General features: G+C 41.5%; 47 protein-coding genes (1 of these 47 running past the window's edge). 22 read left to right on the top strand and 25 right to left on the bottom strand.

What is annotated here, in order from left to right:
- Positions 1-1,308, bottom strand: the 5' portion of a protein-coding gene (locus M8998_RS14900) for a glycoside hydrolase domain-containing protein (protein ID WP_249994246.1). Its footprint begins 729 nt before the window's first position; 1,308 of the gene's 2,037 nt are visible here — the first part of the coding sequence; its start codon is at positions 1,306-1,308; its stop codon lies off the left edge, out of view.
- A 206-nt stretch (positions 1,309-1,514) separates the two neighbouring features.
- Here M8998_RS14900 and M8998_RS14895 point away from each other — a divergent pair, with 206 nt between their 5' ends.
- Together M8998_RS14895 and M8998_RS14890 are read left to right on the top strand one after the other, a co-directional pair.
- Positions 1,515-1,940, top strand: a complete 426-nt coding sequence (locus M8998_RS14895) for a hypothetical protein (protein ID WP_249994245.1) — start codon at positions 1,515-1,517, stop codon at positions 1,938-1,940.
- 145 nt (positions 1,941-2,085) lie between these two features.
- Complete coding sequence (locus M8998_RS14890; protein WP_249994244.1) at positions 2,086-2,358, top strand: CBU_0592 family membrane protein; 273 nt, start codon at positions 2,086-2,088, stop codon at positions 2,356-2,358.
- Here the strand turns inward: M8998_RS14890 and M8998_RS14885 are convergent.
- On the bottom strand, positions 2,351-2,947 hold the full coding sequence (locus tag M8998_RS14885; protein ID WP_249994243.1) for a TetR family transcriptional regulator: 597 nt from the start codon (positions 2,945-2,947) through the stop codon (positions 2,351-2,353). The genes M8998_RS14890 and M8998_RS14885 overlap by 8 nt on opposite strands.
- 183 nt (positions 2,948-3,130) lie before the next feature.
- Between M8998_RS14885 and M8998_RS14880 the strand changes: the two genes are divergently transcribed.
- The 3 genes from M8998_RS14880 to M8998_RS14870 are packed head-to-tail and all read left to right on the top strand — an operon-like array spanning position 3,131 to position 9,057.
- The gene (locus M8998_RS14880; RefSeq protein ID WP_249994241.1) at positions 3,131-6,406 is read left to right on the top strand and encodes a SusC/RagA family TonB-linked outer membrane protein; all 3,276 of its coding nucleotides are present in this window, start codon (positions 3,131-3,133) and stop codon (positions 6,404-6,406) included.
- A gap of 12 nt (positions 6,407-6,418) precedes the next feature.
- Complete coding sequence (locus M8998_RS14875; protein ID WP_249994239.1) at positions 6,419-8,215, top strand: RagB/SusD family nutrient uptake outer membrane protein; 1,797 nt, start codon at positions 6,419-6,421, stop codon at positions 8,213-8,215.
- Positions 8,209-9,057, top strand: coding sequence for a metallophosphoesterase family protein (locus tag M8998_RS14870; RefSeq protein WP_249994238.1), 849 nt, complete (start codon positions 8,209-8,211; stop codon positions 9,055-9,057). Before M8998_RS14875 ends, M8998_RS14870 begins: the two co-directional genes overlap by 7 nt.
- A gap of 671 nt (positions 9,058-9,728) precedes the next feature.
- On the opposite strand, the gene dinB is transcribed toward M8998_RS14870, so the two are convergent.
- From dinB to M8998_RS14835, 7 genes are all read right to left on the bottom strand, one after another.
- A complete protein-coding gene (gene dinB, locus M8998_RS14865) occupies positions 9,729-10,820 on the bottom strand; it encodes a DNA polymerase IV (protein WP_249994236.1) in 1,092 nt (363 codons plus the stop codon).
- 186 nt (positions 10,821-11,006) lie between these two features.
- The gene (lgt, locus tag M8998_RS14860) at positions 11,007-11,804 is read right to left on the bottom strand and encodes a prolipoprotein diacylglyceryl transferase (RefSeq protein WP_249994234.1); all 798 of its coding nucleotides are present in this window, start codon (positions 11,802-11,804) and stop codon (positions 11,007-11,009) included.
- 68 nt (positions 11,805-11,872) lie between these two features.
- Positions 11,873-12,016, bottom strand: a complete 144-nt coding sequence (locus M8998_RS14855) for a class IIb bacteriocin, lactobin A/cerein 7B family (protein WP_249994231.1) — start codon at positions 12,014-12,016, stop codon at positions 11,873-11,875.
- 88 nt (positions 12,017-12,104) lie between these two features.
- The gene (locus M8998_RS14850; RefSeq protein ID WP_249994229.1) at positions 12,105-12,422 is read right to left on the bottom strand and encodes a hypothetical protein; all 318 of its coding nucleotides are present in this window, start codon (positions 12,420-12,422) and stop codon (positions 12,105-12,107) included.
- A 50-nt stretch (positions 12,423-12,472) separates the two neighbouring features.
- Positions 12,473-13,873 carry a TolC family protein gene (locus tag M8998_RS14845; protein WP_249994227.1) on the bottom strand — a complete coding sequence of 467 codons (1,401 nt, stop codon included), beginning with the start codon at positions 13,871-13,873 and terminating at the stop codon, positions 12,473-12,475.
- Positions 13,843-16,008, bottom strand: coding sequence for a peptidase domain-containing ABC transporter (locus tag M8998_RS14840; protein WP_249994225.1), 2,166 nt, complete (start codon positions 16,006-16,008; stop codon positions 13,843-13,845). The genes M8998_RS14845 and M8998_RS14840 overlap by 31 nt, the downstream gene beginning before the upstream one ends.
- A gap of 24 nt (positions 16,009-16,032) precedes the next feature.
- Positions 16,033-17,136, bottom strand: coding sequence for an HlyD family secretion protein (locus M8998_RS14835; protein ID WP_249994223.1), 1,104 nt, complete (start codon positions 17,134-17,136; stop codon positions 16,033-16,035).
- 431 nt (positions 17,137-17,567) lie between these two features.
- On the opposite strand from M8998_RS14835, the gene M8998_RS14830 reads away from it, so the two are divergent.
- The 6 genes from M8998_RS14830 (at position 17,568) to M8998_RS14805 (ending at position 24,362) form a co-directional block, all read left to right on the top strand.
- Complete coding sequence (locus M8998_RS14830) at positions 17,568-18,350, top strand: N-formylglutamate amidohydrolase (protein WP_249994221.1); 783 nt, start codon at positions 17,568-17,570, stop codon at positions 18,348-18,350.
- Positions 18,334-20,163, top strand: coding sequence for a flavohemoglobin expression-modulating QEGLA motif protein (locus M8998_RS14825; protein ID WP_249994218.1), 1,830 nt, complete (start codon positions 18,334-18,336; stop codon positions 20,161-20,163). Before M8998_RS14830 ends, M8998_RS14825 begins: the two co-directional genes overlap by 17 nt.
- Positions 20,164-20,235: 72 nt before the next feature.
- Positions 20,236-21,240: an ATP-grasp domain-containing protein gene (locus M8998_RS14820; RefSeq protein WP_249994216.1), complete on the top strand. Its 1,005-nt coding sequence runs from the start codon at positions 20,236-20,238 to the stop codon at positions 21,238-21,240.
- A 2-nt stretch (positions 21,241-21,242) separates the two neighbouring features.
- Positions 21,243-22,187, top strand: coding sequence for a hypothetical protein (locus M8998_RS14815; RefSeq protein ID WP_249994214.1), 945 nt, complete (start codon positions 21,243-21,245; stop codon positions 22,185-22,187).
- A 38-nt stretch (positions 22,188-22,225) separates the two neighbouring features.
- A complete protein-coding gene (locus M8998_RS14810; RefSeq protein ID WP_249994212.1) occupies positions 22,226-23,677 on the top strand; it encodes a serine hydrolase domain-containing protein in 1,452 nt (483 codons plus the stop codon).
- A 16-nt stretch (positions 23,678-23,693) separates the two neighbouring features.
- Complete coding sequence (locus tag M8998_RS14805) at positions 23,694-24,362, top strand: DUF6624 domain-containing protein (RefSeq protein ID WP_249994210.1); 669 nt, start codon at positions 23,694-23,696, stop codon at positions 24,360-24,362.
- A gap of 139 nt (positions 24,363-24,501) precedes the next feature.
- Here M8998_RS14805 and M8998_RS14800 read toward each other — a convergent pair whose 3' ends face one another.
- Positions 24,502-25,002, bottom strand: coding sequence for a peroxiredoxin family protein (locus M8998_RS14800; RefSeq protein WP_249994208.1), 501 nt, complete (start codon positions 25,000-25,002; stop codon positions 24,502-24,504).
- Between the two features lie 424 nt (positions 25,003-25,426).
- Between M8998_RS14800 and M8998_RS16305 the strand changes: the two genes are divergently transcribed.
- Positions 25,427-25,924, top strand: coding sequence for a recombinase family protein (locus M8998_RS16305; RefSeq protein ID WP_349665666.1), 498 nt, complete (start codon positions 25,427-25,429; stop codon positions 25,922-25,924).
- 44 nt (positions 25,925-25,968) lie between these two features.
- Positions 25,969-26,961: an RES family NAD+ phosphorylase gene (locus tag M8998_RS14790; RefSeq protein ID WP_249994206.1), complete on the top strand. Its 993-nt coding sequence runs from the start codon at positions 25,969-25,971 to the stop codon at positions 26,959-26,961.
- 193 nt (positions 26,962-27,154) lie between these two features.
- On the opposite strand, the gene M8998_RS14785 is transcribed toward M8998_RS14790, so the two are convergent.
- Together M8998_RS14785 and M8998_RS14780 are read right to left on the bottom strand one after the other, a co-directional pair.
- Complete coding sequence (locus tag M8998_RS14785; protein WP_249994204.1) at positions 27,155-27,739, bottom strand: DUF4411 family protein; 585 nt, start codon at positions 27,737-27,739, stop codon at positions 27,155-27,157.
- On the bottom strand, positions 27,736-28,836 hold the full coding sequence (locus tag M8998_RS14780; protein ID WP_249994202.1) for an ImmA/IrrE family metallo-endopeptidase: 1,101 nt from the start codon (positions 28,834-28,836) through the stop codon (positions 27,736-27,738). Before M8998_RS14780 ends, M8998_RS14785 begins: the two co-directional genes overlap by 4 nt.
- Positions 28,837-29,309: 473 nt before the next feature.
- On the opposite strand from M8998_RS14780, the gene M8998_RS14775 reads away from it, so the two are divergent.
- On the top strand, positions 29,310-29,687 hold the full coding sequence (locus M8998_RS14775) for a hypothetical protein (RefSeq protein ID WP_249994200.1): 378 nt from the start codon (positions 29,310-29,312) through the stop codon (positions 29,685-29,687).
- 79 nt (positions 29,688-29,766) lie between these two features.
- Positions 29,767-30,204 carry a hypothetical protein gene (locus tag M8998_RS14770; protein WP_249994197.1) on the top strand — a complete coding sequence of 146 codons (438 nt, stop codon included), beginning with the start codon at positions 29,767-29,769 and terminating at the stop codon, positions 30,202-30,204.
- 189 nt (positions 30,205-30,393) lie between these two features.
- On the opposite strand, the gene M8998_RS16375 is transcribed toward M8998_RS14770, so the two are convergent.
- A complete protein-coding gene (locus M8998_RS16375; protein ID WP_502957381.1) occupies positions 30,394-30,543 on the bottom strand; it encodes a PLDc N-terminal domain-containing protein in 150 nt (49 codons plus the stop codon).
- 507 nt (positions 30,544-31,050) lie between these two features.
- Here M8998_RS16375 and M8998_RS14765 point away from each other — a divergent pair.
- The 7 genes from M8998_RS14765 (at position 31,051) to rimK (ending at position 37,715) form a co-directional block, all read left to right on the top strand.
- Positions 31,051-31,662, top strand: a complete 612-nt coding sequence (locus tag M8998_RS14765; RefSeq protein ID WP_249994194.1) for a hypothetical protein — start codon at positions 31,051-31,053, stop codon at positions 31,660-31,662.
- 34 nt (positions 31,663-31,696) lie between these two features.
- Positions 31,697-32,560 carry a hypothetical protein gene (locus M8998_RS14760; RefSeq protein ID WP_249994192.1) on the top strand — a complete coding sequence of 288 codons (864 nt, stop codon included), beginning with the start codon at positions 31,697-31,699 and terminating at the stop codon, positions 32,558-32,560.
- A gap of 270 nt (positions 32,561-32,830) precedes the next feature.
- On the top strand, positions 32,831-33,406 hold the full coding sequence (gene purN / locus M8998_RS14755) for a phosphoribosylglycinamide formyltransferase (protein ID WP_249994190.1): 576 nt from the start codon (positions 32,831-32,833) through the stop codon (positions 33,404-33,406).
- Positions 33,407-33,451: 45 nt separating this feature from the next.
- Positions 33,452-34,978 carry a bifunctional phosphoribosylaminoimidazolecarboxamide formyltransferase/IMP cyclohydrolase gene (purH, locus tag M8998_RS14750; RefSeq protein WP_249994188.1) on the top strand — a complete coding sequence of 509 codons (1,527 nt, stop codon included), beginning with the start codon at positions 33,452-33,454 and terminating at the stop codon, positions 34,976-34,978.
- 123 nt (positions 34,979-35,101) lie between these two features.
- A complete protein-coding gene (locus M8998_RS14745) occupies positions 35,102-36,280 on the top strand; it encodes an AIR synthase related protein (protein WP_249994186.1) in 1,179 nt (392 codons plus the stop codon).
- Between the two features lie 21 nt (positions 36,281-36,301).
- A complete protein-coding gene (locus M8998_RS14740) occupies positions 36,302-36,733 on the top strand; it encodes an ATP-dependent zinc protease family protein (RefSeq protein ID WP_249994184.1) in 432 nt (143 codons plus the stop codon).
- A 43-nt stretch (positions 36,734-36,776) separates the two neighbouring features.
- Entirely contained in the window at positions 36,777-37,715 is a 939-nt protein-coding gene (gene rimK / locus M8998_RS14735) for a 30S ribosomal protein S6--L-glutamate ligase (protein ID WP_284040531.1), read from the top strand.
- Between the two features lie 40 nt (positions 37,716-37,755).
- Here the strand turns inward: rimK and M8998_RS14730 are convergent, their stop codons facing one another.
- The 12 genes from M8998_RS14730 to M8998_RS14675 form a co-directional block, all read right to left on the bottom strand.
- Positions 37,756-39,099, bottom strand: coding sequence for an MFS transporter (locus M8998_RS14730; protein WP_249994180.1), 1,344 nt, complete (start codon positions 39,097-39,099; stop codon positions 37,756-37,758).
- Between the two features lie 82 nt (positions 39,100-39,181).
- Positions 39,182-41,023: an alpha-amylase family glycosyl hydrolase gene (locus M8998_RS14725; protein WP_249994177.1), complete on the bottom strand. Its 1,842-nt coding sequence runs from the start codon at positions 41,021-41,023 to the stop codon at positions 39,182-39,184.
- A 140-nt stretch (positions 41,024-41,163) separates the two neighbouring features.
- The gene (locus M8998_RS14720) at positions 41,164-43,485 is read right to left on the bottom strand and encodes a glycoside hydrolase family 65 protein (RefSeq protein WP_249994175.1); all 2,322 of its coding nucleotides are present in this window, start codon (positions 43,483-43,485) and stop codon (positions 41,164-41,166) included.
- Between the two features lie 80 nt (positions 43,486-43,565).
- Positions 43,566-44,219: a beta-phosphoglucomutase gene (pgmB, locus tag M8998_RS14715; protein ID WP_249994173.1), complete on the bottom strand. Its 654-nt coding sequence runs from the start codon at positions 44,217-44,219 to the stop codon at positions 43,566-43,568.
- A 45-nt stretch (positions 44,220-44,264) separates the two neighbouring features.
- Positions 44,265-46,130 carry a glycoside hydrolase family 13 protein gene (locus M8998_RS14710; RefSeq protein ID WP_249994171.1) on the bottom strand — a complete coding sequence of 622 codons (1,866 nt, stop codon included), beginning with the start codon at positions 46,128-46,130 and terminating at the stop codon, positions 44,265-44,267.
- 148 nt (positions 46,131-46,278) lie between these two features.
- On the bottom strand, positions 46,279-47,340 hold the full coding sequence (locus M8998_RS14705; RefSeq protein WP_249994170.1) for a SusE domain-containing protein: 1,062 nt from the start codon (positions 47,338-47,340) through the stop codon (positions 46,279-46,281).
- A gap of 34 nt (positions 47,341-47,374) precedes the next feature.
- Positions 47,375-48,958 carry a RagB/SusD family nutrient uptake outer membrane protein gene (locus M8998_RS14700; RefSeq protein ID WP_249994168.1) on the bottom strand — a complete coding sequence of 528 codons (1,584 nt, stop codon included), beginning with the start codon at positions 48,956-48,958 and terminating at the stop codon, positions 47,375-47,377.
- A gap of 21 nt (positions 48,959-48,979) precedes the next feature.
- Entirely contained in the window at positions 48,980-51,937 is a 2,958-nt protein-coding gene (locus M8998_RS14695) for a SusC/RagA family TonB-linked outer membrane protein (protein ID WP_249994165.1), read from the bottom strand.
- A gap of 280 nt (positions 51,938-52,217) precedes the next feature.
- A complete protein-coding gene (locus M8998_RS14690; RefSeq protein ID WP_249994163.1) occupies positions 52,218-53,234 on the bottom strand; it encodes a LacI family DNA-binding transcriptional regulator in 1,017 nt (338 codons plus the stop codon).
- 182 nt (positions 53,235-53,416) lie between these two features.
- A complete protein-coding gene (locus tag M8998_RS14685) occupies positions 53,417-54,304 on the bottom strand; it encodes a M12 family metallopeptidase (RefSeq protein ID WP_249994161.1) in 888 nt (295 codons plus the stop codon).
- Positions 54,305-54,551: 247 nt separating this feature from the next.
- Entirely contained in the window at positions 54,552-55,883 is a 1,332-nt protein-coding gene (locus M8998_RS14680) for an alpha-L-fucosidase (RefSeq protein ID WP_249994159.1), read from the bottom strand.
- A gap of 118 nt (positions 55,884-56,001) precedes the next feature.
- Entirely contained in the window at positions 56,002-57,546 is a 1,545-nt protein-coding gene (locus tag M8998_RS14675) for a sulfatase family protein (protein WP_249994157.1), read from the bottom strand.
- Positions 57,547-57,671: the final 125 nt, after the last annotated feature.

Genomic DNA, 57,671 nt, shown 5'->3' with positions numbered 1-57,671 from the left:
GGCGCTATAGCTAAGCGCACGTTGTTTGTACACCGGATTTTTTCCTTTAAACAGTTGATCCATCGCCCACATATCGTACGCAGCTTCTAAGTATTTGTCTGGTTTGGTAAAGTCGAAGCGTGCCGTATCACGAATCAAGGAATCGCGAATAGCATCCAGATCAATAGCATAACCTTTGCGTTGCGCATCGAGCAAGACCACCGCAGCATGCTCCGTGCGCACGGAATTAGCCGGTTCGGCAGGTCCGGCAAAGTCGTATTTCCCATAACGGTACAGGTCAGAAAGCGAGGAAGCAACCTGTTGATAAAATTCAGGATAAGCCAGCTCTAATAAAGGTAATTGCGTTTTGTAATTGTCCCATACGGCCCAGCCATGTACCCTTGGAGTTTTACTTTTATATATTTCACCATCAGTAGCACGGTAACTGCCATCGGCCTCACTCGTGGTATAAGGAGATTGTAATGCTCGGTAAAACAAGGAATAGAACATTTTCGTAAGTTCCGGATCTCCCTTTACCTGTATGGCACCTAGCCAATTATCCCAATCCTTTTGTACATTATTTTTCAGATCCGCATACGATTTTTTATGATGTTGTTCCAGACGCTCTGCAGCATAGGACTCATTCACGGCCGAAAAGGCTAAGTCTATTTCCGCTTCGCGAACATCACTAGGTAGAGAAACCCAAACTTTATTGCCTTCTATACGCCAAGCCGACGCGTTAGGAATTTCTAAAGCATAATAAATAGTGTACGTCCCTACATGACAAGTTGTTTTGGCACGTACCGCACCAATAAGTCGATTTCCGTCACGTTCAAATCGGTTATCTACGAATGCGCCGTTAAACGCATGGCCTAAATCCAGAAAAAATCCTTTATCACCTGCAGGAAATGAAAATTTCTCCTTACCAAAATCCTTTATGGAAACGATTTGTGCTGCGATGCCCTCCTGTGTAGCTACTTCATAATAACCCGGCCCGGCCTCTTCCGTATTTTTATGCAACACCGGAACGACATGCCCCGATCCCAAGTAAGGCTGGATAAGCAATACGCCGCCACTGCCCATGCAGCCAACACCTTCCATTCGATTATGTGTAAAACCTCGAATTTCTTTTGCCAGAAATTCATATCCGGTATGGGTAGTTGGATTGGTGAATGGCACGATGCTCAATTGATGAAAAGCGGAAGATGCGGCCGGAGATAATTGACCATGATCGCCGGAAGACCCTAAAAAAACATTGACCTGATCAACTTGCGCAAATAAAACGCGTGCGCCGAATACCAGAAGGGAGAGCATGATTGCCTTTTTCATAAATAGCGTGTAGAAAGTAGATCCACAAATATATAAAACCCCTATTAAGTACATGTTAATGAAACCTAAATGGGGAGTCTTTCACGGGGATATCACAAATTGGTCTAGTATAATTGAATCATCAATAACTCTTTTCTAGGTAGTTATCTTTTTATTTATATAAAATAATTTCAATATATTGGTATATAAAACTAAACCGCCATTCTATGTCTGAACCTTTCTCTTTCACATTGTCGTTAATTGTCCTCATTTTTCTTCTTGTATTATGTTTCAACGTAATTACCATTAAAAAGGAAATGGTAAAACAAAATAATCTGCAAAGTGCAATTCTAAGAAGATTGGAGTTGTGGAACGGCTCGGGTGCTGTCGATAGCGCTGCCAAAGACTTCCCCTTTTATTTCTTTCTCTATGATTCCAAAAATCGAAAGTTCCTCTTTCGAAATATCAATACGAATGGCTATGAAACCCTGCCCGGAGCCTCACAGTACGCCATGTCTATGACCGCTAAAAAATCAGAAATTGAGTTGGAAATTATCAAACAAAATGGCATTACGAATGCTCTGGAAAATATTAAAATAACCCTCAAACCCGTAGAGGATAATTATATTGACATTGCAGATTACGTCGCGTAGTGAAACAACCAAGATAAAGTGAGTAATGAAGATCATGAGGTGTAAACCCATTAATCAGCGACAGGCATATCAATTTCTTAATATACGTGCTATGGATTAAACGCTTAATTTTATGAGCGGATAACATGATGCACTATTCATTAACATGAACGATATAACACTTGAGCTGCTGATAACAGCATTAGGCTGGCTGGGATTTATCTGCTGTTCAACAGCATTTCTGCTATTAAACAGTAATAAAATAACGCATGATCAGCCATTATATCAGACGCTGAACATCATAGGTGGGATCGGACTTACAATAAGTGCCATATATTTCAATGATATCCCAAACATAGCGGCAAACGTTCTTTGGATAATTATTGCCGTCTTTGGTTTCGTCCGCTTTGTAATGCTAAAAAGAAGAATGACTAAGTAAGCTGTAGCAAGCGATACGCTTCTAGCTTATACGCTGTTAATCGCTCCTCGAAGTCTACTTTGGTAGCAGCCACACTAAGGTAAAAGTAGGCACCGTCGATCAATGCAAAAATAAGATCGGCCGACACAAGAGAGGAGGATACCGTGATCAATCCTAAATCCACAGCTCTCTGAATAATGCGGGCAAGCGTCTCTCGGAGAGAATTCGTAATGATCTTATATTTCTCCCTCACAGATTTGTCACGAAAAGTCAATGCATAGCAACTGTAGAAAAGACCATCATCAAATAACCGGTTCCATTTTCGTGAAAACAAATTATCAATCAGCATACGTAACCCATCTATCGGTTCCAGGTCTTGAATTTTGTTAAGTTGAAACATGACCAGGTATTGCTCTAAAATAAAATCGATCAACGCCAGTGTAAGCTCCTCCTTGCTTTTGAAATAATGAATGATGAGACTGGGATTCACATCCATTACCTTAGCAATCTTAGCGATCGATGAATTTTCTAAACCTTCTTTTTTAGCCACTCGATAAAACACTTTTACAATCTCTAGTTGGCGTGCCTCTTTAATACTTTTTCTACCCATGTATAATTTTAATGCGTTGCTAAAATAATCAATTGGCCGTAATATTTATTTGATAAACATCAAATGTATTCATAACACTCAAGAATTAACAGTTATATAACGCTCTATTAAGCAATAATTTATGTTGCGGATATAATTTTGCGATTAATTAAACATTCATTCAATCTATTAACACTGTAATTCATGAAATTCATCCCTCGACGACTTAGTAAAAGCCGGCAGCAGGTAAACGCACTATGTGTCGTTATTGTGCTGTTTGTACTATGCAGTATAAGTCGTGCTACTGCGCAAACAACCAACACCATCATTGGAAAGGTTACTAATATGACTGGTGAAGCACTACCCAGTGTGACTGTATCACTAAAAGGTACTAGAATAGCGACGATAACCAATGCAAATGGTGACTATAGTATTGATAAGTCTCCAGCAAGTTCTTCGCTCTTATTCTCCTTGATCGGTTACGAAGAAGTCGAAATTCCTTTTGAAGGAAGAGATTCTATTGATGTGATCCTTAAACCTACCGAAGGAAGTCTAGATGAAGTCGTCGTCGTAGGATATGGTTCACAGCGTAAGGTAAACCTTTCAGGCGCTGTAGACCACATTAGTGCAAAAGTGCTGGAAAGTAGACCAATTTCGAATATCGCTCAAGGTCTACAAGGCATGGTGCCCAATTTGAATATCAGATTTAATTCTGGTGCCCCAGGAGAAGCGGCCAACATCAATATACGCGGTATTACTTCTGTCAACGGTGGCGATCCTTTAATTTTGGTAGACAACGTACCGATGTCGTCCGCAGAACTTAATAGAATATCACCGCAAGACATCGAATCGTTTTCTGTGATCAAAGATGCATCTGCCGGAGCTATTTACGGAGCGCGAGCAGCCTTCGGTGTCATATTGGTCACTACAAAATCAGGTAAGGACGGTATCAAAATAAGCTATAATAATAACTTTACTTGGAACACACCCACCGTCATTCCTGATAAAATTGTGGATCCGTATGTCTTTTCACGTGTTTTGCAAACCTCCACAGACAATACGCCTTGGAATAATGTGCAATACAACGACCAGTTTTATCAGTTTGCGAGAGAGCGATCCAACGATCCTTCGATACCTGGCGTACGCATAAACCCGACGCAGCCCGCAGAATGGGAGTATATGGGCAACAAAGATTGGACGAGACACTTTTTGTCGGATTGGAATTTCACACAAAACCACGATATGTCGATCTCGGGTGCGAGCGACAAGGTGCAGTACTATCTGAGTGCAGGCTACAACAGGCAGAACTCGCCGATCACCCTGGCAGATGATTATTTTGACCGTTACACGATTAGGGCTAAAACGAATTATCAGGCCACGTCATTTCTCCAGATTGGCAATAATACAATCATTGGCAATACCAAACGCATCACGCCTTCGCAGATCAGTATGTTTGACATCTATACGGCTTTCCCAACAAGTTATGACATCAACCCAGATGGCACTTGGGCAAATTCGACAGCAGGAAGAGTAAGTGCGCAACTTGTCAATGGCGGACAGACTTCAGACCAGCGACAAGATGTACAATCCACATTCAACGTACAACTAGATATCGTTAAGAATATCTTTAAGTTGAATGCGGATTACACCTTCCAACGTAATACTAGGAATTACAACCGTTTCGTCACACCGTATGAAATCGGTTTTGGCCCTAATGATCTGCGTACGGAGGGAACCAGTAGCGCAGCTAGACAAGGTGGATTTTCTTACTACAATGTGTACAATATATACGCTTCGTATAACCAACAATTCAACCGACACAGTGTATCTGGTATCTTTGGATTCAACCAAGAAGATTACCGTTCCGAATTGTTCAACGGGCAAATGACGGAGTTGATCTCTAGCAATTTCCCAACACCCGCTTTAGCGACAGGTGAAGCTACCTTTGGCGAAGCCATTGACAAATATGCCCTGCGTGGAGCGTTTTACCGATTGAATTATACCTATGATGATAAGTATATCCTAGAGCTGAATGGTCGCTACGATGGCACTTCCCGGTTTCCAAAAGATCAGCGTTTTGGTTTCTTCCCATCCGGCTCTGTCGCTTGGCGCTTAGATCGTGAAAACTTTCTCAGCGATGTCGAGGCGATTGATCTCCTAAAGATTCGTGGTTCTTATGGTGCGCTTGGTAATCAAGCAGTTTCCAACTTTGGTTACATTCCTTCGATGGAAGTGACGCGTAGCGGATACCTGATTGATGGGCAAAGACCTCCACTCATCAGTACGCCAGCATTGGTGTCACCAAATTATACTTGGGAGAAAGTCAATACCATCAATGGTGGGTTAGATATCGCGTTGTACAGAAACATGTTTTCTGCTTCATTTGATTATTATTCAAGACGCACATTGGGCATGCTCACCGCTGGTGCTACATTGCCTGGCGTATTGGGGGCAGCATCTCCACGGGAGAATGCGGCCGATTTGAAGACAAATGGTTGGGAATTGAGCATCACTTACCAAGATAACTTCAAATTAGCAGGTGATGATTTAAACTTTAATGCGCGTTTCTTATTATCCGATTCTTATTCAGAAATCACCCGATTTGCCAACCGTAACAACTCCATCTTGGATTACTATAAAGGAATGCGATTGGGAGAAATCTGGGGATTAGAAAGTAATGGTTTCTTTCAGAATGAAGAACAAATCGCCAACCTAGACCAAACGGCTCTTATTCCTTGGGGAGCATTGACCATCGTACCGGGCTGGCCTATGTTTGTCGATCAGGACAATAATGGCGTGATCGAAAAAGGGTATACTTTGGGGGATACCAAAGATCTCAAAGTCATTGGAAATAGCACGCCACGTTACCAATTCGGTCTAGATCTGAATGCGAATTGGAAAGGTTTTGATGTGCGTGCTTTCTTTCAAGGCGTGGCTAAAAGAGATTATTATCCGCTCGATTACTTGTATTGGGGAGTATATCAGCAGCCATATGGAAGTATCTATTCTCACTTGCTAGATTTTTATAGACCAAATAACGACTCTGATGTAGATCGTGCAAAACACTCGCAGTCGTACTTGGATCTTGGATTGGCCGACCAAAATTTGGACGCACGCTTCCCGGTGCTACAATCTTGGTTAGCAGATAGAAACTTAGGAACACGTGTAGACCAAGCGCTAGGAACAGCCTTGCCGCAAACGAACTATTTGCTGAATGCAGCCTACCTACGTTTTAAAAACTTAACAATCGGATATACACTGCCACAGCATGTTTTTTCGAAAGCATTCATCAAGCAACTGCGCGTTTATTTCAGTGCGGAGAACTTGACGGAATGGTCTGCCGTAAAGAGATACTTCGATCCGGAAACTATTAATGCAAACATCAATACAGATCCTGTAGCCAGCCCAGGTCGTGAAGGAAATGGTCTGACCTATCCTTTTCAACGTAGCTTTTCGGCAGGTTTACAATTGACCTTTTAACACATACTAGTCATGAAAAAACATTTTTTTATATTCACCATAGCATGTGCATTACTGACCCTATCGTCTTGTAATGATAGCTATCTGGATCTACTTCCAGAAACACAGATCACCAAGGAAAACTTTTTTAAATCACAGACCGATTTAGAAATATATATACAGAATCTATACAATTTTTCCAGTTCGGGAATCTATGAAGCAGATGCCGGAACGGATAATGCCGGAACTACGGGTAACAATGAAATGAAGAACATCCTTTTGGGAAATGTTACTGCTGCGAATATGACGACGGGTTGGGATTGGGAACAGCTAAGAAAAGTCAACTTCTTCTTAGAAAACTTCCGTTCGGCTCAGGTTAGTGAAGAGGTGTTGGCCCATTACGAAGGATTAGCACGTTATTTTCGGGCACGATTTTATGTAGCCAAAGTGCAACGATTTTCCGATGTGCCATGGATCGATCAAGTCGTGAATACGAATGATGAAGAAATACTCACTGCCGACCGTGGAACGCGAGCGGGTACAGTAGAAAAGATCATGGAAGACTTTCAGTATGCCGCAGATCATGTGTTGGATAATGCAAAGGCTGGACAAGTCGGCAAATGGGTCGTAGTGCAGGAGTTTGGACGTTTTGCATTGTACGAAGGTACTTTTCGTAAATACCATAATGAATTGAATCTGACGAATACTGCAGATGCATTTATCACTAAATCGCATCAGCTGAGTGAACAAATTATCCGCAGCGGCAAATTTGCCATTCATGCTACTGGAAATCCTGATAGTGATTATGGTGATTTGTTCTTCAACCAAAGTTTGGAAGGCAACCGCGAGGTTATTATGGGTAGGTTCTTTGCCAACAATGTGCTGAATGCCAGCGATTGGCCGGGTATGTTTGGTAATTACGAGTACTATCCACTTCGAGATTTGATGCAGAATTATCTTATGAAAGATGGTTCTTTTTATACCAATCAATCAGGCTATCAGCAATTCTCATTTGTACAAGAGTTTCAAAATAGAGATCCGCGATTATCACAAACTTATGCTTACCCGGGATGGGAATTGATTTATAACAGTACCTACACGCAAGGTGTGGGAATCTATGTACAGCAATTGGCTAAAAACTTCTCCGGATATCATCAGATTAAAGGTTTTATGAATACAACTGATCAGCAAGTACGTTATGGTACAGATGTGCCGATCTATCGCTATGCAGAAGTTTTGTTGAATTATGCGGAAGCAAAAGCAGAATTGGGTATCTTGACACAAGATGATTTAGATATTTCGATCAATCCGTTGCGCGATCGTGTAGCGATGCCAAAAATGTTGATGTCACAAGTGGAAGATGCGAGATTAGCCAGCCAATTTCCAACGATTACGAGCAGTCAAAAGGCATTGCTCTTGGAAATCAGAAGAGAGCGTCGCGTCGAACTAGCATTGGAAGGCTACCGATTAAACGATATTATGCGTTGGAATGCGGGCAGCTTGCTAGAAAAAATGCCAGAAGGTATTTACTTCTCTGGATTGGGAAGACATGATGTAACAGGCGATGGAATTCCTGATATCGTTTTGTTGCCAGCCAACGAGTCTATTCCAGTGGAAAGAGAAAGAAATAGTTTGGGTCGTATTATGCAATATTATCGTGTCGGGACGTATGGTCAAGATGTCGGCGTTTACTTATCAGAAGGAACTAGAGGCTTTGTACAAACCGTAGAGCGTGCGTCTACATTCGAAGCACCAAAATACTATTACAGACCAATCCCGCAAGATCAGGTCAATTTGAACAATAATTTAAAACAAATATTCGGATGGTAAAATCATTAAAATGGCCTATCTGCCTGCTAGTAACGTTAGTAGGTCTGACTTTTTCTACGGCAGCAAATGCGCAAAATTTCAAATTTGCATTTATTACAGACCTGCATGTGCACAGCGATTCTACTTTGAACGAGGTGCAGAAGTTGCTGCATACCTTGCCAAAGGACGTCGAATTTGTGGTAAGTGGCGGCGATAATGTCGACGTCGATAATCAGTCAGCCGAGAAACTCCCTGCTGTACGATCTCGGTATGCAAAATTAAAAGCCATGCTTAGCGCGACTTCTCGCCCTTATTACATGGCGATCGGTAACCATGATCGCCTACCGGCGAAGATGCGTGACGGCGCTAATGATTTTCAACTATTTGAAGAAGCTTTTGGCGATACATACCAATCGTTTGAACACAAAGGCGCCAAGTTCATCGTCTTAAACTCGGTGTACACAGATAGTAGTGGCTATATCGTTCCCGAAAAGCAAAAAGAGTGGCTAGCAAAAGTGTTAAATAGTACGCCTAGAAACATGCCTATAGTCGTCATCACGCATGTACCTTTTCTGTCTGTATACTACCCGGTCTTAGAGGGCAAATACACTGCAACAGACACTTTCACCAATCAAAAAGAAATCATGGATATGTTCACGGAGCATAATCTACAATTGGTTTTGCAGGGTCATATGCATCTCTATGAAGAGATAAAGGTAAAAAACGTCGATTATATCACGGCAGGTGCTGTGTCTGGCAATTGGTGGCATGGTGCATTTTTTGGGACAAAGCCCGGCTACCTTATTTTAGAAATGAAAGACGGTAAAGTGACTTGGAGCTATCAAGAAGCCTATAAATTGTAATTGTTATCATCACTACACAATAAGCTATAAATGTTGGGTTGCTAACAACCCGACATTTATAGCTTAACAATACGATTCTGAGTATGTCTTTTGAAACCTAATTACCTGGAGTTACTTACAGGGATCTTATTAAATATAAATCCATCTTCACGAAAGGTTATGGAATTTTCCACGTAATAGGGAATTCCCATGTAAACGTGCTGTATTCCATAGCCTCTGATTAAATGATCTTTACGATCAAGTAAAGCGAATGCTCTCCTTTTCAGATGCCTGGCTCCGTGTGGTTGGTAATGGAAATCACCAATCAGAGAATCATTGATTATTTTACCCCTTACCGCTCCCGAATCAGTCACTGCGCCCGGTTTATGAATAATTAGCTTCCCAAAAAAACGCTTATCATATCTAGTGAGGGATAGATGTGCGGTGTCTCGATTTTTTATCGCGATATAATGATCGATACTAGGCTCTTTTGTTCTATTGCAAGACACGAATGATGTTAATAAGACAAGACATTCCGATAATACGGAAAGTAGATTTGATCTTGATTTTTTCATTAACATGCTCAAATATAAAAGAATAAAAGATTAGTTTATTCTGAGAGGGTTATCAGCAGCCGATAATTATAGCCGCACCCAAAATAGCAGGTTCTGTTTCCGAAACTTTGAACACCGCTAGAACAACCGAAGCTGACGCCCTTCTTTCGGTATAAATTCAGGTTCTGTAAAATTGGATATCGTAACGCCCAAAAGGCGCACCTTTAGATTCTCCACATCCACTTTATCCATCAGTTCCTGAACCACCAAATACATATCCGCTGATCGATTGATGTCATAAAACAATGTTTTGCTTCGGGTAATCTGGGTAAAGTCAGAAAATTTAATTTTTACCGTCACCGTTTTTCCTTTTTTTGCTTTAGCTTGCAATCGTTTTTCCAACTTTTCACATAGTGTCTTCAGCTCCTCCATCATTTCTACCTTGTCGGCAATATCAGCCGAAAAAGTATCCTCTATACCGATAGACTTTGAGATACGATTGGGGCGGACCGGCCGATTGTCATTTCCGCGGACCATATGATAGAAAAATGTGCCCGACTTCCCGAAGTGACGAATGAGATCCGATTCAGAAAAACGCTTGAGATCGGTGCCCTGGTGTATGCCTAAGCCTTTCATCTTTTGTGCCGTCACTTTTCCTACTCCAAAAAACTTATCGATAGGCAAAGCTTCTAGAAATGGGATGACCTTGGATGGACCGATAAAGGTTAAGCCATCAGGCTTCTGATAATCAGACGCAATTTTAGCGATAAATTTATTGACAGACACACCTGCAGAGGCTGTTAGGTGTAACTCCGCTTTAATAGCAGATTTGATGGCTTTCGCTATTTCAATGGCAGAGCCAATGCCTGCTTTGTCTTCGGTGACATCCAGATAGGCCTCATCGAGCGACAAAGGTTCGATGAGATCCGTATACCGCCTAAATATTTCCCGAATATGCTCAGATACCTGCTTATATACATCGAACCGGGGTTTGGTAAACAATAAATGAGGACATAGCTGCAATGCCTGTCGGGAAGACATCGCCGATCGAACACCAAACTTCCGCGCTTCATAACTGGCAGTGGCCACCACACCGCGCCCATCGGGCGAACCACCCACAGCAAGTGCCTTACCTCGCAATTCCGGAAAGTCACGCTGCTCTATGGAAGCATAGAAAGCGTCCATATCGATATGAACAATCTTACGTCGGTTTTCCGGAGAAGGAAGCATATCTTCAAATTTACAGGAAAAATATTCCTTATCTCACTTGGGTCGCGGTTCATTTTCTTATAAATATCAGAATACCCAATCGGCCTCCTCTCTCACTAAGTTAACTTACTATATATAAGCAAATTACTTTTTCCTATCCTCTAATACTTCCTCTCCATTTCGCTATCCTTTTCATCTAGTTTATATTCATTGCTTTTTGGGATTAAGAATTAGTATAATAATACCTCCTAATAAGAATGGAAGACTTAGTATTTGCCCCATGTTCAAGAACATATTATCTTCAAACAATTCCTGATTCAGCTTGAATATTTCTAGAACAAATCGCAATGAAAACATGCTGATGAGCATCATCGCGAATAGATTCCCTTTCCGGCGAATTACATCAGTACGAGATAAACAGACTAAGACGATAAAAACTAGAAAATATGAAATTGCCTCATATAATTGGGCTGGGTGTCTCGGAACATAGTCATATTTTGTAAATATAAAGGCCCATGGAACAGAAGTAGCACTACCGATCATTTCAGAATTAAAAAGATTACCCAAACGGATCAATCCACTAGCAAGTGGTATCACAATCGCTATCCGGTCAGCCAACCACCAGAAATTGATGTGATTTCTTTTCGAAAAAATAATCATAGCGACTAAAATCCCAATCGCTCCTCCGTGACTAGCTAAACCGCCTTCCCATACCGCGAATATTTCTAGAGGGCGTTGCAGAAAATAATACGATGGATTATAGAATAACACATGTCCGAGACGCGCCCCTATCAGCGTACCCAAAATGATGCTCCAACTTAATTTATCCAGCAGATCAATAGACTTACCCTCCGATTTGAATATATTATTTAAGAATTGATAGCTCATAATTAGCCCCAGCAGCCAAAACAAACCATACCATCGAATGGGTCGATTAATCCATGGTATAGTAAATATATCTGGGTCTACATCCCAGATGATATAGTTAATAATTGTAAAATCCATTAATTTAGCTAGGTAGAAATATCCGGTACTTTGGTTATGAAGTTGACATATCAAAGTACCGGTGGATTTTAATTTTCTTGACGCTCGTCTGATGTCAAGAAATACGCAACTGCAGCCACAACTAGCAAAGGCCAAATGCCCCCATCAATGTTAGCCATCTCTTTTTCATTTAGCTCTTGGACACCTAATTTTGTTACATCTAAAGTTTTCATAATAATAATTTGTTTAAATTATTTTCCTACTCTATTTCAGCTTTTCGGATTTCGCTGTCGTTGATCAACAATACTAAATTAGCTGTACTCACTCCACAAAAAAAGTAGTGGCAAAAAAATTAGTAAAAAGAGCATATCCACCTGATATTTTACGAACGACCGGCTCTTTTAATTGTTCTAATGTAATGGTAATAGAAATGGCAAACTCCTCTTCATAAAAATAAGTACTAGTATCCCTACAGTAACGTATCGGTGCACCACGACACTTCAATTGATCCAAGATAGCGTATAGTCGAGATACAGATATCCCTAGTCTACGCGCTAGTACAGCGGGTGTTCCTGTGCGACGTTGTCGTATCAATTTATCGATCAGATTAATACGTTCTATGTATTTAAATAACTGCATAGCCCTACGTTTTGTTCAAAATTCTATTTATATCATGTCTTATTAAAAAATCAAAATGGCATATAGGTATCATTCACTTGGTATTGCAACATTTTAAGGCTAAAAAGCATACTATACCTAGCCTTTAACAATTCACTTTCTGCCTCAATAAAATTTTGTCGACTTGTATTCAATTCGTATATACTAATCTGCCCTGCTGTAAAACTTGTTCTTGCAAACTCTAAAGCCTTTTGTGTATCATTTCTAGCCTCCTCCGCATAGGTCTTATTTTGATAGTTTGTTTTATAGTCCAAGTATATTTTCTCGATTTGCTGACGTATTAAGAGACGCTCGATATCATTTTCAATACGTAGCTGACTTTCTCGCACATGCAATTGTCGTAATTGACTGCGAGTTCTGCCCCGATCAAATATCGGTATGGAAAGATTTAACACCAGTTGCTGAGCAAAATTGTTCCGAGTTTGAAAAAAGAATGGATCCGTCATCAATTGCCGAAAAGCATTAAAATATAATGTGCCTAATGTCGCCGCGCCTGTCACGGTGGGATAAAGCCCCGCCTTGATTACTTGCTCCTGAAGCTTCAAATCTTGTTGCCATATCACATACCTCCTAGCACTAGGTTGTTTTTGATATGATTGTAATACAAGATCCTCCAAAGAAGAAATCTCCCATCCGACGCCAAAGTCAAGTTCGTCCGGAAGAAATAGTATATGGTTGTGATCTTCTATTTGCAACAATTGTATAAGCTGTAATTGAGCAAGCTCGCAATCCATGATCACTCGCTGCAATTGCTGCTTCTCTCGAGCTAGATTCGCTTTAGCTTCATGTAACTCACTTGCGGATGTGGTACCAATTTGCGTGGTTTTTTCTGCACGTTCGTACAAATGTTGGGAAAACATTACGGCTGAATCTCTAGAGTCAACCAATGCAATTTGCATCAACAGATAAAAGTATGCTTCTACTACCCTCATTGTCAACTCCCTATCCAGAATTTCTTTTTCTAAAACCTCCCTATCTACACCTACTGCGGCTTGACGAGCCTGATTACGTAACCTATCAAAATTGTATAGCATAATCTCTGCAGTAATGCCCATATTGCTATTCAGGTTATCATTCCTTTGTATATTTCCAAAAACATCTTGCGCACGTCCAAAATTCGCGTAAAGATTACCATATCCCTGCACCATAGGCAGACGTTCGCGCTTCGCTATTTGTAATTCATATTTTTTTAGTTCAATTTCTCTCTCTTGTTTTGCTAAATCCAAATTTCGGAGTAATGCAGAATCGATACATCGCTGCAAATTCCATCGTTCCTGCGAAAAAGCATTTTGTTGAGCGGTGCACAAAAGAAATAAAATCACGTACAGTACATTAACCGTCTTCTTCGAAGATTTAATAGAAGCCATTTTATTGGCTACACTCACGACAACACCTGGCTTTGTTTGCTCCATAGTTTTCTATAGTAGGATTTTTTTTGATCGAGTAATAGCTGATGTGCACCCTCTTCGATTATTCTCCCATCCTTTAGTACCATAATTTTATCGGCATGCGCTATACTACTGAGTCTGTGGGCAATGATTATAAGTGTCTTCCCCATTTCTTTCAACAATTTGAAGGTATTTTGTATAACAATCTCTGATTCAGAATCCAAAGAGGATGTTGCTTCGTCTAAAACCAAAATCTCCGGATTGCGATAGATAGCACGAGCAATAGCAATCCGTTGCTTTTGTCCACCAGACAATAGTGTTCCATTTTCCCCTAAATAAGTCTGAAAACCTTCTGGTAGTTTATCTATAAACCCAAGTATATCGAGCTGTTTCGTGATCATAATGATACGTTGCATGTCTGGGAACTCTTCTCCTAAAGCGATATTTTCTATAACATTCCCAGAAAATAACTCAATTTCTTGCGGAACGGTAGATATAAGATGTCGTAGGGAATAATTCGAAACATAGCTAATATCATACTCCCCAATCTGAATTTTTCCGCTTTGCAACGTATATAGGTTTTGTATCAAGGTTACCAACGTAGTTTTCCCAGAACCACTTTCACCTACAATGGCTGTCATTTTACCTATTTCAAATTCGCAACTGAAGTCAGTGAATATTTTTGCCCGCGATCCATAGCTGAATGATACTTTGTCGAACTGTATGTTTCCAATCTGTTCAGGTTTAAGATCCATTTTATCGGTCAGTTCTTCTCGCTCTAAATCCATGATTTCGAATAAACGATCTGATGCTATTAACGCATTTTGTACACTCTTATTCATGCCAATGAGCTGGGAAACCGGACTTGTAAAATAACCGATTAAGGCGTAGAAAGAAAGAAGCTCTCCTGGTGTAATGACACGCTCAATCACATACTTCGATCCTACCCACAAAAGTACAATGGTAAATATGCGAGACAGAAATTCCGAAGCATTTCCAGAGAAAATCCCGTTCATCACCGATCGATAAATAGTTTTTAGTAAAATACTGAATCGCTGATCTGTCTTATTATTGGCGAAGGTTTCCACACCAAAAAGCTTAATGGTTTTCGCTGCTGTAAGCGATTCGACTAGGTGGGCTTCCAAGTCGGCACCTTCTTCCATGAGTCTGCGTTCCACCTTTTTATTCAAGCGATTGCTAATCCAGTAGACGCCCAAATACAATGGAATGACCAACGCTACAACCAGCGCGAGTTTCCAATAATACGTAAACATTAGTGCAAAGGAGAACAGTACAATAAAGATGTTAACGACAATCTGTATAGATACATCATTGATAAAGGTTCTTATTTTCACTGCATCATTTACTCGGGATATAATTTCTCCAACTTTCATGGTATCAAAAAAACGTTGCGGAAGACTAAACAGGTGCTTGTAATAACCTAAAATTAGATGTCGATCAATTCGTTGACCTGTCTGCAATACCAATATGCTCTTCACAATGCTTAAAAAAATTTGAAAGATCAAAATTATGATCATACCTACCGAGAGCAGATTTAATAATCTCAAATTACCATCAATCAACACATAATCCGTTATTTTCTCGATATATATAGCCGAAGACAAGCCCAATAAAGTATATACCATGGCTCCTACTAAAGCCTGAAAAACTACTGAGCGATGCGGCTGTATTAGTTGCCAGAAGCGCACCATATTGTTAACATGCTCATTTCGCTTTTCGAAGTACTCGTTGGGCTCCAACAAAACAAGTACACCAGTCCATACTTTTTTAAATGATTCCCAATTGTATTTTTCCATCTTACCAACTCCAGGATCCATCACCGTGATGTGTTGCTTATCGACTTTATAGATAACCACAAAATGCTGTAACTGATCTTTAATGACAATATGTGCAATTGCTGGTAACGGAATTTGTGCTAGGGCTTCTTCCTTACCGCGAACACCTTTTGCAAGAAATCCCATTTTCGCCAATCCTTCGGTCAGACCCAGAATGTTTGTACCTCGGGTATCCGTATGGCAATATTGCCTGATCTTCGCAATAGGAAGTTGTAATCCATAATATCCTCCTATCGAGGATAAACAAGCAGCACCACAATCTCTCATGTCATGTTGTTTGACATTTATTTTTGGTGTATTCATCTTTTTCAATCTTTATGCTATAGTTTATAGAAAATTTGGGTTAAACCAATCATCTGCCTTATCAAAGAGCAATTGCCACAGGGTGCGGTCAGTTAAGTAAAACCGGGCTGTATAAGTTAGCCCTTTCGTAATATCGCCGTGATAACCATTTTTCAGTGCTAAGAAAGTTTGATCTATACTACATCGCACCAAAAAAAAAGATTCACCCGTGTGCTCATTGATCCGGATTTGCTGATCGACGTCAATCACTTTACCAGTAGCTAGCCCCCATTGATTGTAGTTATAAGTATCTAGTTGAAACTTGACCTGTTGATCTACATGTATAAAACCTATGGATGTTGGCGGAACCATGCATTCAGCCAATAATCCCTCTACAGGCGAGATTGTCGCGACCTGTTGGCCCTGCACAATATAATTACCTGACTGTAATCCAGAGAAATCGATAATTCTGCCATCCATTGGTGCAGTAAGTATATGATTCGAGGACTCAATATTGAGTTGATGTATGTCATTTGATATTGTACGAAGTTGGCGCTCCATATCAAGCTTTTGACTTTGCCATAGTGCCATCTGTTGCTCTCTAGCAACTTTTTTCTGAATGGTCAATTGTTCATGAAGGTGCACACTTTTATCAAACTCTGCTAGAGGCAAAATTCCGATCTCAAACAATTGCTGATTACGTTTTAATTCTTTATCAGAGAGAGCAAGTTGTGTTTGTATTTCTCCTAGCTTTTCTTTCCAAGCAGATAATTCCATTTGATATTGCCCTGTTTTCAATCCACTTTCCACACCAGTAGTCAATAATTTCAAATCAGATAATTGACTTCGGTAATCTTGTTTCTGCTGTTCTTGGTATTGATATTTACTATGTAGCGCATCAGAAGTAATAACTAATAATGTGTCATATTTTCTAATGTGTTGGTTATTTTTTACTATTCTGGAATCGACCACTCTTCCACTTACCATGGAGATTAGATTAGTACTCTCTTGTTGCGGTCTTATAACACCTCTTGCAGATACAGATATGGGAATCTGTATAATAGGGAGTGCAATTGACGCCAACAAGAGAAAAAAAAGCAATGTAATGTATATCACTTGCAATTTAGGAGATTTGCCACTTTTTTCCATACAAAACACAATTTAGCTATTTTTTCTTTAAAATTAATTATTATTCTAATAATTATTATATGGTCAATCATTTCTAGTTTAACGATAAAATATTCTTATTTAAATAGTAGTGCTCAAAATTCCCATATATTGTAAAATACCGACCACCATTACTTCTTGCAATGAAGAATTAAAAACCTTAGAATCAATCAAGTAGATAGTTAAACTCTGAGATTATCATTAGATACCTATAGTGTTGTGGAATAAGTTGCTCCCTTAAAGAGTTATAGAGATAATTAGCAGGAAAATAGAGATTGCTGTGGTGAGCGAAACTGCATTACAGTTTTTTAAGTTTCAAGTGGCGTACAGCTCGGCAAAACCAAACTTTTTGCCCACTCATCAGTTAATAAAACGAATTAGGTTCGCAGACCTAAAACCAAAAACATAGACTGATGGAATACAAACACCTGATCGAAAAAACGAGTAGTCCCTTCTGGGCATTTGCAATACACGACGGACATCATGTGGATGAGGCACTCCTTCCCTATTTAATTTCAGACGAAGATACGCGGTTACGCGAAGAAGATCCGCAGACGGGCAGCTTGGCAGAATTGCCTTTTAATAGATTTATATCGGCTACGTCCCGCTTTCAGCTGGATCTCAATCGTATTCGCAAAGATGCTGTCTATCTCCAACCCGAACAAGCCTGGGGTATCTCCGTCTGGGACAAAGAGCTGCCCACTGACCTCATCAATACGCTTTATGAAACGCACGATGCCATGTATGCGCAGATCGACGAACTCATTCAGGCGACCATACAGCAATACGGCTACTTTGTGATCTATGACATTCACAGCTATAATGCGAAGCGTAATGATCGTTTTGAAGAGGTAGATAAGGATAAAAACCCAGAAATAAACTTAGGTACTGCTCACAACAATCCGAAATGGCGCGAGCTGATTGACGCTTTTATTAGTTCGGTCCGTCAGCAAGAAGTGGGTTTACCCCCGGTAGATATTCGGGAAAACATCAAATTCAACGGAGGCTATCTTTCCAAATACATTACTGATCGGTATGGCGCGTATGGCTGTGTCTTATCCATAGAGTTCCGTAAGGATTTTATGGATGAATGGACCGGACAAATCTATCCGGAAAAATTGCAAAGTTACAAGCAGCTATTGCTACATACAAAGGATATGTTACACGATTATTTTGCCGATGAAGAACGAAAATAGCATTTTAGAGGGAATCTTACAGGATATACACACGAAGACACCCTTTCATGTGAAGTTGCCAACGAAAAACAAATTGGTATTCAATAAGATTGTTCCTTACCTATTTGTGTATCGCGCGGGCGAAGAAGAAGACCCCATGTTGGCGGAGCTGGTGAAAACGGAATATGCCTATCTGGCAGTTCATGATACGACTTTCCCTATTCAGCAATGGGTGGAACCGATTGCGCAAAAGCTGGTGGAAGAATTTGGTGGATGTCTAATCGTAGAAGCATGGGTGGCACCTTCCACGCAGCGCAATGACATCGATTTGCTAATCACGCGGAAAAACATCCAGTCTGTAGCGCAATATTTACTAAAGCACATTCACGCAGAACGCACTGCGCTATCGGCAGAAGTGATCACCAGCACAAAATCCCCTGGCCCCGAAGATGCTGCACCACTCATCGATCTCAAAGAAAAAAAGAATAGCCAGGTACAGTACATCGGCATCCGAGTGAAGGACACTTATCTGTATGGGAAGCACGAGATTTTACCCATTTTGCTCCGACAATTTCGGGAAACACTTTCGAAGAGTCTATCCCGAACATTTTTTGAATTTATCCGTATTCATACCACTGCAAAGCCAACTGAATTTAAAATCACGCATCAAAGTGAATTGGCTCCGCTAGTCTGGGAGATCGATCAACAGTTGGCCAAGGAAAGTCAGCGTTTTGACTTCCTGCTGTTGATCACACCGGTTAACGCACACGAGGCCTGGCTGCAGTTCAAAAAAGACAATTTCCGGAAAGCTCCCGTGTTTCAATACCGGCCCATGCCGATCGATCCTGATATTATCAAACGGAATCTGTACAACCTTCGGATCGAAGACTTGTACGACCCAACGATTGCTTATTTGTTTCGCGACAAGCGCCGCGAGCTGGATGCCATGATGACCATGCTGAGCGACCGAGGCAAAGAAGGTTTTATGCTCGGCAGTCTGCAAATTTTTGGTAATGTGGCCGAAAGCTTATTGGATAAAGCCAAAGCGATACTCACCATCACGGAAGAAGATACAATCATACGAACCAACTCGCAGGATATTATTCAGGCAAAGGAGTTTGCGGCAATGGCCGAAAAGGAGATTCAGTATCTGAAATCACAGCATCCCGAATTTAATACAACCGTGCGTCTCCGCGACGACATTTCCGGCGTGATGGTAAATCAGGGCGTACTCAATATTAGTAAGCAATACAGCTTGCCGCGCAATCGAGCACAGGCGCTAATACAGCATGAGGTTGGTACGCATATCGTCACCTATTTTAACGGTAAGCAACAGCCTTTCAACCTATTTAAGTTAGGTGTGCCTGGCTATGAAAAACTACAAGAAGGATTGGCTGTGCTCTCCGAGTACCTCGTGGGCGAATTGACCAATGCTCGGCTCAGGATCTTGGCAGGCCGCGTAGTTGCCGTACATCATATGGTGGCTGGCAATAAATTCATAGATACCTTCTCTATGCTGGTAGAGCGATACAGTTTCGACCATGAAACGGCTTTCCAGATGACTATGCGCGTATACCGAAGTGGTGGATTAACGAAAGATGCGCTATACCTGCAAGGCTTAATCGAGCTGGTAAAATATATTAAGGAGGGCAATGATATTACGTTGCTCATGATGGGCAAAATCAGAAAAGAATACATCCCGATTATACAGGAACTTATGCTTAAAGGCATTATAAAACCGCCTTCCTTGCATCCTCGCTATCTGGAAGAACCCTATATCCATGAGTTGGAGGCACTTAGAAAGAGCTCTGGGATATTTAAAATGATTCAATAATTACATGATATAAATTCATTTTGCACCATATGATTGATGCAAATAATCCCTAAACAACGACATCTTATCCCTATGAAAATAGCATTTGTAATCAATCAGACACATAAAGAAGAGGCCTATTACACCACCACTTCTTTGGCATTAAAAGCGCTGGAGCGCGGACACGAAGTTTTTTATATCGGCTTAGCCGATTTCTACTATGATCCGGAGATTGTAGTGGGCGCCCATGCACGGCAGGTATCTCCGCACGAAAGTATCCACGACGAGTCGGATTTAATTCATGTGGTGCGCGAAACCGAAAAAAGCCTGGTCAACCTCAATCAGATCGACGTGCTATGGCTTCGTTTCGATGCAGCAGATGAGATGATCTCTCGCCCTTGGGCTGCTGCTGCCGGCTTGCAATTTGCCGAATTGGCACAGCAACAGGGTGTCTTCGTGATCAACAATCCGGAAGCGCTCACACGCGCCAGTAACAAATTGTATCTGGAAAACTTTGACGAAAGTATCCGCCCGAAAACCATTGTGACACGGAACTATGCGGACGTGCAAAACTTCTTCGACAAAAACGACAGCAAAATAATTCTAAAACCACTGAAAGGTTCTGGCGGAAAGAACGTGTTTCTAATCAATAAAGAAAGCGCTCAGAATTTGAAGCAAACCGTGGAAGCCATCGCGCGCGATGGATATATTATTGCGCAAGAATATTTGCCGGAAGCCAGTAAGGGCGACCTACGCTTTTTCTTGTTGAATGGCGAACCCATCAAAAAGAATGGAAAATATGCCGCGGTACGTAGGGTACAGCCCGAAAATGAAATCCGCAGTAATGTGCATCAGGGAGCTACCATGCATGCAGCGGAGATAGACGACAAAACCTTAGAAGTGGTTAAACTTGTCGCAGATCAATTAGTCAAAGACGGCATGTACTTGGTAGGCCTCGACATCGTAGGTAGTAAAATCATGGAAATCAACGTATTTAGCCCTGGCGCTTTACAACAAGCGTCGGAGCTGACAGGTGAAGATTTTATCTCGATTATCATCAAGGATATTGAACATCACATTCACGATCGGAAAAAATAAACATGAAAAAATTGGGCTTGGTCTTTCTGTTGGTTTGTAGCCTACTGATGACATCTTGGAACGCACAGGCGCAAACCTTGATCATCAATGAAGCTACACCGCAACATCAGATGGTCGCCGGCGCAAAGGTGAGCTTAGCTGCTTCGGCAGGATTTGAGCCTGCCACCAGTTTTACCGGTCTGCAAAATCTGGAGATGCAGAGTACCATTATGGTTATGGAAGTAAATACCCCCTATGAGCAATACATTGCGCAAGCAATTCCTCTGGTGATCCATAATGAGAAGTCTAGCATGACAGAACACGCGCAGTACATGATCAATGATCTGCCGGCTCGCCTGTATGTGGGCACCCAAAAAGGAGATTCCGACACGGCGCTTTTTCACCGCATCTTTTTAGTGTTGGGCAATGAAAAAGAGACGATTGCATTGAATTGTCATTATCCTTATCGTGCAGATGGCGATTTGGATAATGACATTATGCAAACCATCTTATCGGTACGCTATCATCCCGATGTGGTGGTTGATCCGTTGCGCAATATGGGTTTTACCATCAATACGGCGGGTACCTCCTTTCGTTTCACCAGAAAAACAGGCTCGGCATTACAGTATATGCAAGAGGCCAAAAACAACTGGTCGCCCGCAGCATTTTTCATAGATCGCAAATCATTATCGGCAGAAGTGACCGATAAAACGGACTTTATCCTGAACCAGGTGCAAGCTATTTTTGATGTGGATTCTATCCTGTTTTCCCGCCCATTATCAGCTCATGATCTACCAGCGGAAGAGGTCATGGCCAATTTGCGCAACAAACGCAATGGCGAGATTACCCAAGCTTACTTCATTACCCTTTTCGACACGCACAGAGCATATTCCCTGATCGGATATAATATCAATGCAAAGGCTATGGAGGAAATGAAAGCGATCTTTCGAACACTCGAAGTGCTGTAATATTGGTGCATCAAAAATTCTTTCCCTAATTTTGTCAAATGTATAAGATTTATCTACTTCTATTTTTGGGTTTAATGATTCATTGGCAGCCTGCCACAGCACAGTCTGCAGATGAAAAAATAAACCGCGCATTATATAACCGGATTGAATATCTTTTCAATAGCCAGCAAGCTGACTCTATCTACAACCTGGCGAGCAAATCCTTTCAAGGACAGATTTCTCGCGAACAACTGACGACCATGCTGCAGCAATTGTATGCTTTGGGAAATATTAAAAATGCGGAACAGCTGAAATTTGAGCGTGGCGTAGCGAGCTACCGACTTGATTTTGATACGGAGCGTCTGTTATTTGTTTTAGGCGTGGACAGCACCAATCACTACCATACGATTTTGTTTCAACAATACAAGGAAGATCCGAAAGCGGCCGTAGCCAAAGAAACCGCTGATGCGGACACCAGCGCTCCGGTGGAAGCAATGGATCCGTTTGACTTTAAGATCGAGAATATTGCAAAAAATTATACGCAGAAAGCCAATGCCCGTTCGCTGACTATCGGTATTATTCATCGTGGCAAGGTGCAAAAATACTTTTTTGGAGAAACGGCCAAGGGCAATAAAACCTTACCGACGGAGGATAACATCTATGAAATTGGATCAATTACTAAGACATTCACCGCTACGCTACTGGCTGACCTGGTCGAGCGTCAGGTAATTAGCTTAGACGACAGCATTATTAAATTCTTGCCTGACTCATTGGCCAGAAACACAGCTTTGCATAAAATCACCTTCCGCAACTTAGCCAATCACACTTCGGGCTTGCCACGTCTTCCAGACAATTGGAATAGCGGCTCAGGGTATGTAGCGGCCGATCCTTATGCGCACTACGATCGCAAGGCACTCTTTGCTTACCTGCGCCATGCCAAATTGGATCACGAGCCGGAAACGGAATACGCGTACAGTAACTTAGGATATGGTTTATTAGGTGAATTGATTGCTATCATCTCTAAAAAACCGTTTGATGCTTGCTTAAAAGAGACACTCACGCAGCCCTTGCATATGCGCGCTACGGATTTGAAGGTAGATCCGAAAAACACGAATGTATTAAAAGTATATGAAGGTGGACAAGAGGTTCCCGTCTGGCATTTTCAGGCAATGGCAGGTGGCGGCGCAATCAAATCTACTATTGATGATCTATTGCGTTACGCCATTACACAGCTCGCGACCCCAGAAAATGCTATTCAACGCGCTATGGCGGCTACCAAGCTCTTTACCTTTTATATACCAGAAAATAATATGGATATCGGTTTGGCTTGGCATACGGATTTGCAGGAAGACATGAATCTGTTTTGGCATAATGGCGGTACAGCAGGAAGCTCATCCTATATGGCTATCATCCCCGATGAGCGCTCGGCAGTAATCGTTTTGTCGAACAGCAATGAACCTCTCGATAGCACGGCAATTGCGATTGTTCGCGAAGTGATTAAGAAGAAATAAGTGTATATTTAGGTTTATGAAAACCGTTGTACTACTCTTTGCTTTTTGCCTTTTTCGCTTGACCGCCGTTAGTCAAGTTACCTCGTTTGTAATCGAGGAAGAGCGATTGAATAAATCGTTAAAAGATTCTTTAGAGCGCATATATGAATCGGATCAATCTGTTAGAATGGCCTTAGTTGAAGCTAGAAGATCAGAAAAACCAAGCTTGTACCTAGATAGCCTTCAGCATATCATTATCGAAACCGATAGAACAAACTTAAAGTTGGTCAATCTTATCATTGAGCGGCATGGTTGGGTAGGCCCAACGTTGGTCGGTATAAAAGGTGCACAAGGATTATTTCTAGTTGTCCAGCACGCAGATTTGGAGACGCAAGAAAATTATCTTCCGATAATTATGGAGGGCGAAAAACAGGGTCAAATTTTATCTAGCAATGTCGCCATATTATTAGATAGAGTGGCTATGCGTCAGGGGAAAAAGCAAAAGTATGGAAGCCAAGGCTTCACGGATCGAGAGTCTGGCAAAGGTTACATCTATCCAATTTTAGATTTAGATAATCTCGACATCCATCGTCAAACTATGGGGCTTCCGCCAATGAAAGAGTACGTCAAAGGATGGGACGTGGAAAAATACAGAACAGATCTTCCTAAAATTGAAGAAATCCTACGCGTGCAAAACGTTAAATAATTTTTGATGGAAGTGGCATCTACTAAACGGCTGTTGTAGAAATTTAGCCAACTGATTAGCTTAAACAGACAGCCCCTGAAAAGATTGACTCATTCTCCTACCTCATCTTGATTATGACGAAAAGCCTATTACCCAAGCATTACTTCTCTTGAAGGTATGCCGCCATATTGCGGGTTGTGTTCGTTCCATCGTACCATTGGATCAATTGTCCGTCACTGGCGGAATAGATATAGGTAGAGGGAAAGTTCTGCGGATCGAATAGCGTAATAAATTCACCCGTAGGATCATGCAGGAAGGCGACATTCGACTTTTCGTCCAATCCTATTGCGTACTTATCGATGTAGCGATCTACATCCGCTTTTTCATTCATAGACACAAAATAAAAAGAAGTGGTCGGTGCCCACTGATCCCAGTTTTCCGCAATTTCATAACCTAACTCCTGACAGTGCCCGCAACCGGGATCGTAAAAAATCAAGACATTGACACCCTGTTTGGATAGCGAATCAACGGTGAAGGTATTTCCGTTATCATAACGGACAAAGTTTTGGAAGGCTGGTATTTGCTGAATGTTTTGGGCGAAGCCGGCACTGCCCAACAACACGAAAAGCACGGTGGATAGAAATAAGGGTTTATAATTCATATTCTTTCACTTAGTCGGTGTGAACCATTAAAAATACAACAAACCAATATATATTGGTGTAAAAATATGGTTATTATCATCTTACAGCGTGCACATATTCAGATGGGAATGACTCTGCAATTAAAACTGATCGCCCCAACTAACAAGTCATTTTGGCAAAAAACAAGATCATTGCTCAAAAGTTGCAAAATCAGAAGATCAATTTTTCATTATTAGATTTTTACGGTCTTTTTTTATCACAAAAAAATAGATTCATCATTGATCCACATTTCGTAGTATGTACTGTCTCAAAATGTTGTCACACAAATCTATGTTTCATAAATTAGCCTATCAAACGTTTTTATGAAGATAAATATGTTAGGGTAAGTACGCAAGATCAGAACTTAGACCTACAGATTGACGCGTTGAAAATACCGGTTGTGAAATCATTTTTGAAGAGAAAATTTCTGGAAAATCAAAAGATCGCCCGGAGCTTACAAAGCTTTTCGAAAAATTAAGGAAAGGTGATACTGTTGTCGTGTGGAAATTGGATCGTCTTGGTAGATCTCTGAAAGATCTAATCGATCTAATAACAAAAATGCAACAACTGGACGTTAGCTTCCTAAGTATACAGGATGGGATCAATACAAATACTGCCACTGGACGATTTACGTTCAACATATTTGCATCCCTGGCTGAGTTTGAAAGAGAAATTATATCTGAAAGAACAAAAGCTGGCTTAACTTCGGCTAGAGCTAGAAAGGGAGGGCGGCCAGCAGGATATAGTAAAGAAACTATAAAGAAGATAAAAGCAGTCAAAACGTTATACGATGCTAGCGATAGTCCCTCTGTGCAAGATATAGCTGATAGTCTTAAGATAAGTCGTGCGACCTGTTACAGATATTTAAGAGTATATGAGAATCTGCCATTTAACAATGTATAAAATTAGTAGTAACATACGATCCAGCAATAATATTGATATTCAACATGTTTGATCCAGATTTCCCTCCAAAACTTACAAAAAAAGAAGAAAGCTATAGGCAAAAGATACAATCCGAAATCATTGCTTGCTACAATTGTCAACCGTATGATGAAGGAGAACCGGTTTGGATTCATGGGGATCAAACAGAAATTGAAGATCTATTCTATAAATTTAATATTGAACCAAAACATTGGGAGAATATCATCAGCCACATTGTTTGTCATGGATGTGGGACAAACATCACGCTTGGCTGCGATGTAGCAGTTAAAACAAAATATGACATAAAGTTTGAGGATTTCATTAAAAATTGTAGAAAATCATTTTTAAAAAAAGTAGAGTCTTTTAACGATTTCTTGCAAGATACTCCATTGCTGGGGTATAAACATCCTATTGGAAAGCGTATTCATAAGCAACTTCAACAGAATCAATTCCCTTTAGCTAATGTTTTACCCTCACACAGTTTCTATCGAGCTCGAAAAGTAACCAATCACGATATATTAGAAATAAATGAAATGCTTAATGCTCCGGTTGGAAAGTCGACAGAAGGGAGATTTAATCATTCAGGCCAAAGTCATCTTTACTTAGCTAATACGAAGGAGACTGCAATCAAAGAAGTAGTGCAAAATTTAAAAAATAGTCTTATTTGGGTACAAGAATTTAAAATCAATTCAGGCATAGATAATATTTTAGACTTAACTTTTGATATAACTAATATAAGTTTGAATGACAGTCCATTATTTGTATCTCTATCAATTGCAAACGTTTTGGGAGAGTCGACAAATAATAATGAATTTTGGAGACCTGACTACTTTATCACAAGGTATATAATGGATTGTGCAAAAGAATTAGGATATAAGGGTATTAAGTACAATTCGACTAAAAGCTTCACGGACTACAATATTGTCTTGTTTTACCCTGAAAATTTTGATCTACAAAATATTGGCAACCCATCTATTGAAGTCTTTAAGGAAATCAAAGGAGACATATTTGATATATAAACAATTCCGAAATGGCCTATGATATTGTGATTAACTGGAAAGCGGATACAAAAATTGAGGTTTCCATTAGATAGGTTTAGTATCATAAATGTTGGGACTAAAACCCTTTTTAACCTACATTTTAAACTATAGAGATATCGTTTACTTGGAGAGAGAATAGCAACTTGATAATACAGAGACAAAAGCTATTAACTTATTTAAACTCTAGTTTTACCTCATTTTTATATAAATTCAGTAAATCTGGAAGGGGACAGGTTTCAATTTGCAATTCTTTACAAATTGCGGGAATTTTTTTAAAAAGCTTATTATCGTTACTTTGTTCCGTTTCTTCGGTAACAAGTAAAATCTTCCTATCGGACGTTTTTTGTTTCAAGTGTAAGCAAAAAATGATCATCTTCATATCAGCATCATTGAGATAATGATTTTTCTGTACATCATATTCCGCGTCCGTGATTTCTCTTCTATTTCTTACAACTCTATTTACAAATTGATTATCAACCTGCCGAAGAAATTTAGCCGGCGAAGGCGGTAGAATCTCATCTGTTTTTGTCGGGACTTGAGCAGCTTTTAGGAAAGCTTTATCAGTTAAATATTTTAATGAATTTAAGACAAGGCCTTTTGATTGATAGGAACATTGTTCAAGAACTTTGTCAATAATAACAATTTCACCATCTGCTATTTTTTGTTTTATAAAAGCAAAAAGCACATCTTGAACGTCAAATGGCAGGTAATAGCGCACCAAAGAAACAAGTGAGTTTGTATCGATTACCACCGTCATGACAATATCGTTTCTAATTTATCAGGTTTGATGTTTAGGGTTTTACAAACGTCATATTCATTAATCACCCCTTCATAGAATGCTGTTTGAATAGTTGATATCAGTAAAGGCGAATTAATCGGCTTTGGAGCGGAACCCCGTATCTTTATACCATCCAATTTGTCCTGCTCCTTTTTACTTTTTTCTTCCTCTTGTCGCTGTCTGAATTGCTCTTCAAAATCAGCTTTTATCATGTTATAATGTTTGATCGAAATCTTCTTTTTATACAACAACCTAGTGAATAGCGCAATTTTACTTAGATGCGTATTAGCTGATACATTCTCAACAATATCAAATGCATAGTCGTTCTTCGGATCGGCAGCGTCGATAGTTTCTATCGGATTTTCAGGACCTGCTAAAAAATGATAAGCAAAATCGTTGCACCAACGCTCCACTTTGCTCAAATTCTTATTAGACAAATCCTGAACATCGAGTTTTTCAATCTCTTCTTTATTAAGAAGGTAGTGCCCCAGTTCGTGACTGAGTGTAAATATTTCACGCCTAAAAGACACCTGCTGACGCTTTAAAACGATAACATTGGGCGTTAAGAAAAAGCCATCGATATTAGCTTTTTCCTTCTTATTCCAAGTCTCCACGAATTCAAACACCAAGATGTTATACTCAGCGAGTTTGCTTATAAAAGATTTCAAAAACTCTTTTGGTTGATTTTGAAAATCTGGATACAAGATCTTTCGAATTTCAAATGCTGAATTTTGAGCATCATTCTCAATTTTAAAAATTGGTAATATTCGGTGAATTTTCAAGTCAGCTAATTTGGCGATACCAGACAGGGATATTTTAAATTCTTCAAATTGGTTAACAACTTTCTTCGCACCAAAATTTAAATCAACATCGAATTTGTGCTTTCTGAAAAATATACTTGCATCTGCTTCAACATTCGGCGACGTCGGATCGAGATAATAGTGAAGTCCCTTATTGAAAATTTTATCGATACGCTTTAAATATGCGAGATCAATATTCCCAGCATAAATATCTTCTTTGTCAACAGCCTTCTTTTTGCCTTTACTGATCAACGCAGCAAGCTCCTCCACTGTCATTTTATACAACGACAGCAGGTACTCTAAACGCTGTATGTTTTGCTCGACCTTCAAGAATTTTAAGAAATTTATGTTAACAAAGTTAGTGATTTTGCATACATTTATTTGTATTGTAAGCATCTTATTTAAGTCGACGGTTTACTGGATGTAAGTATTCCAAAAATCTACAGATATAAAGTAGATTTAAAAGTAAGCTGATCCATTTATCTCACAAAACGAAGAAAAACTGTGCTACAAGAATTGTCTAATATTCTGGAGTACAGGCATTCTTAATTAAACAAAGTGCCCGCTTGTTATCTGTGACATTTCACAGTAATTATTATCTCATTTACGACGATACAATCTTTATAATGAAATTTGAAGCTCGGTTCCTTCTGGCTAAATGCACTTTCGAACTAAGACTCTCCATAAAATTGGATAAACTGTGATAATGGAATAATATTTTTTCATATGTTTGCGGAAAATATCCTAATATGAAAAGCATAATTATACCAATCGTTCTTCTTTTTACTTTGGCTTCTTGTAATAGTTATAAGTATGGTGTTGAAGAAACCACAAATAAGTCTAACCTAACTATAGGTATGGTTAAGAGCAAAATTGCTAAAGGTTCTACGAAGCAAGATGAAATTGTAGAAATCTTCGGTTCTCCAAATCTTGTTTCCAAGAACAAGTCAAATCTCGAAGTTTGGAGCTACAACAAAATGTCAGTAGAACAAAGGGCAGGACGTACAAATTTTTTCTCAGGGCAAAGAGCTAGTCAGTCGAGTAATAGCAAATCTTTCGACTTAATAATCACTTTTGATGAAAATGATACCGTTAAAGATTATTCTGTGATATCAACTTCTTATTAACATATAACAAACCATGAACAAATTATCCAAATTCATTTACCTTCTAGTACTACCACTTTTTATTTCTTGCGCAACTCAAATGAATACGCGCACTCCCGCAGAAATAAAGATGATGACCACAAAACAGTTTGATGCTAGTCCCGACATGGTATTCAAATCAATAATAAGTTTATTACAATCAGAAGGTTACATTGTTGATCGAGCTGATAAGGAAACAGGATTATTAAATGCGAGTAAAAGAATTGAAAACAAAAACGCTGCCTCGCAAAGGTTTTGGACAGGTTCATCAAAAGACGCAAACACATCTAAGGCTATGTTTTACGTGGAAGAGGTGAATGACAGCGTAACAGAGGTAAAAATCTCCATGTACGAAGGTTCAGAATCAACAAGTACTGGTTATTGGGGTCAAAACAACAAAAACGTGAAAGAGCAGATGGTATATGAACCTCAGATATATGGGGAGTGGTTTAATAGCCTTCGAGCAGAGATTGAAAGACGAGGTGCTTTGGGTAGATAGTTAAAATCTAGCTCTAGGTAAACTTTAAACACATTTCGTTGTAAAATAGAAGGCTTTTTCGAAAGCCTTTTTTTATGATATAATTTTAGAAAGCTTCTAAACAAAAGTAACGTTTTTTTGAGATAGATCAAATATACTGCTAATATTAGGGATTATCAGTTGTAACCTATAAGCTCCTCACGAATGAGGTCATCTTGCGCTGTATATAAGAAAAGCAACAGAACCTATAAATGGAAATAGAAGAATAGCAACTAACCACAAAATTCGGGTTGAACTGCTTAACGGTTCAAATTTCAGCAGTCGGTATATTGCATATACTACCAGCGATAAGTATAGCATCAAAAATATAATTTCCATCGGATAGCGTTTTAAATTCAAAAATGATACGTTAATTATAGAGAAATTATTGCTTAATTGTCGTTTGACGTTCGAAGTCTTATAAAATATTCGATTTATTGCATTCTGTACATGTTTAGGATGCTAAATTCTACCTCCATAACATGCCGTCATCGCCAGTCTCCACATTCGAGCTATTTTCTCCCGTTATTGCAATTACGGATTATGATGGATTTTTACCCACAATATGTTTGTTTCTGCCCAATGGAATAATGTTAAGACTCAATGAGAACAAATAAGTCGTGAAAAATATGCTGTATACAGCTGCGCAATTGTCAACCATCCTCATTGGCTTGTATACCCACCATACGTACATGATTTTACAGCTCAATACTAGCAAGTTACACCTATATTTTTTACCTAATATCGATAAAATTACTATATTTGAGCATCAGCTCATGATTACCTGGCCATCAGGGAAATGGTGGGTCACATCTAACTAAAATCGAAATGAATCTATCCTACCGTGTATTACTCGTATTGCTATTTATCAGTTTCCTTTTTATCACGGGATGTACTAAAAAGGTAATTGAGCCAGAACCTGAACCCGAGATCCCCACCGAGCCACCTCCAGAACCAGAAGATGATGAGCCAGATTCGGTCTACTATCTATTTGGAGAGAAAAAATCTGTTACCAAAGTAAAGATAGAAAAGGGAGTATCTTTCAATACGTTAAGCGATGCGGAAATAGCTCAGTATTTCGCAGCACGAATCCAGCTTTTCACACCAGCCACGATCTTGGTCACAAACGATTCAACCATTATCAGCACCGCCGAAACAGAAGACCGGTACAAATCTCTTTGGAAAAACAGCGATAAAGATTTATATCTATTAACCGGCCAAGACAATCAGGAACTATTGCTCGGCAGCATCGTGGAAGAGGGAGTATTACAGATACACATCTCCTATTCCAGACAAACACGCCTACTCGCCAACAGAAGTTTGATGGTTATGGAGCAGCACTACGGAGCTACACCGTTCGACACGAAGAAGCATCTCAATGAAACTTCGAGCCACGCCTACGGGGTGACGGAAGAACTATTATTTCGAGAACAAAACTAACGTACATCTAAGAATCTTTTAAAATAGACTATATATGAATACAAGGAGTCGCCTATTTCTTTTGATAACACTACTGCTTTCAATTGGTCAAGCGCATGCACAGAGCAATACGAGTAGAGAGTTTTACGTGAAAAATCCAGAAATTATTTTTCCCGGTGCGTTGGTCAAAAAAAGCAGCATAAACACTGCAAAATACGAGGTGTTGGATCATGATGTGGATTCGATGTGGATACTTTCCCAAAGTATTTTGGAAATGGAACGCTATGCAGGTGGTAAAGCTTCTTACGAGGAAGCGCTGAAGAAGATCGTAGCAAAGGCTAATCTGGCCAATTATACATCGAGCAATCTGGCATTTGGCATACAAAATATCACTTCCTATGGAGATGTAAATCGCTATTTTGGACAGACCATGGATCCAGAATATTATCTTTTGACCGCCAATGAAAATCTAAACAAAAAGAACAATTTCGTTTTACATGCGCAGACCACTTTCTTAGATATTATGATGGACTTTGTAGAATACGATATGCTGAATAAAGCCTACATCTCCGGATTGAACAAGGATGAGTGGGCTTTTGTCGTATCCGTCTATTACGGCCGCAAGGCTATGGTTCTGGTAGAGACCAACCTTGATCGAGAGATCGCCTCCAAAGCCGTAGAAGAAGCCCTTTATAATGGTTCGGCAATTTCGCCCGAAACACGCAAAATTTTGCAGCAGTGTACTATCAGGGCTTCTACTTACGGAAAGGCGGCAAATGAAGCTAGCCATGATGATGATCCACTCACGCATGTGTATAACTATTTACAATCACCTGTGACCCCAAAGGATTTCGAAGAGCCGCTGTACATGATTATGTTTGAATTAAAAAATTATGCCACCTTTGAAAATAATTTTTAGCAAACGATTTGCACTGGTGCTGAAATGTCAATATGGTTTTCATTATTAGAAGTCCATGCTAATCTTCCAAAGAAAGATGCTTTCCATCCTTATCCACTACGAAGTAATGGATAACCAGACTTAGTACAAGGAGAAATCGAATAGGCACATGAAAACTCCTTTTTAGCGACTGCATCCCTTTAAAATGCGATGGAATAAGGAAAGTTTAGCCCGAAAAACAGTATATTTGAGTGTAAAAAAAGCTACTGACACTATCAAGAATATATATTTGTGAAAAAACGTATCGCTATCTTTGCTTCAGGATCAGGTTCCAATGCGCAGAAAATCATGGAACATTTTAAATATGCTGACCTCGCCGAGGTGGCCATTGTGTTAAGTAACAACCCTGATGCTTACGTATTGCAACGTGCCGATAACTTTGAAATCCCTTCCCACATTTTTGATAAAAAAGCATTTTACGACACCAATGAGGTGGTCGATTTACTCAAGCGTCTTGAGGTTGATCTGGTTGTGTTGGCGGGCTTTCTTTTGTTGGTTCCCGAGAATTTATTACAGGCTTTCCCCAATAAGATTATCAACATCCACCCTGCCTTATTACCCAAGTTTGGCGGAAAGGGAATGTATGGCGATCGTGTACATAAAGCAGTATTGGCTGCTGGCGAAAAGGAACACGGCATTACGATCCACTTCGTGAATGAGCATTTTGATGAAGGCGAAGTGATCTACCAAGGCAAGTTTGCCGTTGAGAACAACGATACGTTAGAAGTGATTAAGTTTAAAGGACAGCAGCTGGAGCACCTCCACTATCCGAAGGTAATCGAAAACTTGCTCAAGAAATACAACTAAATATTTCATTTATTGCTACCTTTGCGGCTTCATAAGCAGAAGATAATGAACCACGCCGTAAAGATTAAAAATGCATTGGTTTCCGTTTATTACAAAGACGGATTGGCCCCTCTTATTGAGTTATTAAACAAATATGGAGTTACCTTCTATTCTACAGGTGGTACAGAATCCTTTATACAGGATTTAGGTATTGGCGTAGAGCGCGTAGAAGATCTTACCTCCTATCCATCTATTCTAGGTGGCCGGGTAAAAACCTTGCATCCTAAAGTATTCGGCGGAATTCTTTCTCGCCGCCCATTGGAAAGTGATAAAGAGCAGTTGGCACAATACGAAATCCCAGAAATCGACTTGGTCATTGTAGACTTATATCCATTCGAGGAAACGCTTGCTTCTGGCGCTTCAGAAGAAGATATTATCGAAAAAATTGATATTGGTGGCATTTCTTTAATCCGTGCTGCTGCAAAAAATTTCAACGATGTCGTGATTATTTCGTCGAAGAATGATTACAAAGAGCTGGAGGAAATCTTAGCAGCACAAGCTGGCGTAACCACGCTTGAACAACGTAAGTCGTTTGCTAAGCGCGCTTTTAACACCTCATCTCACTACGACACGGCGATTTTCAACTATTTCAATCAAGAAGATCCGCTACCGGTATTCAAACAATCCGCTCAGCAAAGTCAAGTATTGCGCTACGGAGAGAACCCACACCAGCAAGGCGTATTCTACGGTGATCTGGAGAAAATGTTCGACAAACTAAACGGCAAAGAGCTTTCTTATAACAATTTAGTGGATGTAGATGCCGCAGTGGCTATTATCGACGAATTTGAAGACCCTACCTTTGCCATCTTAAAGCATACAAACGCCTGTGGCGTAGCTTCCCGTCCTGCTGTACTAGACGCTTGGACAGCAGCACTTGCTTGTGATCCGGTATCTGCTTTTGGCGGGGTATTGATTACCAATGCAACAATTGACGCAGCGACCGCAACGGAAATCAACAAATTATTTTTTGAGGTCTTGATCGCTCCGGCGTATGATCAAGATGCCTTGGAAGTATTGACAGCGAAGAAAAACCGCATCATTCTAAAACGTAACACGGTGAAGTTGCCCCAGCAACAATTCAAAACATTGTTGAACGGCGTGATCTTGCAGGATAAGGACAACACGGTAGAAGGACCTGATTTGATGACGACCGTAACGGAGACACAGCCTACGGAAGCACAATTAGCGGATCTCTACTTCGCGAATAAGATCGTGAAGCACACCAAATCCAACACCATTGTCTTTGCAAAAGATAATACCCTTATCGCTTCTGGTGTGGGACAAACGTCTCGCGTTGATGCCTTGAAACAGGCGATCGAAAAAGCAAAATCATTTGGGTTTGACATTAAAGACAGCGCGATGGCATCCGATGCTTTCTTCCCATTCCCAGACTGTGTGGAGATTGCCGGTGAGCATGGCGTAGCCGCTGTGTTGCAACCAGGTGGATCTATCAAAGATCAACTTTCGGTAGATATGGCCAATGAAAAAGGTATCGCCATGGTGATTACGGGTGTGCGTCACTTCAAACACTAATCGCTATTTAAAGCGCGTTTATACAAATCCCTTCCTCGATCAGGAAGGGATTTTTGTTTAGCCCCGTTTTTAGTGACTTGGTATTTCACTTTTTCCTTTCCAATTCCCTACTTTTGCGCTAACATGTCAGACTTAAAATACAATCAACGTGGTGTCTCGGCCGGAAAAGAGGACGTACACAATGCGATCAAAAACATTGATAAAGGACTCTATCCACAGGCTTTCTGCAAAATCATTCCTGATATTTTAGGAGGTGATGCAGATTGGTGCAATATCATGCATGCTGATGGTGCGGGCACTAAATCTTCGTTGGCGTATGTATACTGGAAAGAAACTGGCGATGCTTCGGTATGGCGCGGTATTGCCCAAGACGCGATTATCATGAATTTGGATGATCTGTTATGCGTTGGTGCCACGGACAATATCTTGCTTTCATCCACCATTGGTCGTAATAAAAACCTGATTCCGGGTGAGGTGATCGCGGAGATTATTAACGGTACAGAAGAGATTCTGGCTGAATTACGCGATATGGGCATTGGCATTTATTCTACCGGTGGCGAAACGGCTGATGTGGGCGACATCGTGCGCACGATCATCGTGGATAGCACGGTGACTTGCCGGATGAAACGTTCGGATGTGATCTCCAATCATACGATCCAAGCGGGTGATGTGATCGTTGGTTTGGCTTCTTACGGAAAAGCGAGCTACGAATCGGTGTATAATGGTGGAATGGGATCCAATGGATTGACTTCTGCACGACATGATGTGTTTAACAAAGCGATTGCAGAGAAATATGCAGAGAGCTTTGACCCGGCTGTACCCTATGATTTAGTATTTAGTGGTAGCCGCTCGCTCACCGAAAAAATTGCTATCGGCGATGGTCAGGAAGTAACGGCAGGACAGCTCGTATTATCGCCAACGCGTACTTACGCACCGGTGATTAAAAAAATACTGGATCAATATCGTGGGCAAATCCATGGTATGGTACACTGTTCTGGAGGTGCGCAAACTAAGGTATTACATTTTGTGGATCAGGTACACGTTATCAAAGACAACTTGTTCCCCATTCCGCCACTGTTTGAGCTGATTCAAAAAGAATCAGGTACCGATTGGCAAGAGATGTACAAAGTCTTCAACATGGGCCACCGCATGGAATTGTATGTGCCCGAAGAGCTTGCTGCAGATATTATTGCCTTATCACAGTCTTTTGATATCGACGCACAGATTATTGGACGCGTAGAAGCATCAGACAAAAAACAAGTAACTATTCAATCGCCGTATGGCGAATTCGTATACCATTAATGGTATCCAAAATAGCGTATTGTGAAAGAGAAAAAAATCATAGGCCGCACGGAGATTGTAGACTTACCTGAATTAGGGTTGTACAATTTGCCAGCAAAGATTGATACGGGGGCAGAGACTTCTGTCGTGCATTGCGAAGATATGGAAGTGTTCGAAGAAAATGGGCACATGTACATTTTAGCACATATTGCGGCATCCGATGATTCGGATGAAACCATGGAAATCCGATTTCCAGTGCATCGCGAACGCACGGTGAAAAGTTCTTTTGGCCACGCCGAGACACGTCATATCTTTCGCACCAAAGTAAAGCTCTTTAACACATTATACGATATCAAACTTTCTTTTCGGGATCGTTCCGCAATGACCTATCCTATGTTGCTAGGCAGAAATTTTATTACCGGAAAATTTCTAGTCGATGTATCAAAAAGAAATCTGGGGCAGAATCTGCGCTAAAACTTATCCACTCATTCTTTGTTTTCCTTAAAAAAACTACGTTTTGAAAATTGCCATTTTATCGACAAATAAAAATTTGTACTCTACTCGACGTCTGGTAGAATCAGCGCAGGCACGCGGTCACGAATGTGTGGTAATCGACCATAGCAAATGCTATGTCGGTATACAACAAGACAAGCCTAGCATACATTATAAAGGACAGGATATCGCCGGTATCGATGCGATCGTACCGCGGATTGGTTCTTCAGTAACCTTCTATGGATCGGCTATTGTACGTCAGTTCGAAGTGATGGACGTGTTGTCTGCCAATCCAAGCCAGGCAATCACGCGTTCGAGAGATAAACTGCGTTGTATGCAAATTCTTTCGGGAGCTGGCTTAGGGCTTCCTATTACAGGCTTCGCCCGCACAGCTTCTGATGTAGACGATTTGATTAGCATGGTAGGAGGAGCTCCTTTAGTGATCAAATTACTGGAAGGTACACAAGGTATCGGTGTGGTGCTTGCCGAAACCAAGAAAGCAGCTTCATCCGTGATTGAGGCCTTCTATGGATTGGGAAACAACATCCTGATTCAGGAATACATCAAAGAATCGAAAGGTTCTGATATCCGCGCCTTCGTGGTCGATGGTAAAGTGGTCGGCGCCATGAAACGGACGGCTAAAGAAGGAGAATTTCGTTCTAACCTGCACCGGGGTGGTAGTGCCGAAATCATCAAATTGACCCGTAAAGAAAAAGAAACCGCTATCTCAGCTGCCAAAGCCATGGGATTGACCGTAGCTGGAGTAGATATGTTGGCTTCGGATCGTGGGCCGCTCATTCTGGAGGTGAATTCTTCTCCCGGACTAGAGGGGATCGAAACCGCGACGGGTAAAGATATAGCCAGCGAAATTATTCAATATCTGGAACGACAGCATGAGGCAAAACAGGCCTTAAAACCAGCCGTTCGCGTCAAAAGAACTGTAAAAAGAGAAAGCAAACTTTAATAGTTTGCTTTCTCTTTTTATGCTATAATCCAATCTGGAATTATGCGCTAATCTTGCGTACACTGATCGCTCCGATAATCATCAGACATCCCGCTCCAAGCAATGCATAGATCGCTTGCCCCTGAAATACATATTTGATTAAATACCCACTCGTCAGTCCGCTCACAATCTGCGGAAAAGTGATAAAGAAATTAAACAAACCCATATACAATCCCATCTTGCGTGCAGGAAGGCTATCGCTCAGAATCGCATAAGGCATCGCTAGAATACTTCCCCAAGCAATCCCAATTCCCACCATAGAAAAGATCAACATCTCTGGCGTTGTCATAAAATAAATTGATCCTAACGCGATACCGCCGATCGTCAACGACAAGGCATGCGTTGCTTTTCTTCCGATAGCACGGGCGATTCTTGGTAAGCACAAGGCGTAAATAGCCGAAACACCATTATAAATACCAAACAGTACACCAACCCAGTTGCCCGCATCGGCATAGCCTACCGAAGTGGTATCTCCGGCTGGGACATTGTAAATGTGTTCTGCTATCGCGGGCGTAGAAAATACCCACATCAGAAAAAGCGCGAACCAGGAACAGAATTGCACTAAGCCCAGTTGACGCATCGCAGTAGGCATATTTCTAATATCCTCTGCCAGGCCTTTGAAAAAACCACGTTCTACAAGGGGCTCAGTGACAGCGGTTGCTTGCCCCGATTCAAAGCTCTCCAACTCTTCAGGAGAATACTCCTTTGTCGTGAAAACAGTCCACAGGATACTTAAAATAAGCACCGCAGCACCGACATAGAAAGAATAGATCACATTATTAGGCACAAAACCCGCGTCAGCTACTTTAGATACACCACCATATTCTGCCAAAATATAAGGGAGCCACGATCCTAACACCGCACCCAAGCCAATTAAAAAGGTCTGCATAGAAAATCCTAAGCTACGCTGTTCGCTCGGTAGGTTGTCGGCAATCAGTGCGCGAAAAGGCTCCATCGTTACATTGATGGAAGCATCCATAATCATGAGCATACCAGCTCCAATCAATAATGGCGGTAGCATGGCCGCAAGCACTGCAGAGTTAGGCATAAAAATCAACGCGACAGCAGTAAACAAAGCCCCGCCCAAAAAATACGGTCTTCTCCGACCTAAGCTATTCCACGTACGATCGCTGTAATGGCCAATGATTGGTTGTACAATCATTCCTGTAAGGGGTGCAGCCAACCAGAACAGCGACAAATGCTCCACATCGGCTCCAAAGGTTTGTAGAATACGGGAGGCATTACCATTCTGAAGAGCAAAGCCCATTTGGATACCCAAAAAACCGAAGCTCATATGAAAAATCTGCGCCAGGCTTAAGGATGGTTTACGTATTGGTTTATGCATGATAGTTGGTTTATATCGATCAGCACTTGTACGTGCACGTCATGATGTAGCACTATGTAGGATGATCGAGGTTTTACACGTTTTAAAACTTTAATATAAGAGATTGATTCGCCGGGATCTGCACCGGAATCCGACCTTGAAAATGTTCCACAGATGATTCCTTATCGGTCAATAGATCTTTAAAATGTACCTGTTTGCCACTCAGATCAAAGGCTTCCATCACATCAGCAGGCAGGTTAATAGTTAGTTCCTGCGCGGTGTGCTCGAAATTATTGACGATCAGCAACCGCTCGTTCTCGGTATAACGCAAATAAGCGTAAACGCGGCGTGGCATGCTGGCATTATCGTGTTGCGCAGGCATTAGATCATAAAACCCACCGGCTCTGATGGCCTTTTGGTCGCGCACTACATGCAATAACGTGCGGTAAAACAAGCGCAACTCTTTATCCGATTCCGTCAATTGCCCACCATCAAATGCGCCTTCATTCATCCATTTCTGATGTTGAGGTACGCCCCAGTAATCGAAGATCGTGGTACGGCCATCTTCTCCGCTAAATCCTGCATTACCTGCTCCCGGTTCTCCCACTTCTTGTCCGCTGTAGATCATGACCGGACTGGTGGAGAGGGTTGCTGTGACGACCATAGCAGGTACCACCCGCCAGGCATCTCCTCCAAAATCTGGAGACGCAAAACGCTGCTCATCGTGATTTTCTAAAAAGCGAAGCATTTTCGAAGAATACCCTGCTACCTCGCGTCGCCATACATCCTGTATTCCTTGCACACCGGCCTGATCCTCCAGTCGAACCAAGGTTTTCAAGGTATCGTATAACCCTACTTTATCGTAGAGATAATCAAATTTGCCTACATCGTAGAAGTTGGCGTATTCGTTTTTATTATAGGCTTCTCCAATGAAGATTATCTCGGGATATTCTTGTTTTACTTCTTGCACGACCCAGCTCCAAAATTCTACAGGAACCATTTCGACCATATCACAACGGAAGCCATCTACGCCTTTAGCCGCCCAAAATAGCAGGATATCCCGCATTTTGTGCCACAATGGTGGAATAGGTTCAAAATTTCGCCTATTGTTTTCCTGCACGTCTACGCCGTAATTCAACTTGATTGTCTCAAACCAATCGTCTTTCGAAGGACTGGCAGAAAAGACATTGTTACCCGTCACCTTTGCCGGGTACTCGTCAAATTTACCGTCTTTTGCTGCCGATTGAAACGCATCTCCACCCGGATTGTATCCCTGTGGAACCTGCAAATGCTGTCCCGGTAAATAATAAAAATCATTACCCGCAGAAAAGGAAACGTCGGTATTGTCGTCTGCCCCTAAATCACGAACGTTGGCCGGCTTCTGGTCGGATCCGTACGAACGCGCCACGTGGTTAGGTACAAAATCGATGAGCACCTGCATGTCCGCTTGATGTGTACGCGCGATAAGTTGTTCAAATTCATGCATGCGATTGGGTACGTCTACTGCAAAATCGGGATTTACATCGTAGTAATCCTTGATCGCATACGGTGATCCTGCACGTCCTTTCACGACATCCGGATCGTCGACCGCAATGCCATGAGCACTGTAGTCTGTCATAGTAGCATGTTCAAGCACACCGGTATACCACATATGTGTAATGCCCAGATCTTTTAATTCAACAAGTGCTTTATTGGTGTAATCGTGAAACTTACCTACGCCATTCTCTTCGATAACGCCATAATAAGCATTCGTGGTGTTTTTGTTCCCAAAGTGCCGAACCAGCGATTGATAGATCACTAACTTATTATCCGGAGTCGGTTCGTTCAGCGTATTTTCTTTATTCAGCAGCGCTAAGTTATTCATATGCGAAGAAGCACAGGAAGATCCCATTATTATAGCCAGAAGCATCGGCAAGCACCTAGTGGGGTATCCAGTATATTTCATTTAATTATCGATGTATAGACGATCAGATTAGGTATCGTGTCTGATCCTTCATTAGGACAATACAATTCTTTTTTTGTTTAATCTCTTTCTTTGAAAGGTGAAAGTGGTCACCAAAAATAGGCAGCCACTTTCCTGAACCTTTAGGCATTTGCCACCATCGGTTGCGACACATCCAATTTGCTTTCCGCATGGATGGTATGCAGCGTATCCGCAAGAACGACTTGAACAGCTTGTTGGCCAGCATTCGTCAGGCGTACGCCTTCCCTGTTTACCGTGATTTGCAAATCGGCTCCGCGGAAATTGATTCGGAAGCTATAGCTGTTCCATTGTTTAGGCAGAATTGGCTGAAAATGCAATTTACCGTCTCGCACGCGCATTCCCGCAAATCCCTCTACGATCGTCATCCAGGTACCTGCCATGGAGGTGATATGCAATCCGTCTTCCGTATCATTATTATAATCATCCAAATCCAATCTAGACGTGCGCAGGTAGAATTCGTACGCTTTATCTTCTTTACCCAACTTGGCAGCAATGATGGCATGTACACAAGGGGATAGCGAGCTTTCATGTACCGTCATGGGTTCGTAGAAGTCGTAATTTCTACGAATGGTATCCAGATCGTATTGATCTTCCAAAAAGTACAACCCTTGCAATACATCTGCTTGCTTGATAAAGCAGGAGCGCAGAATGCGATCCCAACTCCACTTTTGGTTCAATGGCCGCTCGGAAGCAGGCAAGTCGCTAACTGGAATTAACTCCTTATCCAGAAAACCATCTTGCTGCAAGTACACGCCGCCTTCCGCATCTTCCGGATAGTACATGTTGGCCACGATATGCTGCCACTTTTCTTTTTCCGCTGGTACAAATGAGGCGCCCTCTAAAATACGCTGTAGACGCTCGGGATGGGTGGACGCTAACTCCCCTATGACATCAGCGGTATACTGCAAACACCAAGCAGCTATGCGGTTGGTGTACCAGTTATTATTGACGTTGTTTTCGTACTCATTCGGGCCAGTGACGCCCAGCATAACATACTGTTGCTTAGCACCGCTCCAGTTCACGCGCTGTGCCCAGAAACGTGCAATACCCATCAAAACCTCGAGACCGTATTCTTGCAAGTAACTATCATCACCTGTATAGCGTACATAATTGTAAATAGCAAAAGCAATGGCTCCGTTACGGTGAATTTCTTCAAACGTAATCTCCCACTCATTATGACATTCTTCCCCATTGATCGTAACCATAGGGTATAATGCAGCACCGTCTTTAAAACCTAACTTAGCTGCATTTTCAATTGCTTTCTCCAGATGCTTATAGCGATAAATCAAGAGGTTTCTGGCGATCTCCGGCTTGGTTGTAGCCATATAGAATGGCAAGCAATAGGCTTCGGTATCCCAATAGGTAACGCCACCATACTTCTCGCCGGTAAAGCCTTTCGGCCCAATGTTCAGCCTGTCATCTTCGCCGGTATAAGTTTGATAGAGCTGGAAGATATTGAAGCGAATCGCTTGCTGTGCGGCGATGTCGCCCTCAATTTGTATATCGCTGTCTCGCCAGATTTTTGCCCAGCCTGCTTCCTGATCCTGCAATAGCTTTTCAAAGCCATCGCCACTCACGGTTTTTAATAAGGCTTGTGCATTGGCTTCCAAATCGGATACGGGATGGTTTTCACTGGTCAGAATAACCACATATTTGTAAAGAATAGCCGTTTCGCCTTCCTGTAAATCGAACGAAAATTGCTGTGCGACATATTTATCCCTATCGATTACCTCTGATACGTCTACCGGATTCTCATGGGCGATGACCCGCTGTGCCACCCGGCTATGTACATCGAATCCCGTTTTCTTGGTACGCAGTTGCAGACTAAGCTGTCCGTGATCCGTGGAACGCTTAACTTCTTCCCAAAACTTCTCGTCATAGTTAGAATCCCGATTGCTGACATCACCATCCAATCCGGTTTCTAACACTATACTGGCCTGGCCTTTTAATATCTTAACCTCATAAGATAACGCGGCCGATTGCGACTCTGCTACACTGTATATTCTTTGGGAAGTGATGGACAAAGCAGTTTGATCTGGCATCACCAACTCCACGTAGCGATGTAGGACGCCCGCTCTCATATCCAGCCGCCTTTCGAAATGTGTGACTTCTACCTGAGCCAAGTCGACCAACGTGCCATTCACCGTGAGGTGTAGACCAATCCAATTGGTGGAGTTGATTACCTTCGCAAAATATTCAGGATACCCATTTTTCCACCAACCTACGCGGGTTTTGTCTGGATAATATACGCCAGCCACATAACTGCCCGGGAGTGTCTTGCCCGAATAATCTTCCTCAAAATTTGCGCGTTGTCCCATCCGACCATTTCCGATGGAAAAAATGCTTTCAGAAATCTCATTGTATTCTGGTCTGAACTGATCTTCTATAATCTGCCAGGGATATTTAACTATATAATCTTTCATCTATGTGTTATCTTTCTTTAGACATTTATTAAGGTAAGTAAACCGCTTTTATAGGCGGTCGTACCCTTTTTTGTCCTCGGTTACTTTAATAATCTGCTCAAATTTGGAACCAGTACATTGGCCTCCGGCAAGGCGCCTTCTTCACCGATACCAACCACGGCCATGCCACCCGCTACAGCAGCGGCAACGCCAGCTTCGGCATCTTCAAAGACCAAGCAATCGCCTGATGAGAACCCCAATTTCCGTGCTGCACAAAGAAACACCTCTGGGTTGGGCTTGGAGAGCGTTACTTCATTGCCATCCACAATGGCGTCGAAAAACCGCGCGATGCCTGTTTTTTCTAAGATAAGTGGCGCATTCTTGCTAGCAGACCCCAAGGAGATCTTCTTTCCCGCAGCACTGGCTTGTTCCAAAAATTCCAGCACGCCAGGTAGTAGGTCGGAGGCCGTCATCTTCGCGACCATCTCCAGATACCAATCGTTCTTTTGCTGCGCAAGTGCCAACTTTTCGGCTTCGGTTTTGCTGACCTCACCCCAATGGAGTATTTTCTCCAGCGATTCTACTCTACTTACTCCCTTTAGTTGTTCATTCTGTGCTTCTGTAAAATCAAAGCCCAGCTGGTTCGCTAACCGTTTCCATGCGGCATAATGAAATACCGCGGTATCTACCAATACGCCATCCAAGTCAAAAATATAGGCTGGTCGATTTAATATCGAGGTTGTTCCTAATGTCATTTTGTTTGCTCTCTTTGTTGTGTTTTTTATTGCTGTAAGTGTAATCTATCGTAGCTCTAACGTGATGGCTGTAAAACCTGGCACAGTAACCTGATCTTTGATATCCACCTCATTTCCTGCTACCACATCCAAACCTGATGTATACTTTTGTACGCGCTCCGCAAAGCGTTCGGTTTTGATCGTCTTCTCGCCTTCGTTCGTATTCATGATGACCATGATTGTTTTTTGATCATCATAACGGAAGTATACGTAGATGCCATCTTCTGGCACAAACTGCATCAACTTTCCGGTTTGAAGCACGGCATTATCTTTACGGTATGTTGCGAGCTTTTTCACGTGGTCAAATACTTCATTCTCGACATCATTTCGACCTTCGCTGCGGAACTTATTTTGTTTGTCGCCAGCCCAGCCTCCCGGAAAATCTTCGCGCACTTTGCCATCAGGATCAGCAAAATTTTTCATCGCAATCTCTGCGCCGTAATACAATTGCGGAATCCCACGTGTGGTCAATAGCCAGGTCAATCCCGATTTGTATTTGTTAATATCTTCGCCTACAATCGACAGAAAGCGACTAACATCATGGTTATCTAGGAAAACCACATTACGTGTCGGATCTTTATAAACATAATCATTGGCTAGGGTACTATAAAGGGCATTCACGCCTTCCGTCCAACCAAAAGGTTCTGTAAAGGTTTTATTAATCGCATGGTAGGTCTGAAAATCCGTCACCGCCTGTAAATGCGTGTCAAAATGTTGATTGACGGTGCTACCTTCGGTAAACACAGCTTGATTGGCAATACCGTGCACCCAAGTTTCGCCAAAGTAGGTCATGCTCGGGTACTCTGCCGTGATATCTTGTGCCCATTTGGCCATATAATCAGCATCGTTGTACGCATAGGTATCTAAACGAAATCCGTCGACGCCAGCATACTCAATCCACCAAATATGGCTTTGAGTAATGTAGTTTTGCATGAATTCAGTTCGCTGATTTAAGTCGGGCATAGACGGTACAAACCAGCCATCCGTCATCTTGCGTTTATCTGATTGGGCCGCATAGGGATCAAACAATACTTGATCTTTGTAGGTGGTATTGGTGTATTCGTCCCAGTTATTTAGCCAATCCTTGTAGGGTTGCTCTTTCACTGTCCAATGCTCAGCGCCTACATGATTGTGTACCAAATCCTGGATGAGCTTCATATCTCTCTTATGCAACTCATCTGCTAATTTGCGGTACAAATCGTTGGTTCCTAGCCGGGGATCAATCTGATAAAATTCGGTAGCGGCATAGCCATGATAGGAGGCTTTCTCCATGTCATTGGTCAATACGGGATTTAACCAAACGGCGGTCACGCCCATATCTTTTAAGTAATCCAACTGATTGATCACGCCTTGTATATCTCCGCCGTGGCGGTAGTAAAGCGAATCACGATTCATTGCTGTCTCCCGAGCGCTTTTAACCACATCGTTGGATGGATCGCCGTTCGCGAAACGATCAGGCATAATTAAATAAATAAAATCTTCATTGGTTACGCCTTGCGCTTTCTTCTGCTTCACATCACGCGCTGCTAAGGTATAAGGCATGACGATGTCTGACTTCCCTTGCTCAGAAAAAACAATATTGAATTCGCCTGCTTTTGTTTTAGGATCGATTTTCAGATCAAGAAACAAGTAGTTTGAATTATCCACACGGTGCACCTTCTCCAGCTCCACCCCTTTGTGGTTGATTTTGGGAGTACGGTTACCCAGATCTTTATGGAAGACCATCAACTGTACCGTGGGATTGTTCATACCTATCCACCAACTGAGCGGCGCAATGCGTGGTGCATCAGACGCTAGCATTTCCTGGGCATGTGTCAGGTTTGCGCCGGATAAAACAAGCGCTGCTACGGCAAAAATTTTCGTTAACTTCATATGGATTTCATTTGTTTTTAAATGGCCATTCGGAATACTTATGAGTAATTAACTGTGTTTCACGAATATGCGCATTTCCTGTATTCGTTCTATCGCTTTAAAAAACGTTGTCCTAGCCTAACGAGGCTAGGACAACGTGCTGAAATTTCTATTGTGCTTCCAGCGTATACGTATAATAGCCGGCGTTGCTCAAATCCAACGTGACTAAGTACCTTCCAGCATTAGTGACTCGCAGGTTGCCTCCGTCATAGCTTAGTACGCCATTACGTGGTCCTGCTCCTAAGCCGATAGCCCAAGCTTTGTTTGCCCGGAATTTGAACTCGCCGGGAGTCATGTTTAACGTCGCAGTCCATACACGATTCGTAGCATCGTAGGTCATGGCGACATCGTTACTATCGTCCCATCCGCCAGCGGCCTCACCTATAATGCCCCAAGTCATTGGAGTCGCAGACCATGTCAACGCTTCCGTATCAGCTTTCAACAGATAATAACCCGCCGCAGGCGCTTCCAGATTATCCGCATTCCCCGCCGAACTCAATTTTCCTGCGCCTCCAGTACCGTAGTTTGTGCCATCCCAGTTAGCCTGGCTGGAAAATTTGAAAGCCAGATTGCCAGCTGTGAAATTGGCATAACCCTCATATTTTGTATCCCCTTCGATAGAACCTAATCGGTAATCCATGCTATGCGCCCAACCATTCAATGCTCCTGCGATATATAGTGACGGCAACATAACCACATCAGCATATGGTGTAGCCTTCAAATCCACTACATTGGAATACTGTATGTTATTAGGTGCCAAAATCACGACCAATCTCGCCACCAATTCAACCGGCTCTTCCGGTGTGGCTTTAACTTCCAACAGCGCCGCGTTAAGTTGAGCGACAGTCATCGCAGCATGGGTATTTTCCGTATCCAATATCAGAATCGGATCTCTACCTCGAAAACCGCGAGCCTTGGTATCTATTTGAATGGCGTAACGCAAAATATTGGTACTAACGCTATTGTTTGACCAAGTTACCTCTACCGGTGACCAGTTAAAGGTAAATGCAGTATCAGCAGCATTAGATTGCAGTAACACCAGCGAATCTTGAGATATGGTCAGTGTAGGCACTTCACTGGAGCTTACACTCACCAATTGGGCTTCTTTTTCGCAGGCACTTAGTGCGAAAATACCCAGAAGGCCTAGGGCTATATGATAAATGAATTTCATGTTCGTTTATTCAAAAAATGTCAAAATCTGTGGATTAATATCCTGGGTTTTGTGTCAGGTTTGGATTAGCAATCACGTCGGAAGCAGGCAGCGGGTAGATGCTACGGAAATCTGGCACGGATGTGCCGGATGTGGTACCGCCTTTGAATGGCCATACGTAGGTACTGCCTGTATAACGACCGAAGCGGATCAAATCTGTACGGCGATAGCCTTCCCAATAAAATTCGCGTGCGCGTTCATCTAGAATGAAATCTAAACTGATACTGCTGACGTTTCCAGATGTATTGCCATAGGCACGGCTGCGCACGGTGTTTACATAATTCACTGCCTCTCCCATACTTCCACCGCCACCGCGTAGCACGGCTTCGGCATAGATCAGATAAGCATCTGCCAGACGCATTAACGGAAAATCTATAGACACCTGCGTGCCATCATTGGATGGTGCGACTTGGTTATTACGATCAATGTTTTTAAATTTTGTTACCGCAAGACCTTGTACAAATACCGCAGGATCCGTAATGTTCGGATTTTCGCCAAAGAACATCGCGCGACGATCCGTTTGTCCGCTAGGATCAGTAAATTTAGCGGGTAGCGTGCGACGGCTACGATTACCACCCCAGCCACCATTAGGAATACCTAATGCGGCCATATTCATACCTGACCCACTGGAAGAATTGACTAAGAAAGTTGTCCCACCAAAGTTTTGAGTTCTGATCGCATCATAGTTAATCGATAGAATGACTTCATCCTGTCCAATGTTATTATCGGCCAAGAATAGGTGCGCATAGTTTGCTTTCAAAGTATAAGCCGAGTTGATCACCCGAGAAGCATAACTCAACGCATCGCTGTAACGGCCAGTGCCGGTGTATACTTCGGCATTGAGGTACAGTTTGGAAAGCAACATCCATGCTGCCGCTTGATCCGCACGACCGTACTCATTCTGGCGAGGTGCCACCAATTGCTCCTGTACAGCTAACAATTCTGATTCTACATAGTTGAATAGTTCTGCACGAGTGATCTGTGTCGGTGGCGTCTTGCCAATGGTGTTCTCTTCAGTAACAAAAGGTGGGTTGCCAAATAAGTCCATCATCACCCAATACTGGAATGCTCGAAGGAATCTTGCTTCCGCCCGGAAATTGCGTACGTTTTCGGCATCTTCACCTACGATACCTCGTGCAGCCAAATTTTCATCCGAACTCTCCCGGATAAAATCGTTGGCTACTGTAATCTGGTACATAGAGCGGGCATACATACCTAAAACCACCACGTTATTAGACGACCAGGTCTGACTGTTGATTTCAGATATACCAGGATCCTGTACCCAAGCGCAAATGGCATTGTCAGAAGCGACCTCCTGTAAGTTAAAGTACAAGCGGAGAAAGTCAGAAGCACCGGCATCAATACCAGCGATATCTCCATCGCCGGAAATACCTCTACCGCCAGACATAGCCATACTGCCGTAGACTTTGGCCAACGATTGTTTGTAGCCTTCTACCGACTGGTACACTACGTCGGAAGTGACGTCATTGAGCGGTACTAAATCCAATTTATCGTGGCAGGCAGATGCACTGAATAGGATCGATGCGGCTAGTATATATTTTAGAAAATTGCGTTTCATAATGTTGTCTTTTATTACTGATTACAAATCAAGGTTTATACCCAATACGAACGTACGTGGACGTGGATACAAGTTATTATCAATACCATCTTGTATTTCCGGGTCAATTCCACGATAACCACTTAGTACAAATACGTTTTGCACGTTACCCGACACGCGGATATTTTTGCCTTGGCCTAATGCATCTTGGAAATTATAGCCTACTGAGATATTATCCATACGGAGGAATGATCCATCGTGCAGGTAAAAATTACTCAAAGCCCGGTTATTGATAAAGTTCGTATTGGTCAATGAACTTGGTGCGTTATTGATGATGCCAATTGGACTCAGCACGTTGTTCCGGACAGATAGATTAGAACTGATGTTATCATACACATGTTGGCCAAGATTTGCGCGCAATACGGTGCTAAATGTCCAATTTTTATAATCAATCCCCGTGGAGAACCCCAGTAAATAGCGTGGAAGTGGAGAGCCAAACAGACTGCGGTCTGCATCATTGCCTACACCGTCCCCATTCAAATCCGCATATACTCCTTCTAACGGACGACCATCTGGACCATAAATCTGCTGCTGTAGGCGGTAGGTAAACGGGCTATATCCTACCACATGTGCCTGTACATTCTGGCCCGTACCACCCGTAATACCGCCTACTTCTACGAAGTAGTTAGGATCGTCAACCGCAGTCAGATTAGTTACTTTATTGGTATTATACGTAAAATTGAAATTCACATTCCAGCTGAAATCTTCACGGCGTATCGGGATGGCATTTAGATTAAATTCTACGCCGGTATTTTCCATATTACCCACATTTGTCAATAAACGGTTGCTAAAGTTGGTACCAATTGGAATAGGAATGGTACTTAATAAGTCACGCGTGCGCTTACGATATACATCAATGCTACCGTCAATACGATCGCCTAGAATCCCAAAATCAACCCCGGCATTGTAGGTCGCCGTGCTTTCCCAACGAAGATCTGCATCATACGCTATAGGCGAATAGGTCCGGTAAAACTCATCGCCAAACTGATATTGGGCTTCGTTTACACTTAAGTAATAGTTAGGTAGGTACGAGTAATTCGCAATGCCATCCTGTTGCCCGGTAACTCCGTAACTCAAACGTAGATTCAACTTAGATAGTGTAGTTACCTCCTCTAGGAAGGATTCTCGGTTGATTCTCCAGGTAACGCCCGCCGAAGGGAAGACACCCCAGCGATTTTCCGGACTATAGCGAGATGATCCATCCGTACGCAACGTACCAGATATAATATATTTCTCGTTAGCTGTATAAGTGGCACGCCCAAAATAAGAGATTAATCGATTCTGTTGAATATCTCTTGGAAATACTGGCTCCGTCAATACCGATCCATCCGCCCGTAGGCTTGGATAATTTCTATTTAACGTTTTATAATCATAGTAGCCATAACCTGCCGTAGCGTCCAAATGACCGTTTATAGCAGAGAAGTTCTTATTATAATTTAAATAAAACTCGCCTACTAAATTAGTATAATCGTTCATATAGCGCGTTTGCAATCCTTGCGTAGTGTTATTTAGTGCCGCAAAATCTGGCACAAATACATCACCCTGACCACGAGAAATATCATAGCCTAGATTTAAATTTGCTCTCAATCCCGGAATAAATGGCGTGGAATAATCCAGCTGTATATTACCAAAGCTACGTGCTACTTTCGAGTCATCGTCCTTCAGATCTATCATGGCCAAAGGATTACGAGGAGCTAACGGATGGGGTACATCACCTTGCATATATTCAAAGTAGTTTCCATAGGCATTCTCTTGATAGACTGGTTGCGTAGGATCAAATACAATGGCGGAACCGATCGCATCGTCGTTGGCAAACATAGAGTTCTGTAGAGATCCTTTCAGATTTAAATCTACCTTTAAACTGTTATTAAAAAATTTTGGCGTCACGGAAAGACTCGCACTGGTGCGATCCATTACATCCCTTTTTAGTACACCTTGTTGATTTAAATATCCTACAGAAGCACGGTAAGGAAGGCCTTTGTATGCTCCGGCAATACTGACGTTGTTGTCTGTAGTAAAAGCCGTACGGAAAATTTCGCGTTGCCAATCGGTGTTCGCCTCGCCAAGGCGTGCGATCTGCGCAGCGGTGCCGTAGGTGTTCACATAAGAACGTAGACTGTCTGCCGACATTACATCATAGTACTTATCTATAGTAGAAAAAGAATTTACCGTGCTAAAGTTAATTCGAGGCGCGCCGCTAGCTCCTTTTTTGGTGGTAATCAATACAACACCGTTTGAAGCACGAGAACCGTAGATCGCAGTGGCATTCGCATCTTTCAATACCGTGAATGACTCGATATCATTTGGATTAATAAGTGACATGGGGCTGGCTGTACCGGCCACCGTAGTGGGGCTAAATGGCACTCCATCAATCACGTACAACGGATCATTACTCGCATTTAACGAAGCTCCGGCGCGGATACGTACCGTGCTTCCTGAGCCTGGGCGACCACCCGATGAGGTAATCTGTACACCCGCGGCTTTACCTTGGATCAATTGCTCCGGAGTGGTAATCACCCCTGTTTGGAAATCCTTGGATCCTATCGCTGTGATAGATCCGGTCAATTGGTCTCTTCTTTGTGTACCATATCCAATCACCACTACTTCCTCCAGATCACTGGACGATTCGTTTAATTGAAAATTTAAGGTGTTTGCACCTGCTGCAATAGCCGTGGCCTGCGATGCGGTTTCGAAGCCTACGATTTCTGCGGTAATGGTACGGTTACCGACCGGGATGCCGCTTATCGTGTAAGCGCCGGTTGCATCTGTAGACGCGGCAATCTGAGATCCTAGCACGCGAACGGTAGCGCCTTGCACAGCTTCCCCACTCCGCGTTGTGACGCGACCAGATAAATTACTGGTTTGGGCATAAGCTGACGCAAACAGCACCATAAACAAGCTGAAGCTCATTACTGAACGTAAGGTAAATTTGCTCATCATAGTATTACTGTGGTTTATAGTTGTTTTTTATTGTATGTGTTTTTCGATCGATAGCAGCGTATGACAGATTAAAACAATCTGACCAAAAAAATTAAAATAACCGACAACGGACCATAGTCTGTAGGGATATCCCAATTTGCATTCTTACGTATTTTCTGGTTACTATTTATAATTGTGGCCTCAGACCTATCATCAAAATGAGATCGTTCCCGGGAACGTTCCCAAAACTATGCTAAGGTAGTACAAAAAACAAATTTCACAAAGTTTGTGTAAAAATATTTTAAGTTTTACGACTGGAATTTTGGAATATCAACTCAGAGTCTAAGAAAACGAGCTCGCGTATGCCATCAGGCTTTCTGCCGCACAGGATATCAAATAGTTGTGTTGTTGCTTGTATACCCATTTCGTATGCCGGTTGCTTCACAACACTGAGGGAAGGTTGAAGCATATCGGCAATATCCAAACAAGAGAAGCAAATTAGCTTGAGATCATTGGGTATCGTCAGTCGAAGTTCTTTAGCGACCCGAATAGTACTCATCGCCAATCGCTCTACTGACGCAAATATGGCATCCGGATGTTGTTCTTCTATCAGCCTTTTAATGTCTGAGAAGTTAACATGAACCTCATTGGAAGTATCTAATATAAGTCGCTCATCTACAGACAATTTAGCTTCTTGAAGCGCTTTTTTGTATCCTTCCATACGTATTTTTCCGATAGATACATCTTTATTAACGGCTAGGTAGGCAATACGTTGGGATCCATTAGAAATCAGATGTTTAGTTGCCTTATAACTGGAGTCAAAATCATTTCCGGTGATGCATGCTGTAGGTACATCCTCATAATAGCGATCAAAAAATACAAGTGGAACTTTATTGTTTTCCAAGAGCTTGAGGTATTCGTGATTACTCCCCTCACCAGAGCCAGACATAATCACGCCATCAACACGTCCGTTCACCAATGTGCGGATGATATCGGCCTCTTTTTCCGCGCTATGGTCTGTCACGTAAATCAAGACATGGTAGCCATTACTACGAGCTACCCATTCAATTCCTTTAATCGCTTGCGAGAAAAACTTGTTACCAAATTCTGGAATAATGATCGCAATGGTATGGCTCTTATTACCTCGCAAGTTACTAGCGTATAGATTTGGAGAAAAACCCAATTCAGTAGCCTTTTGAAGTATCCTCTCCCGCGTCTTTGGATTGATATCGTCACTATCGCGAAACGCACGGGAAACCGTGGATTTGGATAGTCCCAGTGCCGCAGCTAATTCTACTATTGTTATGTTGTTTGCCATTTCAATTGATTACGCAAACTTAATTAAAAAAGGAATCACTTGACTTGTACAAAACGCAGTTCAAACTATTTATCAAACCATCCCCCCTATAACCAAAAGGATCAGGCTAACGCCTAATCCTTTACATACTATTGTAAGTTGAAATTTGCCGAAAAGCACTCGTAATTCAGCAGCCATATTATCTAAGGAGCTGGGTAAAGTGCATTGATTCCGGCGTAATCACCAGAAGATAAAGCATTGCGCTGCCTATTGAATGTAGATCCGTCTAAACGTGTCATAACAGGACTTTGAGGATCAATGGCAAAGTTGAACGACGAATACATCATTATTGATCCAAAATCAAAGGGTCCATGCCCATCGTAGCCCGGGTATATGTTGAAATTATTATGCGACCCTTCCCTTGCCCGCTCCGTCATAACGATGAGAAACTGATCTCGATCCGGTCGGCATTGTTCATGACGCATACCCATGGAATGCATGATTTCATGAGCAATAATTCCAGGAGATTGAATATTGACAACCCTCACCGTATTTACTCGATTACGTCTCCATCCCAACGGGGAGCTATTAGTTGTCTCTGAGTATACAAAATTAATATATTCTGGCTGAGTGGTTCTTTCGATAAATTGTACATGCGTTTGAGCCTGAATCATATTGATCGCCCGATGTATGTTATTTATGTACAAATCGTGATTTGCTTGTGTTAAAGATCCCTGTTCTGGAAGGGTATAAAACAGCGTATTATTCGGCCATCTTGCACTTAGACTTTGAACAATGGTAGCTCTCTCGATCGTAGGAATACCATCATTTGCCAATCTCATCAGCATTCGGAATTGTTCCGGACTAATCGTTAAATCCTCTGCAAAATAATATTCACCTTTTATCTCATTGACTAAGGTTTCTCTACCGTTTATACGTAAACGATGTATGGTTGTATCGTTTCCTATTTTATAAGACTGATGATTTGCAATGCGATTTTCATCCTGAGAATTCAGGGAATGGAGATCCTGTTTGCAGGAAACAAGAAAACTTATTAATCCTATTGCAAAAATTAAATTTAAGTACTTCATAATGTATAATTTTAGGTTATAAATTTCTTTATCTACACAATATTACACATTTAATTAAATCAAAGAAAGTTGATTTTAAAATATAATCATAAATGATAAGCGCTGATTTATAAGGCTAAATCAAGAAATGTAATAGCTTTAAACTAAATCTATTAAGCACATAAATAATTTCCAAAATTTAATGAAAGTTGATCGATAGAATTGAAGATCGAATAAGCCTACACTCAGTCACAAAAAGGGTGTCCTTCTAATCAGCCGTCTCTAGAACAATAACATGATTAAGCTCATCAACATCGGATTTTGAAGAAATTATGGCATTGCCCTCGCTTATTTTCACTTTTATAGCTGTACCGTCTGCCAATGAATACGCTTTTTTAATTTTCTTATACGGAAACTTATTCAAGGTGATGTCATTACCATCATTATTAAATACGTGGACATAGACCTTATTGCCTTTCTGGGTTAGGCAACCCCAAGATTGAGGGGCGATATAGCCAGCAGATGTTCCATACACACTTTCACCATAGGTTTCCAACCAAGAGCCCACTGAATCCAATCGTTCTTTAAACTCAGACTGAATTTCACCATTCGGCATAGGACCAATATTTAACAAAAGGTTGGAGCCTAGACCAGCAGCTTTCACCAAATATTCTATCAATTGCTTTGGCGACTTATAAGTGGTATCACTTAAGTTAAAACCCCAAGAACCATTAATTGTCTCGCAGGCTTCGATAGGCAAATGGTCTGATGCCTGTTGAAAGCTTAGACCCGACTTATTCTCTCCTGGAAGATCACGCTCAAACATCTGAAAATCTTCACCGGGCAAAGGGCTCAAGTGATGATTATTTCCGATCAGACACTGTGGCTGTAACTGATGGATCAATCCATAGATTTCCTCGTATTTCCAATCAATCTTGGATGTTCTGTCTTCTTGTCCTTCTGGTGCAGTTTGATCCCAATGACCATCAAACCAAACTCCCGCAATTTCTCCGTAGTTGGTTAGTAGTTCCGTTAACTGATTTTTCATAAACTGTAGGTAACTCGCATAGTCACCCTTACCTGTTCTACCGCTATGCTGCCCAGTTCTTCCGGTTTCGTATGGATAATCTTCTCTCCTCCAATCCAACAACGAATAATAAAGGAACAATTTCATGTCTTGCTTCCGGCATTCATCAGCGACCAATTTTACGATATCCTTTTTATACTGCGTGTTCATAATGTTGAAATCAGAATACTTTGTATCCCAAAGACTGAACCCGTCATGATGTCTCGTGATCAAGGTGATATATTTCATACCTCCTTTTTTAGCCGCAGTTACCCACTCTTCGGCATTAAATTCAGTTGGATTGAAGAAGCGTTCCAATAATGTGTAATTTTTTACGTTAATCTTACGATCATTCATCACCCACTCACCGCTACCCGGAATACTAAAAGGCCCCCAATGTATAAAAAGACCAAACTTTGCATCAGAAAACCACTTCCTAGCTTCCAAATTGGAAGGGGAAGGTGTATAGGATTGTGAAAATGAATATTGCCCTAGAAGAATGAATAAGAAGAAGAAGAGAGGTCTTAAAAACATAACGGTTAGTTTCGGTTAACAACTATTTTTACCTAAAGTAAAGAAATAAAGTCGGTTGTCCTATTTTTTGAATTTGCAAATTCAAAAAACAGGAACGATAGCGATAGCAATTATCGCACTAATTTTTTATAATTTCCTCCGCCAAATCGTCCTTATATTTTACGATACATGCTTTCAGATCTTGTTTTAGCGATTTGACAAGTTTGCTATCTTTGAATTCTTCGTAAATATTATTCAATTCCTGCGGATCATCTACTAAGTTATAAAGTTCCCAAAAATTCTCATTGCTATAGAAGCGCACGAGTTTGTACTTCGGAGTTCTAATTCCAAAATGAGGCATTACACGATGTGGTTCGGGGTATTCATAATAATGATAATAGATCTTGTCTCGCCAACGCAGTATTTTATTCTTCAATAGCGTAGCGAAAGATTTTCCCTGAATCTCGGCAGGTATTTTAACTTCTGCTATATCCAACAAAGTAGGAGCCCAATCGATGTTTAACATGGATTGCTCAATCACCGTGCCCCCTGTAATAACACTAGGATAACGGATCAAAAATGGCGTTCGCAAAGATTCCTCATAAATAAAGCGTTTGTCAAACCATCCATGTTCTCCTAAATAAAATCCCTGATCAGACCCGTAGATCACAATTGTATTTTCGGCCAGACCATTGTCTTCTAAGAACTTGAATATCTTTCCTATATTTCGATCCAATGCATTCGCTGTTGCGAAGTAATCTCGCATATAACGCTGGAACTTCCATTCCGCCAATGCCTTTCCGGTAAGTTGCCGTTCGTTGAATTCTTTACTGATACGGTCACCATAATACGCTTTATAGGCAGCACGCTGTTCTTGATCTAATCTGCTGTACAAGAAATCGGTCTCATAATCCACGTTTACTTTTAGATCAAAGCGCAACTGCATCGTTTCTGCTATGCTCATATCCTGATGAGCAGCGGCTCTGCGATTTTCGTAAGTATCATAAAAACTTGACGGAATAGGAAAATCAACATCATCGTATGAACCTAAATCTTCCAGTGCCGGCAACCATTCCCGATGTGTAGCTTTCTCACCGATCATCAGTAAAAATGGCTTATCCTGATCTCTATTAGTTATCCAATCGGTAGAGAGATCGGTGATAATATCGGTAACATAGCCTTTGTAAGCTACCGTATCATTATTTTGAGTGATAAAATCCGGATTGAAATAATGTCCTTGATTAGGTAGCACTTTCCAGTAATTAAAGGCATCATGCGGTAATGTTTCCAAATGCCATTTTCCGATCCAAGCGGTTTGGTACCCTGCTTCTGTTAATGTTCTCGAAAAAACGAATTGATTAATATCAAATTGTTTATCATTGGAAATAAAGCCATTGACATGGCTGTATTTCCCTGTTAATAACGCCGCTCTACTTGGCCCGCAAATAGAATTGGTCACAAAAAAGTTCGTGAACAATGCTCCTTCTTCTGCAATGCGATCGATATTTGGTGTCTTTGCTAATGGATTACCATAAGCACCAATAGCTTTATTCGTATGATCATCGGATAGTATAAATATAATATTAGGCCTGTCCTTCTTTACTTTTTTAGTTAGCGACTGAGAAAAGGACATCAACACAGGAATGAAGACAAATAAGAGATGTAAAAAAACCAGTCTTAACATGTTGATTAAGATTTATCTTGATTAAAGATATGATAATCTTTATAAACAGTAATAGTAGAGGTAACAAAAAGTGTTTATACGCAAAAAAGCCCTTGCAATTTTGTTGCAAGGGCTTTAGTATAAAA

This window comes from Sphingobacterium sp. lm-10 (assembly GCF_023554555.1).
Lineage (GTDB): Bacteria > Bacteroidota > Bacteroidia > Sphingobacteriales > Sphingobacteriaceae > Sphingobacterium.
Note: the sequence above shows the minus strand (reverse complement) of the source record. Positions and strands in the feature narration are given on the sequence as shown.

Bases quoted from the DNA above. Each gene is read 5' to 3' on its own strand.
- M8998_RS14855 (WP_249994231.1), bottom strand. From the start codon at position 12,016: ATGAAAACTTTAGATGTAACAAAATTAGGTGTCCAAGAGCTAAATGAA.
- M8998_RS14760 (WP_249994192.1), top strand. From the start codon at position 31,697: ATGAATACAAGGAGTCGCCTATTTCTTTTGATAACACTACTGCTTTCA.
- M8998_RS14805 (WP_249994210.1), top strand. From the start codon at position 23,694: ATGAAAACCGTTGTACTACTCTTTGCTTTTTGCCTTTTTCGCTTGACC.
- M8998_RS14790 (WP_249994206.1), top strand. From the start codon at position 25,969: ATGTTTGATCCAGATTTCCCTCCAAAACTTACAAAAAAAGAAGAAAGC.
- M8998_RS14770 (WP_249994197.1), top strand. From the start codon at position 29,767: ATGAATACGCGCACTCCCGCAGAAATAAAGATGATGACCACAAAACAG.
- M8998_RS14800 (WP_249994208.1), bottom strand. From the start codon at position 25,002: ATGAATTATAAACCCTTATTTCTATCCACCGTGCTTTTCGTGTTGTTG.
- M8998_RS14695 (WP_249994165.1), bottom strand. From the start codon at position 51,937: ATGATGAGCAAATTTACCTTACGTTCAGTAATGAGCTTCAGCTTGTTT.
- M8998_RS14705 (WP_249994170.1), bottom strand. From the start codon at position 47,340: ATGAAATTCATTTATCATATAGCCCTAGGCCTTCTGGGTATTTTCGCA.
- M8998_RS14880 (WP_249994241.1), top strand. From the start codon at position 3,131: ATGAAATTCATCCCTCGACGACTTAGTAAAAGCCGGCAGCAGGTAAAC.
- M8998_RS14685 (WP_249994161.1), bottom strand. From the start codon at position 54,304: ATGAAGTACTTAAATTTAATTTTTGCAATAGGATTAATAAGTTTTCTT.
- M8998_RS14810 (WP_249994212.1), top strand. From the start codon at position 22,226: ATGTATAAGATTTATCTACTTCTATTTTTGGGTTTAATGATTCATTGG.
- M8998_RS14785 (WP_249994204.1), bottom strand. From the start codon at position 27,739: ATGACGGTGGTAATCGATACAAACTCACTTGTTTCTTTGGTGCGCTAT.
- M8998_RS14815 (WP_249994214.1), top strand. From the start codon at position 21,243: ATGAAAAAATTGGGCTTGGTCTTTCTGTTGGTTTGTAGCCTACTGATG.
- M8998_RS14710 (WP_249994171.1), bottom strand. From the start codon at position 46,130: ATGAAGTTAACGAAAATTTTTGCCGTAGCAGCGCTTGTTTTATCCGGC.
- pgmB (WP_249994173.1), bottom strand. From the start codon at position 44,219: ATGACATTAGGAACAACCTCGATATTAAATCGACCAGCCTATATTTTT.
- M8998_RS14840 (WP_249994225.1), bottom strand. From the start codon at position 16,008: ATGAATACACCAAAAATAAATGTCAAACAACATGACATGAGAGATTGT.
- M8998_RS14885 (WP_249994243.1), bottom strand. From the start codon at position 2,947: ATGGGTAGAAAAAGTATTAAAGAGGCACGCCAACTAGAGATTGTAAAA.
- M8998_RS14830 (WP_249994221.1), top strand. From the start codon at position 17,568: ATGGAATACAAACACCTGATCGAAAAAACGAGTAGTCCCTTCTGGGCA.
- dinB (WP_249994236.1), bottom strand. From the start codon at position 10,820: ATGCTTCCTTCTCCGGAAAACCGACGTAAGATTGTTCATATCGATATG.
- M8998_RS14730 (WP_249994180.1), bottom strand. From the start codon at position 39,099: ATGCATAAACCAATACGTAAACCATCCTTAAGCCTGGCGCAGATTTTT.
- M8998_RS14680 (WP_249994159.1), bottom strand. From the start codon at position 55,883: ATGTTTTTAAGACCTCTCTTCTTCTTCTTATTCATTCTTCTAGGGCAA.
- M8998_RS14845 (WP_249994227.1), bottom strand. From the start codon at position 13,873: ATGGAGCAAACAAAGCCAGGTGTTGTCGTGAGTGTAGCCAATAAAATG.
- M8998_RS14765 (WP_249994194.1), top strand. From the start codon at position 31,051: ATGAATCTATCCTACCGTGTATTACTCGTATTGCTATTTATCAGTTTC.
- lgt (WP_249994234.1), bottom strand. From the start codon at position 11,804: ATGGATTTTACAATTATTAACTATATCATCTGGGATGTAGACCCAGAT.
- M8998_RS14890 (WP_249994244.1), top strand. From the start codon at position 2,086: ATGAACGATATAACACTTGAGCTGCTGATAACAGCATTAGGCTGGCTG.
- M8998_RS14720 (WP_249994175.1), bottom strand. From the start codon at position 43,485: ATGAAAGATTATATAGTTAAATATCCCTGGCAGATTATAGAAGATCAG.
- M8998_RS14725 (WP_249994177.1), bottom strand. From the start codon at position 41,023: ATGAAATATACTGGATACCCCACTAGGTGCTTGCCGATGCTTCTGGCT.
- M8998_RS14870 (WP_249994238.1), top strand. From the start codon at position 8,209: ATGGTAAAATCATTAAAATGGCCTATCTGCCTGCTAGTAACGTTAGTA.
- M8998_RS14875 (WP_249994239.1), top strand. From the start codon at position 6,419: ATGAAAAAACATTTTTTTATATTCACCATAGCATGTGCATTACTGACC.
- purH (WP_249994188.1), top strand. From the start codon at position 33,452: ATGAACCACGCCGTAAAGATTAAAAATGCATTGGTTTCCGTTTATTAC.
- M8998_RS14820 (WP_249994216.1), top strand. From the start codon at position 20,236: ATGAAAATAGCATTTGTAATCAATCAGACACATAAAGAAGAGGCCTAT.
- M8998_RS14780 (WP_249994202.1), bottom strand. From the start codon at position 28,836: ATGACAGTGGAGGAGCTTGCTGCGTTGATCAGTAAAGGCAAAAAGAAG.
- M8998_RS16375 (WP_502957381.1), bottom strand. From the start codon at position 30,543: ATGCTATACTTATCGCTGGTAGTATATGCAATATACCGACTGCTGAAA.
- M8998_RS14775 (WP_249994200.1), top strand. From the start codon at position 29,310: ATGAAAAGCATAATTATACCAATCGTTCTTCTTTTTACTTTGGCTTCT.
- M8998_RS14825 (WP_249994218.1), top strand. From the start codon at position 18,334: ATGAAGAACGAAAATAGCATTTTAGAGGGAATCTTACAGGATATACAC.
- M8998_RS14835 (WP_249994223.1), bottom strand. From the start codon at position 17,136: ATGGAAAAAAGTGGCAAATCTCCTAAATTGCAAGTGATATACATTACA.
- M8998_RS14690 (WP_249994163.1), bottom strand. From the start codon at position 53,234: ATGGCAAACAACATAACAATAGTAGAATTAGCTGCGGCACTGGGACTA.
- M8998_RS14895 (WP_249994245.1), top strand. From the start codon at position 1,515: ATGTCTGAACCTTTCTCTTTCACATTGTCGTTAATTGTCCTCATTTTT.
- M8998_RS14850 (WP_249994229.1), bottom strand. From the start codon at position 12,422: ATGCAGTTATTTAAATACATAGAACGTATTAATCTGATCGATAAATTG.
- M8998_RS14745 (WP_249994186.1), top strand. From the start codon at position 35,102: ATGTCAGACTTAAAATACAATCAACGTGGTGTCTCGGCCGGAAAAGAG.
- M8998_RS14700 (WP_249994168.1), bottom strand. From the start codon at position 48,958: ATGAAACGCAATTTTCTAAAATATATACTAGCCGCATCGATCCTATTC.
- M8998_RS14675 (WP_249994157.1), bottom strand. From the start codon at position 57,546: ATGTTAAGACTGGTTTTTTTACATCTCTTATTTGTCTTCATTCCTGTG.